This is a genomic window from Streptomyces sp. 1222.5, assembly GCF_900105245.1.
In the GTDB taxonomy this organism is placed as follows: domain Bacteria; phylum Actinomycetota; class Actinomycetes; order Streptomycetales; family Streptomycetaceae; genus Streptomyces; species Streptomyces albidocamelliae.
Window position 1 is genome coordinate 4,560,769 of record NZ_FNSZ01000001.1, and the last position, 56,230, is coordinate 4,616,998.

Below are 56,230 nucleotides of genomic sequence, written 5' to 3' on the forward strand. Positions count from 1 at the left end.
CCGCCTTGGCGGTGCCCCGGGAGATGCCGAGCTCGGCCGCGAGGCGCCGGGTCGCGGGCAGCCGGGTCCCGGGTCCGAGCCGTCCGTCGCGCACGGCGTCCCGGAGGGCCCGCTCCAGCCCGACACGGCGTCCGTCCGCCGCGTCGGGTTCGAGATGCAGGTCCACCCCCACACCGGACCAGAAGTCGTCCACGAACACCCTCCCCCTAGGCACGTGTGACCTTCGCACGTGTACGGACACGCCGATGGCCGGGCACCGCACGGGTGCCCGGCCATTCAGTGTCTTATCAGCCCTTGAGGGCCGACATCCACGCCTCGACCTCGTCGGAGCGGCGCGGCAGGCCCGCGGAGAGGTTCCGGTTGCCGTCCCGCGTGACGAGGATGTCGTCCTCGATGCGCACGCCGATGCCCCGGTACTCCTGCGGCACGGTCAGGTCGTCGGCCTGGAAGTACAGGCCCGGCTCGACGGTGAGCACCATGCCCGGCTCCAGCGTGCCCTCGACGTAGGTCTCGGTGCGCGCGGCCGCGCAGTCGTGGACGTCCATGCCGAGCATGTGGCCGGTGCCGTGCAGGGTCCAGCGGCGCTGCAGGCCCAGCTCCAGGACGCGCTCGACCGGGCCCTCGACCAGGCCCCACTCGACGAGCCGCTCGGCGAGCACGCGCTGGGAGGCGTCGTGGAAGTCCCGGTACTTGGCGCCCGGCTGTACGGCCGCGATACCGGCCTCCTGGGCGTCGTACACGGCGTCGTAGATCTTCTTCTGGATCTCGCTGTACGTGCCGTTGATCGGCAGCGTGCGCGTGACGTCGGCCGTGTACAGCGTGTGCGTCTCCACGCCCGCGTCCAGCAGGAGCAGGTCGCCGGAGCGGACAGGGCCGTCGTTGCGGACCCAGTGCAGGGTGCAGGCGTGCGGGCCGGCCGCGCAGATGGAGCCGTAGCCGACGTCGTTGCCCTCGACGCGCGCGCGGAGGAAGAACGTGCCCTCGATGTAGCGCTCGCTGGTCGCCTCGGCCTTGTCCAGGACCTTCACGACGTCCTCGAAGCCGCGGACCGTGGAGTCGACGGCCTTCTGCAGCTCGCCGATCTCGAACTCGTCCTTGACCAGGCGGGCCTCGGAGAGGAAGACGCGCAGCTCCTCGTCGCGCTCGGCGGTGACCTTGTCGGTCAGGGCCGCCTCGATGCCGGCGTCGTGGCCGCGCACGACCCGCACCGGGCCGGTGGCCTCGCGCAGCGCGTCGGCCAGCTCGCGCACGTCGGCGGCGGGGAGGCCGTACAGCGCCTCGGACTCGGTGAGGGAGTGGCGGCGGCCGACCCACAGCTCGCCCTGGCCGGAGAGCCAGAACTCGCCGTTCTCGCGGTCGGAGCGCGGCAGCAGGTAGATCGTCGCCTCGTGGCCCTGGCCGGCGGGCTCCAGCACCAGGACGCCGTCCTCGGTCTGGTTACCGGTGAGGTAGGCGTACTCGACGGAGGCGCGGAAGGGGTACTCGGTGTCGTTCGAGCGGGTCTTCAGGTTGCCCGCCGGGATCACCAGGCGCTCGCCCGGGAAGCGCGCGGAGAGCGCGGCACGGCGGCGCGCGGTGTGCGCGGCCTGCTCGATCGGCTCCAGGTCACGCAGCTCCGTGTCGGCCCAGCCGGACTGCATGCTCTCGGCCAGCTCGTCGGAGACGCCCGGGTACAGGCCGTTCTTCCGCTGCTTGACGGTCTCCTCGGACTCGGTCTCGGGGCCCTCCGCGGTAACGGAATCGGGCACAGCCGGGTTGAGCTCGTCGGACACGTGATCCTCCTCGATACGCCATTGATCTCCCCCGGAAGCCCGCGGCGCTCCTGCTTGTGGCCGAGCGGGGGGCCTCCATCATCGTACGGTCGTACCGGGAGCGGGCGGGGGCCGGATGACCTGTTATGCCCGGTCATGCCGGCCACGGCCGGCTGGGCCGTCAGTCGAAGCGCGCCGCCAGCAGGACCACGTCCTCCTCGCTGTCGGCCGTGTCCAGGCCGTCCGGCAGGACGGTGCGCAGGACGTGGTCGGCGACGGCGCCGGGGTCGTGGCGCAGTGCCCGCGGGATGCCCGCCGCGGCCGCGTGCAGCCGGGTGAAGGCGCGGTCCATCGGGTCGCCGGTGCGGTGCAGCAGCCCGTCGGTGTAGAGCAGGACCGTGTCGCCCGCCTCCGCCTGCACCTCGACGCTGGGGGCCTCCCAGCAGGCCAGCATGCCGAGCGGGGCCGAGACGGAGGTCTCGGCGAACTCGGTGCGCCGCTCGCCGATCAGCAGCGGCGGGCTGTGCCCGGCACCGGCCAGGGTGACCTTGCGCAGCGCCGGCTCGCAGTAGGCGAACAGGGCGGTGGCCGAGCGGGCCGGCTCGGTCAGCCGCAGCAGCAGCTCCAGGTCGGACAGGACGGCGACGGGGTCCTCGCCCTCCATCACCGCGTAGGCCCGCAGGGAGGCGCGCAGCCGGCCCATGGCGGCCACGGCGCTGGGCCCGGAGCCGGTGACCGAGCCGACGGACAGGCCGAGCGCGGCGTCCGGCAGCGGCAGCGCGTCGTACCAGTCGCCGCCGCCGCGCGGTCCGCTGCGGTGCCGGGCGGCGAGCTGGACACCGGCCACCCGGGGCAGCCGGGACGGCAGCAGTTCCTCCGTGAGGGTCACCATGCGCGCGCGGGTGCGTTCCACCTCCAGCAGCCGGGCGAGGTGCTCGGTGGCGTGCCGGACGTAGAGGCCGGCGAGGTGGCGCTGCCGCTCGTGGGGTTCGGCCGGCTCGTCGTAGAGCCAAGCGGCGGCGCCGAGGCGGCCGGCGGAGTCGGAGGCGAGGGGCAGGGCGTAGCTGGCGGCGTAGCCGAGACGGGCGGCGACCTCGCGGTGGCGGGGGTCGAGGCCGTCCTCGGCGAGCAGATCGGGATGGACGACCTCGGCGCCCTGGCCGGTGTCGTACGGCAGTGAAGCCTGCGGGACGGTCTCGATGTGCCCGAGGTCCGCCCGGCCGAGACCGAGGCCGAGGGTGGTGCGGGGGCCGAGTCCGTCACCGGGCTCCAGGACCACGAGGCCGCGGCGGGCGCCGACCAGGGCAGCCCCGGCGCGCAGCAGTTCCTGGAGGGCGGGCTCCAGCGCGTGCGTGCGGGAGAGCCGTTCGGTCAGTTCGTGGAGCGTGGTGAGGTCGGAGACCCAGCCGGCCAGCCGGTCCTGGAGGACGGCGCCGGGGGCGGGGGCGTGCGGGGCGGGGGCGTTCCGCACGGGCGGATCCGGGTCCGGGGAGGGCACCGCGTCCGGCGCGAGGGGCATGGGCGCGGCAGTGTGTGGGGCCGTGGGAACCGCTGAATCGATTCCGGCCACTTTCGGAGGATGCGGGGCGCTCATGGCGTCCGGCTTTCAGACCGGTGCGTTTTGCTCAAAAGCATCGCAAACCCCCATGTGATTCTGCGCCGCTAGCGGTGTCTCCACATGTACACGCACTCGTGAGGGGATGTCCAGCATTGTCCTGCCGGGATTCCTGGTGTCCATGGGGCGGACCCGGGTTTCCCGCTAACCCCTTGCCTTACTGCCAAGTTGGCTGAAAACTGCCTCAGGTATCGGTCCATTGCGGTCGACTGGCCCTGCTCCACGGAGCGTCACAGCGGTCGTGATGGGTACGTACTCGGAGAAGGCCAGGGGTGGCTGGGGGTCACCCGGAACCTGGCGACGGACCCGGGCGTCATAGCCACCGACGGCCGAGCCCCATCCTCCCGTGGCGGAGGCGGAGAGAAATACGCGCGACGGCAAACGCCATGCTTCGCCACCCCCACGCCGCAGCCGTGCTCGTGATGGACGTACCAGGAACGCGGGCGCGACCGATGCTCGACCCCACGGGGTTCCCCCTGTCGTGCGCAGGGGTGTGATGCGCCAACAGGTACGCACAGTGAAGTGATCGACTCATGTTGTGATGTGGACCACGGTGTTGCCAGCGGTGCAACGGAAAGGAACGAGCGCTCATGCGCGAGATCCTCGGAAGGCGACGCAGGCTCCTGTCCAGGCGGAACGGCGGGAGGCCCGAGCTGCTCAGCGCGGCCCTGAACTACGCGGGTGAATGGCGGTGGCCCGTGCTCCCGGGCGTGGCCCCGGACCCGCGGGGGCGGTCGCGGTGCGCCTGCCCCGACCCGGACTGCACGGTGCCGGGTGCGCACCCCTTCGACCCGGGTCTGCTCGCGGCCACCACGGACCCGCGCATGGTGCGCTGGTGGTGGACCAACCGGCCGGCCGCGCCGATCGTCCTGGCCACCGGCGGAACGGCGCCCTGCGCGGTCAGCCTGCCGGCGCTCGCCGCCTCCCGCGCCCTCGCCCTGCTCGACCGGCGGGGCATGCGCCTCGGCCCGGTCGTCGCCTCGCCCACCCGCTGGGCGCTGCTGGTGAAGCCGTACTCCATGGAACAGCTGGGCGAGCTGCTGTACGCCAAGGACTTCGTGCCCGGCTCCCTGCGCTTCCACGGCGAGGGCGGCTACCTGGCCCTGCCCCCGTCCGAGACCGGACAGGGCGGCGTCCGCTGGGAGCGTGCTCCGCTGCCCGGGTCGGCCTCACCCTGGGTGCCCGACGTGGAGGCCGTGGTCGACGCGGTCGTCGACGCCCTCACTCGTACGGGTGTGAGCGCGCCCGAGTTGTAGGGGTGTCCGGCGCGGACGGGGCGGACGGGGCCCGGCGCTCGTTATCTTCCGCACATGCAGCGTCATTCCGGGGGCCACCGCGTCCCAGAGCCGCTCCCGGGCGGGCCGGACTCCCGAAGGCTTCGTCTGCTCGCCCTCCTGGCCGTCGTGGCGGCCGTGGTCGCGCTGCCGCTGACCGTGGCCTCCGGCGGGCAGGTGGGCGACGCGGGACCGGCAGCCGTCCGGGCCCCACAGCGCGGCGCCGACGAGCGAGCCGGTGACACCGCGGCACATGACACGGACGCCGGCCGCCGTGACAAGGACGCCGGGGCGCGTGGCGGGGACGCGAAGATTCCCTCCGCCGCCCCGAGCCGCTCTCCCCTGCTCCTCGGGATCGGTCTCGCGACCGCCGCCCGCTGCGGGCCGGAACTCTCCTCGCCGGAGGGCATCGAAGCGCAGACCTGTGTGCTGATCCAGGGCGCGGACACCTGGGCACGCACCTACTACCGCAACGCCACGGGCGAGTCGCTGGACTCCGTGCTGAGCCTGATGGGGCCGGGCGGCCGGACCGTGCAGATGCACTGCGTGACGGGTACCGACGACGAGCCCGCCACCTGCGAGACGCCCCGCGAGCACAGCCGGGGCGGACCGGACGCCTACACGGCCGTCGCCGAGTTCGCCGGACGCGGTCCGGACGGCGGGCTGCTGCTGCGCTCGGGCAGCAATTCCTGATCCCTGAAAGGGAGTTGACGCCCGGCTGCCCGGCGTGCACCGGGTGCGGACATGGAAAAGGCCCGGTTGCTGGCGACGGGGGATGCACCAGCAACCGGGCTACTCGAACGGTAACAAGAGATCGGCGGTTCGCAAATTCCGTCCGGGGCATTCGGCCATCGATTTCCCTGGCGGGGCGGGGAGTTGTGACAGGAGTCACCTGTTGCCCCGACTGTCGTCACGGCTGACCGACCGTTCAGCCGTGACACACCCGTGCGGGACCTCAGCTGAGCGTGACCTGCCGGTTGGTCAGCCCGCCGCGGGCCCGGCGCTCGTCCGCCGTGAGCGGCTCCTCGGCCGCGAGCGCGGCGGCGAGGCGCTCGGCGAACTCGGCGGCCGGCTTCTCCACGTCCTCGGCCCCGACCCCGCTCGGCAGGTCCCAGACCGGCACGATGAGGCCGTGAGCACGGAAGGAGCCCACGAGCCGGGTGCCCTCGCCGAGGCTGGAGCGGCCCGCCGCGTGCAACCGCGCCAGAGCGTCCAGAAGCTGCTCCTCCGGATGCGGCATGACCCAGCGCAGGTGGTTCTTCTCCGGGGTCTCGCACCAGTACGCGGCGTCCACGCCGGCCAGCTTCACCGTCGGAATGGCGGCGGCGTTCGCCCGCTCCAGGGAGGCGGTCACCTCGGGGGTGGCGTTCTCCGCGTCCGGCACCCAGAACTCGAAACCGTCGTGCACGACCGGCTCGAAGGGGGCCTGCGCGTCGAGCAGGTCCTGCAGGCGCGGACCGTCGGAGGGGGCGCGGCGGCCCTGCACGGGGGTGCCGGGCTCCGCCACCAGCGCGCGCTGGAGCGTGTCGGCGAGGTCGCGGCTGATGTCGCCGGACGACGTGTCGTTCTGCAGGCCGATCATGACCGAGCCGTCGTCGCGGCGCAGCGCGGGCCAGGCCATCGGCAGCACGGTGGCGAGGGTGACCGACGGGACGCCCTCGGGCAGGCCGCCCGCGAGGGTCAGCTCCGCCGTCGCGGCCGGGACCAGTTCGCGCAGGGCCACCAGGTCGCACTCGCCGGACAGCCCCTCGAAGGGCCGCTGCACCAGCTCGGTCACGGCGTGCGAGGCCGCCCGGCCGTGACACGCCTTGTAGCGCCGGCCGCTGCCGCAGGGGCAGGGTTCGCGGGCGCCGACGACCGGAATCTCGCCATCAGCGCCTACGGCGGGGGCCCCGTCGCTGAGCTGGGGCCGCTTGGCCTTCGTCTGGGGTCGCTTCTTGGCCATCGTGGGGTCTCCCGGTTACGGCTCTTCTGGTACGGCGGGAGCCTAGCCGTTCAGGCCCCGAGCGACGGGAACCTGTGGACAACGCACGCGCGCTCGACGCCACTGGTGTGAACCGGTGGACGGCCGCGACGTCCCGACGCGCCAGAACAGGGGCCGCGTGGACCCGGGCGGACAGGCGCCCCTCGGCGTGTCAGCCGTGGGTCAGTCCATGTCCTCGAAGGCGTCCGCGAAGTCCAGGCCGGCCATGCCGGGGATCAAGGGCGCGGTGACGCGCGTAGCGAAACCGTTCACGCGGCATCCGGCGTCGGGATCGAGGACGTCCTCGTGGACCACCACCCAGACCGTCACCTCGCCCCGGACGTCGTCCCGGACTCCCCAGTCGTCGGCCAGGGCCGTGATGATGTTCAGCCCCCGGCCGCCGTGCGCCGTCACCGACGGGGTGGCCGGTGCCGGGCGGGTCGGGCCGCCGCCGTCCGTGACCTCGACGATGAGCCGGCCGTGCGGGTCGACCCGCCACGCGGCCAGGACGTCACCGTCGCCGGCCGGGGCGTCGCCCAGGGGCCGCCCGTGTTTGCAGGCGTTGCTCAAAAGTTCGGAAAGGATCAGTACGGCATCGTCGATGACCGATTCCGTCACGCCCCCGCTGCGCAGTTGCGCGCGCATCCGGTGCCGCGCCTTCCCCACGCCCGCAGGGCCATGGGGTACGGCCATGCTCGACGACGTGGGCACCTCCTGTGCCACCACCAACGCCACCCCCGAGACCTCCTTCGCCCCACGCCACGGTGTGGATGCCCCATGGGCCTGTACCGGAAACCGGCCAGTCCCCTTCCGCTGACGCATTCGAAACGGTCGTACCCGAAGCGAACGCGCCGGAGCACTCCCTGTGACGATCCGGACCCCCACGGTGACCCCTGGGTCGACGTGTGGCTGGATTTCAGTGGTGTGGCCGAGACGGGAGGATCCAGCAGTCCCGCGGCCGGGTCAAGGGCCGTGCACGGTTTCTCGACCGCCTCTTGGCACAAACGCCTCCCGGGTCACCGCCCTGGCGTCCCGGGGATCAGCGGCCGAGCCGGTCCAGCACCGCGCGCGGGCGGTTGGTGATGATCGCGTCGACGCCGAGCCGGACACACAGGTCGACGTCCTCGGGCTCGTTCACGGTCCACACGTGGACCTGGTGACCGGCTTCCTTCAGCCGCTCCACGAGGACCGGGTGATTGCGCACGATGCGGATCGAGGGGCCGGCGATCCGCACGCCCGCGGGCAGCCGCCCGTCGCGCAGCCTGGGGGAGACGAACTGCATCAGGCAGACCGTCGGCAGGGTCGGCGCGGCCGCGCGCACGCGGTGCAGCGAGCGCGCCGAGAAGCTCATGATCCGCACCGGGGACTCGGCGGCGGTGGCCGGCGCGTCCAGACCGAACCGCTTGAGCAGCATCAGCAGCCGTTCCTCGACCTGGCCGGCCCAGCGGGTGGGGTGTTTGGTCTCGATGGCCAGCTCCACCCGCCGTCCCGCGCCCGAGACCAGTTCCAGCAGTCGCTCCAGCGTGAGGACGGAGGTGTCCGCCGGGTCCTCCGGCCGGTGCTCCCAGTCGGGCTCCTCGTCGCGGCCGCGCCAGGCCTCGCGGGTCTTCCAGGAGCCGAAGTCGAGAGCGGCGAGATCGGCCAGCTCCAGCGCGGAGACGGCGCCCCGGCCGTTGGAGGTACGGTTCACCCGCCGGTCGTGGACGCAGACCAGATGGCCGTCCGCGGTCAGCCGTACGTCGCACTCGAGGGCGTCCGCGCCGTCCTCGATCGCCTTCCGGTAGGCGGCGAGGGTGTGCTCGGGCGCGTCCTCGGAGGCGCCCCGGTGGGCGACGACCTGGATGGAGTGCTGTGGTGCGTGGGTCACCGCGTCATGGTGCCACCGTCGCCGGGTAGACGGGGCGGCGCGGAGGAATCCGTGCGACGAACAGGGGCATAGGCCCTCGAACTTTATGCAACCTTTGCGTTGAAGATCCTATATAAAGAAGAGTCCCGGACCCACAGCCACCGCTTATGGTGCTCTGACGGCCCGTGGGAAAAGCTGACTGCAGACAAGTGCGACCGACGAACACAGGCGTGGATCGAGGAGAAGAGCTGTGAGCACCGAGAACGAGGGCAACGCGGTACCCCCGGCCCCGTCCGCACCTCCCGTGCCGGTGGCCTCTCCCGCCGCTTCCCCGCAGGGCCCCGCGCCCGACGGGAACGCGCCGACGGCCCCGCTGCCGCCGGTGCCCCAGGACACCCGGGCAGCCGCCCACGAGCAGGACCCGGCCTTCGGTCAGGCCGCCGCGCACCAGGCGGGCCCGGCCCCCGACGGCTCCTGGCCGCCCCCGCCGCCGTCCACCCCGTCCTACGGCGACGGCGGTGCCGGAGGCTACGGCGGCGCGGGCGGCACCGGCTGGGGGGCCTCGTACCAGCAGCCCGCCCCGAAGCCCCGCAACGGGCGCGGCGGTCTGGTCGCCGCGGTCCTGGTGGCCGCGCTGGTCGCCGGCGGTCTGGGCGGTGGCCTCGGCTACACCCTGGCCCGGGACAACGACAGCGGCGGCTCCACCACCGTCTCGGCCTCCGACAGCGGGGCCGCGCAGGTCAAGCGTGCTCCCGGCACGATCGCCAACGTGGCCGCCCGGGCCCTGCCCAGCACGGTCACCATCGAGGCCGAGAGCAGCAACGGCGAGGGCGGCACGGGCACCGGCTTCGTCTTCGACAAGCAGGGCCACATCGTCACCAACAACCACGTGGTCGCCGACGCGGTGGACGGTGGCAAGCTCACGGCCACCTTCCCCGACGGCAAGAAGTACGACGCCGAGATCGTCGGCCACGCGCAGGGCTACGACGTCGCCGTCATCAAGCTCAAGAACGCGCCGTCCGACCTGAACCCGCTCGCCCTCGGCAACTCCGACAAGGTGGCCGTCGGCGACGAGACCATCGCCATCGGCGCCCCCTTCGGCCTGTCCAACACGGTGACGACCGGCATCATCAGCGCCAAGGACCGCCCCGTCGCCTCCAGCGACGGCAGCTCCAGCAGCAAGGCGTCGTACATGAGCGCCCTGCAGACCGACGCGTCCATCAACCCGGGCAACTCGGGCGGCCCGCTGCTGGACGCCTCCGGCGCGGTCATCGGCATCAACTCCGCGATCCAGTCCAGCAGCAGCGGCGGCTTCGGCTCCGGCCAGTCCGGCTCGATCGGCCTGGGCTTCGCGATCCCGATCAACCAGGCGAAGTACGTCGCCCAGCAGCTGATCAAGACCGGCAAGCCGGTGTACGCGAAGATCGGCGCGTCCGTCTCCCTGGAGGACTCCACCGACGGCGCGAAGATCACCGACCAGGGCGCGGCGGGCGCCGCGGCGGTCGAGACGGGCGGCCCGGCCGACAAGGCCGGCCTCAAGCCCGGCGACGTCATCATCAAGCTCGACGACCACGTGATCGACAGCGGCCCGACCCTGATCGGCGAGATCTGGACCCACAAGCCGGGCGACAAGGTCAAGATCACCTACAAGCGGGGCGGCCAGGAGCACACCGTGGACCTGGCGCTGGGCTCGCGCGACGGCGACAGCTGACACCGGCGGGCGGTACGCGCGCACAGGGGTGCCTCTCCACGGGGGCACCCCTTTCGCGTGCCATCACCGCGCCCACCACCAACTCACGGCCTCTGTGGGCGGCTTGGCCACCACTCGTCCGTCACCACGGAAAACGACTTGTCCGGGCGGCCGTGACGCCCGCACGATCTCCCCATGACCACCATCACCGCACTCCTGCCGCTGTCCGCCGCCGTCCGATCGGCGCGCGCCCAGCAGCAGACCGGCCGACCGTGGAGACCGACGCCCGTCTCCGCATGAGCGCGGCCCTCGTCGCGGGGCTCCTCGCCGGCTATGGCATCGCCATGCCCGTGGGAGCGGTCGCGGCGTACCTCGTGGCGCTGACCGCCCGGACCTCCTTGCGGATCGGCGCCTGTGCCGCCCTCGGAGTGGCGACCGCCGACGGCCTGTACGCGGCGATCGCCGTGATCGGAGGCTCCGCGCTGACGCGCGTCGTCGAACCGGTCGCGCCGCAGCTGCGCTGGGGCGCCGCCCTGGTCCTCCTCGCGCTGGCGGCGCACAGCGCGGCAACGGCGATCGCCCGTCACCGCACCCCGCGGACGGCGTCCCGCACCGACGACGCGCCCCTGGGCCCCGCGCGGGCCTATCTGGGGCTGTGGGGCATCACGATGGCGAACCCGCTCACCGTGATCTACTTCGCGGCCCTCGTGCTCGGCAGCCAGACCGGTGCGGCGGCCGACGCCCCGGAGCGGACCGTGTTCGTGCTCGCCGCCTTCGCGGCCTCCAGCAGCTGGCAGTTGCTGCTCGCCGGCGGGGGAGCACTGCTCGGCCGGCTGCTGACCGGCAGCCGCGGGCGGCTCCTCACCGCCCTGGCCTCCAGCGCCGTGATCACCGCACTCGCCGCCCGCATGCTCCTCGTACCGCCGTGACGGGCGCGGGCGAACGGAGCGGGCGGCCGCATGGGGACCACGCCGCCCGCCGGGCGCCCGCTCCCGGTACGCTGTACCCGCTCCGTCCCAGGTGGCACGGGGACGAGGTGGGTTGCCCGAGCGGCCTAAGGGAACGGTCTTGAAAACCGTCGTGGCGCGAGTCACCGTGGGTTCAAATCCCACACCCACCGCCCTGCGGAACGGCCCCTGACCAGGTAGCGGATACCGGGTCGGGGGCCGATTCGCGGACCGGGGCCGCGCGGTCGCCGACACGGTCCCGCGGGCAGAGGATGGAACCGACGGAGCCGGCAGGCGGACCCGGCCGTACCGAACGCCGGGACGCGGCGGCCGGAAGGAGGCGCTCCTCATGCCCCAGTTCATGGATGTCCACCACGGGATGCAGGGCATCACGGCGGACCAGCTGATGGAGGCCCACCGGGCCGACCTCGCCATCGAGCACGACGAAGGCGTCCACTTCGAACGGGCCTGGGCGGACCCGGCGTCCGGCACGGTGTACTGCCTCTCGGCGGCACCCTCGGCGGACGCCGTCCAGCGCGTCCACGAGCGGACCGGGCACCCGGCCGACGAGATCCACCCGGTCCCCGTGAGCATCTGACCACCGGCCGAGGGCGCGCGCACCGGCGCCGGCCACCGAGCGGCGCCCGCCGCCGGGCAGGTGAGGCGGTGGCGGGAGTGGTGTGCCGCGCCCGTCACAGGATCCGCGCGTGGTGACGGCGGTGTTCCGAGTCCGTCACACGGGCCGCCGCGGTGCTGCGGTCGCGCACGGGCGGGCACTACGGTCCGGAACGGAGCGGCCGGCCGGGCCGCCCGTGACCAGGGGGGAAGTTCCACATGCATGCCCACCGCCGCAGACCCGTCGCCGTCGCCCTCGCCGCCGTCGCGCTGGCCGCCGTACTCACCGGATGTCAGGGGGACGACGAGGCGGCCGGCTCGGACGGCACCCCCGGCGCCGGTGCCACGGCCGCCTCGGCGCCCGGCAAGGCCGGTACCCACAAGGCAGGCACCGGCAAGGGGGGAAAGAGCGAAGGCGCGGGCAAGGGCGGCGGCACGGCGGGCGCCGGCGGCGGGGCGACCGCCACGCCGTCCGGCAAGGCCACCGGACCGGCCGGGCCCGCCAAGAGTGCGGCGCCGTCCGCCGGCTGTGTCACCAAGGCGCCGGATCCGGACCACGTCGACCCCGACGAGTTCGCGCTCTACCGCGTCGAGGAACTACCCGCCTCCACCGGCAAGGTGAACCTCGTCATCCAGCACGGCGCCTGGGGGTGCGCCGGCGGTGACGGCGAGGGCGCGCCGTTCGTCGTCACCGGCGAGGACAGCCGCTGGGCCCTGGACCAGGCCGCGTACGTCACCGCCACCAACCCGGTCACCGACGGCAGCGAGAACCGGCGCATCGGTGTGCAGGAGCTGATCGACTGGGTCGAGGCGCACCCGGACTCCGGGCTGGTGTTCAAGTACGAGACCGGCGAGGACGGTTCCATCGACCGCCTGGAGCAGGTCTACGCGCCGTAGCGCCCGAGGTCTCCCGCGCGCAGGAAGGGGTGCCTCCGTTGGAGGGGCACCCTTTCCGGTGCGTGCGGTGGTCACCCGCCGCTCCCCCCGGCTTCTCAGGGCTGGTGCCCGGTCATCCGGGCCGCCGAGGCGATCGTCGCGCGGGCCTCGCGTTCGGACAGGCCGGTGTGGCGGGCCGCCTCGGTCAGCGGGTCGGCCAGGGCGGGGCCGATGCCGTTCTCGTAGGCGCGGCAGGCGGCCCAGAACAGACGGGTGTTGCGCTGGCCCTCGTGGGCGGAGAGGACGAAGTGCACCAGCCCGCGGCCGTGGTCGCCGGGTGCGGGCGGGGCCGGGTGGCTCGCCCGGGGCGGTGGCAGGAGCAGGCGGAGCAGGGAGGGCGGGCAGGTGGCGGGGGCCAGGTGCGCGGTGCCGGGGGCGGTGGCGTAGACGCCGTGGTCGGTGCGGGAGCCGGGGCCCACGAGGTAGCCGCCGGCGCCCCGGATGTCGATGCCGGGGGCGAGGCGTCCGGCCGAGTTCGGTACGACGACGTCCGGCGGGCCGGTCAGCCACAGGTGCCGGCCGCCGCTCGGGGTGAGGACGACGACCGTCTCCGGGATCGTGAACAGATGGCGCAGGGCCAGCTCGCGCAGGGCGACCGAGGAATCCGTGTCGGACTTGGTGTCCAGGTCGACACCGATCAGGTGGTACGGCGGCAGTCCGCAGGCGATGCCGTAGCCGGTGGCCCAGGGGGCGGCGGCGAAGAGCTCTCGGATGCGGCCAGGGTCGGTGGAGGCGTCGTACACGCCGTGCCCGAGGCGGCCGCACTCGCCGTGGCAGCGCGACCCCGCCGGGTCGGGTTCGGTCCGGTGCGGCGAGCGCAGCGCGGGGAGTTTCGTCCGGGAGAGGGGGAGGACGGCGAGGCCGCGCTCGGCGGCCGACAGGGCGTGTGCGAGGGCCAGCGTCGTGGTCTGCCGGTCGATGGTGGCCATGGCTCCATGTTCGTACGCATGTTCGAAAAAGGGAAGAGGGGGGGTCGCGGCACGCCGGAATGATGGCGGATTGGCAGGAAATATGCCGTAACGATTCCTCTCGTGTGGCGCTTGAATGCTGAACATCCGTTCTCGCCCGGATCGGGTCGGGAGGGGCGGAAAGGTGGTGATGGGGGTTTATCGACTTGTCATCACGCTTGCGTGCGAATTGCGCCTTAGGGGGTGGTTCGCCGGGGATTCGGTGGGCAACTCTGGTTGCGCGACGTCGTCCACGACAGTCGGGGCGGTCGGCCAACTGCTCTGACGCAAGCCGTAGTTCACGTACTTGTGGCCCTAGGGCCGCTCAGTGCTTGGTTCTGGAGGAACAACATGGCAAGCATCCGTACCGCCCGCGTTCTCGCCGCCGTCGCCGCGCTCCCCCTCGCAGCCGCCCTCTTCACCGGCGTCGCGACCGCGGACAACGGCGCCTTCGCGGGCGACGGATCGAACGCGGGAGTGGCGTCCGTCGTCGGCAGCGGGGTCGGCCACGACAACAACGGCAACTCGTCCACCACACAGCAGAACGCGGTCGGCTCAGGGGCCTCGAATCAGAGCAGCACCGCGCAGGTGAACGGCTCCGCGTTCACGGCCATCCAGCAGGGCAACGAGAACGTCGCCATCCGCTTCACCCGCCTCTGGTGAGCGCGGTGCGAGGTTCCTCCACGGGAGGACCTCGCGGGGGTGCTTCGGGGTCGTCACACGTCCGCGCGGCGGTACTTCGGTACCGCCGCGCAGGCGTTTCCCGGGCGGGCCGGCCGCGGAACCGACCTTGACACCACCCACGATCTGACGGACAGTCAGAAACTGTCTCGTCAGACGAGTGTGGCCGGGAGGTCCGCCGTGCACCTCGCCCCCACCGAGCGGCAGCAGCGCCTGCGAGCCGAGCTCCGCGCCTACTTCCGCGACCTGATGCCGGAGGGCGGCGAGCCCGCCGACCCGCGCGCCCTGCTGCGCCGCATCGGCGCCGACGGCTGGCTGGGCCTGGGCTGGCCCGCCGCCTACGGGGGCCGCGGCCGGGGCGCGGACGAGCAGTTCGTGTTCTTCGACGAGGCGTACCGGGCCGGCGCGCCCGTCTCCATGGTCACGCTGAACACGGTCGGCCCCACCCTCATGCAGCACGGCAGCGAGGCCCAGAAGGCCCACTTCCTGCCCCGGATCCTCAGCGGTGAGCTGGTCTTCGCGATCGGCTACACCGAACCCGGCGCCGGCACCGACCTCGCCTCGCTGCGCACCAGGGCCGTGCGCGACGGCGACGGCTGGCGGATCGACGGCCAGAAGGTCTTCACCTCCGGCGCCCAGCACGCCGACTGGATCTGGCTCGCCTGCCGCACCGACCCGGACGCACCCGGTCACCGGGGCATCTCCGTCCTCCTCGTCCCGACCGACGCACCGGGGTTCTCCTGGACGCCGATCGAGACCGTGGGCGGTCAGACGACGACGGCCACCTACTACGACGGCGTCCGAGTGTCCGCCGGGAACCTCGTCGGCACCGAGCACCAGGGCTGGTCGCTGATCACCGGCCAGCTCAACCACGAACGCGTCGCGCTGGCGGCCGTCGGGATGCAGGCCGAGGACTTCCTCGCGGCGGTGCTGGACGCCGTCCGTACCCCGGATCCGGTGACCGGGCGGCGCCGGGTGGACGAGCCGTGGGTGCGGTCGCAGCTGGCGGAGGCGCACGCCCGGCTGGCCGCGACCCGCCTCCTCAACTGGCGTCTCGTCGCCGACCTGGGGAGCGGCGGGCCCGCCCCCGGCGACGCGAGCGGCGTGAAGTTCGCGGGCACCGAATCGGCGGTCGCGGTGTACCGGATGTGCCAGCACGTGCTGGGGGCGGACGAGTCGGCGGGGCTGGTCCGTTCCGGATCGCCCGGCGCGTTCGGGGACGGCGAGCTGGAGCGGCTGAACAGGGCGGCGCAGATCAACACGTTCGGGGGCGGGGTGAGCGAGGTGCAGCGGGAGATCGTCGCGACGATGCGGCTCGGGATGACGAGGGGGCGGAGGTGAGCGGGGCGGGCGGTGAGCCGCGAGGCGGCGAGGCACGGGTCGGCGGGTCGGCGGAGACGGGCCCGGTGGGCCGGGTGCCGGTGGGCAGGCCGCCGGAGGACGGGAACCGGGCGCCACTGGCAACGCGGCTCAAGGCGTACGAGGGCCGCCCGGCAGCCGTCGGTGGCGTGGGCAAGGACCCGGTGAATGCGCCGATGATCCGGCACTGGTGCGAGGCGATGGGCGACACCGCCCCGGCGTACCGCGGCCCCGACGCCGTCGCCCCGCCCACCATGCTCCAGGTCTGGACGATGGGCGGCCTCTCCGGCCACGAGGGCCGCACGGGCGCCTACGACGAACTGCTCGCCCTGCTCGACGCGTCGGGCTGCACGGCGGTGGTGGCCACCGACTGCGAGCAGGAGTACCTGCGGCCCCTGCGCCCCGGCGACGAGGTCGCGTTCGACTCGGTGATCGAGTCGGTCTCCGACCGCAAGACGACGAAACTGGGCGCGGGACACTTCGTCACGACCCGCACGGACGTCCGCGTCGGCGGCGATCTGGTCGGCACCCATCGCTTCCGCATCCTCAAGTACGCGCCCGCGCCCACCCGGCCCCGGGCGCGGCGCCCCCACCCGGTGGTCAACCGGGACAACGAGGGCTTCTGGCGGGGCGTGGCCCAGCACCGGCTGCTCATCCAGCGCTGCACGGACTGCGGCACCCTGCGCCACCCCTGGCTGCCGGGCTGCAACGCCTGCGGCGGCCCGGACTGGGACACGGTCGAGGCGGGCGGCGAGGGCACGGTCCACTCCTACGTGGTGATGCACCACCCGCCCTTCCCGGCCTTCACGGACGCCGACGAGGACTCCGGCACGGCGGGGCCGTACGCCGTCGGCCTGATCGAACTCGCCGAGGGCGTGCGGATGGTGAGCAACGTGGTCGGGGTGCCGTACGACAAGGTGCGCATCGGGCTGCCGGTGCGGTTGGAGTTCCGGCGGTACGCGGTCGAGGGCGCCGACGAAGGCACGCTGGACCTGCCCGTCTTCCGGGTCGTCGAAGGCGAGGGCTGACGTGGACTTCACCCCCACCGAGGCCCAGGCCGGGGCCCGCGGCCTGGCCGCGCGGATCTTCGGCGACCTGGCCGGCCACGAGCGTCTGACGGCCGTGGGCACCGGCAGCGACCCGCAGCTGTGGAAGGCCCTGAGTACGGCGGGCCTGATCGGCGCGGTCGGGGAGCTGGGGCTGCTCGGGCTGGTGCTGCTGCTGGAGGAGCAGGGCCGCACCACGGCCCAGGTGCCGTACGCGGCGGCGTGCGTCTACGGCCGGCTGGCGGTCCTGGCGCACGGCGGCCCCGAGCAGCGCGAGCGGCTGCTGCCCGCCATCGACGACGGCTCACTGGTGGTCACCGGGGCCTTCCCGGCGCAGAAGGGGGTACGGGCCTCGGCGGCGGGTGAGCTGACCGGCACCGTCCCCGTCGTGCCCTGGCTGCGGGACGCCACCCACGTCCTGGTCGCCGACGCCGGCCGGCGGCTGTGGCTGGCCCCGCTCGGCGAGGGCACGGTGACCACACCGGTGGAGCTGACGGCGCCCTGGTCGGCGGCCCGGCTCACCCTCGACGGGGCACCGGCGGAACCCCTGGGCGGCCCCGGCGCCTACGCCGACGTCCTCGCCACCGCCCGTACGGCCTTCGCCGGACTCCAGGCCGGGGTGTGCGCCGGATCGCTGGCACGGGCGGTCGCGCACACGAACGCCCGGGAGCAGTTCGGGCGACCGCTCGCCACCCGGCAGGCCGTCCAGCTGCGTGCCGCCGACGCCCACATGGACACCGAGGCGATACGGGTCACGGCCTACGAGGCGGCCTGGCGCCGGGACGCGGGACTGCCGTACGCCACGCACGCGCTGACCGCCGCCTGGTGGGCGTCCGAGGCGGGAGCGCGGGTCGTGCACACCGGTCAGCATCTGCACGGCGGGGCCGGAGCCGACGTCGGCCATCCGGTGCACCGGCACTTCCTGTGGGGCCGGCAGCTGGACGCCCACCTGGGCTGCGGTCCCGAAGTGCTCCAGGAACTGGGGGAGTCGATCGCGAATGGGGAGTGAGGGATGACGACGGCACCGACGGCACCGACGGTGGGCGCCGAGCTGCCCGCGCTGGAGATCCCGGTCACGCGCACCCTGATCGTGGCGGGCGCGATCGCGTCCCGGGACTACCAGGACGTGCACCACGACGCCGAGCTGGCCCGGCAGAAGGGCTCGCCGGACGTCTTCATGAACATCCTGACGACCAACGGCCTTGTCGGCCGGTACATCACGGACCACTTCGGTCCGTCCGCGGTGCTCCGCAGGGTCGCCATCAGGCTCGGTGCGCCCAACCACCCGGGGGACACGATGGTGCTGACGGGCCGGGTCGAGGCGGTCGACGGGGACACCGCCACGGTGCGGGTCGTCGGCGCCAACGGCATCGGCACCCACGTCACCGGCACGGTGACGGTCACCGTCCCCGCCGCCGGCGGACCGGGCCCCGCCGTGTCGGAGGCCGGCTCATGAGCGTCCGTCAAAAGGACGGCCTCGGCGGCCGGGCCGCGATCGCCGGCATCGGGGCCACCGAGTTCTCCAAGGACTCCGGGCGCAGCGAGCTGCGGCTCGCGGTGGAGGCGGTGCGGGCGGCGCTCGACGACGCGGGTCTCACCGCGGCCGACGTGGACGGCCTGGTGACGTTCACGATGGACACCAGCCCGGAGATCACGGTGGCCCAGGCGTGCGGGATGGGCGAGCTGTCCTTCTTCTCCCGCGTCCACTACGGCGGCGGGGCGGCCTGTGCGACCGTCCAGCAGGCGGCGCTCGCGGTGGCGACGGGCCTGGCCGAGGTGGTGGTCTGCTACCGGGCCTTCAACGAGCGCTCGGGCCGCAGGTTCGGCGCGGGCGTGCGGCACCGGGAGCCGTCGGCGGAGGGGGCGGCGCTGGGCTGGGCGCTGCCGTTCGGGCTGCTCACCCCGGCCTCCTGGGTGGCGATGGCGGCACAGCGGTATCTGCACGCCCATGGGCTGACGCCGGAGGCGTTCGGGCACGTGGCCGTGGTGGACCGCAAGTACGCGGCGACCAATCCCGCGGCCTGGTTCCACGGCCGCCCGATCACGCTCGCGGAGCATGCCGCGTCCCGCTGGATCGTGGAGCCGCTCCGGCTGCTGGACTGCTGCCAGGAGACCGACGGCGGGCAGGCGGTCGTCGTCACCTCGCTGGAGCGGGCCCGCGACCTGCCGCGCCCGCCCGCCGTGATCGTGGCGGCCGCCCAGGGCGCCGGCCGGGCGCAGGAGCAGATGACAAGCTTCTACCGGGACGACCTGACCGCACTGCCCGAGATGGGCGTGGTGGCCCGGCAGTTGTGGCGGACGTCCGGGTTCGGTCCGGCGGACATCGACGTGGGGATCCTCTACGACCACTTCACCCCGTTCGTGCTGATGCAGCTGGAGGAGTTCGGGTTCTGCGGCCGGGGCGAGGCGGCGGACTTCGTGGCCGGGGAACGGCTCCCGCTCAACACGCACGGGGGGCAGCTCGGGGAGGCGTATCTGCACGGGATGAACGGCATCGCCGAAGCGGTGCGCCAGGTGCGCGGCACGGCGGTGAACCAGATACCGGGAGCGGCCCGGACCCTGGTGACGGCCGGTACCGGCGTGCCGACGTCGGGGCTGGTCCTCGCCGCCGACGGCTGAGCCGGCGGCCGGCCGCCCGGACCGGAGTCAGGGTCGGACCCGCAGACGGGGTGGATCCGCCGTCCACCTTCAGGAGGTGGGGACGGCCCCACCCCTACAACCTGAGGGGGACGCCGCTTCGGGACCTGCGGCCGATCCGCCGGACCGGGCACGCTCCTAGCGTTGGAGCCATGACCACACCCGTCTGCACCAGCGCCTCGGCCGCCGCCGCACCAGGGCGGCAGACCGCGTACCCGTCCTTCGCTTCGTACGTGAGGGCCCGCCAGCCGGTCCTGCTGCGCACCGCGCGTTCGCTGACCGCCAACCCCAGCGACGCCGAGGACCTGCTGCAGACCGCGCTCGCCAAGACCTACGTGGCGTGGGAGCGGATCGAGGACCACCGGGCGCTGGACGGCTACGTGCGCCGGGCGCTGCTGAACACGCGGACGTCGCAGTGGCGCAAGCGCAGGGTGGACGAGTTCTCCTGCGAGGAACTGCCCGAGCCGGAGCCGCTGCCCGGCGGTGACGACCCGGCCGAACGGCAGGCACTGCACGACGCCATGTGGCGGGCGATCCTGAGACTGCCGTCCCGGCAGCGGGCGATGGTCGTCCTGCGGTACTACGAGGACCTCAGCGAGGCCCAGACCGCCGAGGTGCTCGGTGTGTCGGTCGGCACGGTGAAGTCGGCGGTCTCCCGGGCCCTGGGCAAACTGCGCGAGGACCCCGAGCTGGTACTGGCCCGCTGAGGGACACCCCGCGGACACAATTTTCCTTCCCCTAGTGACATACCGCGCGGTATGTGAGCAGAATCAGCGCAGCCCTCTACCACCGCGTAGGCAATGTCGCCCTGGAGGACGCCGTGCTGAGCACCATGCAGGACGTACCGCTGACCGTCACCCGCATCCTCACGCACGGGGTGCTGGTGCACGGACGGTCCCGGATCACCACCTGGACCGGCGAGGACGAGCCGCAGCGGCGCAGCTTCGCCGAGGCCGGGGCGCGTGCGGTGCAGCTGGCCAACGCCCTGCGGGACGAACTCGGCGTCCGCGGCGACGACCGGGTCGCCACGCTGATGTGGAACAACGCCGAGCACGTCGAGGCCTACTTCGCGATCCCCTCCATGGGCGCGGTCCTGCACACCCTGAACCTGCGGCTGCCCGCCGAGCAGCTGGTGTGGATCGTCAACCACGCCGCGGACCGGGTCGTCATCGTCAACGGCTCGCTGATCCCGATGCTCGCCCCGCTGCTGTCGAAGCTCCCGACCGTCGAGCACGTCGTCGTCTCCGGGCCGGGTGACCGCGCCCCGCTGGACGGCACGCACGTCCGGGTCCACGAGTACGAGGAACTGATCGCCGGCCGGCCCACCACCTACGACTGGCCGGAGCTGGACGAACGCCAGGCCGCCGCCATGTGCTACACCTCCGGCACCACCGGCGATCCCAAGGGCGTGGTCTACAGCCACCGTTCGATCTACCTGCACTCCATGCAGGTCAACATGACCCAGTCGATGGGGCTGACCGATCAGGACACCTCGCTGGTCGTGGTGCCGCAGTTCCACGTCAACGCCTGGGGCCTGCCGCACGCCACGTTCATGACCGGCGTCAACATGCTGATGCCCGACCGCTTCCTGCAGCCCGCGCCGCTCGCCGAGATGATCGAGCGGGAGAAGCCGACCCACGCGGCGGCCGTCCCGACCATCTGGCAGGGCCTGCTCGCCGAGCTGCACGCGAAGCCGCGCGACGTCTCCTCCCTCACCCAGGTCACCATCGGCGGCTCGGCCTGCCCGCCCTCCCTCATGGAGGCCTTCGACGCGCTCGGCATGCGGGTCTGCCACGCCTGGGGCATGACGGAGACCTCCCCGCTGGGCACGGTCGCCCGGCCCCCGGCCCACGCGGTCGGCACGGACGAGGAGCTCTCCTACCGCCTCACCCAGGGCCGCTTCCCGGCCGGCGTCGAGGCCCGCCTCACCGGCCCCGGCGGGGAGCGCCTGCCCTGGGACGGCGAGTCGGCCGGCGAACTCGAGGTCCGCGGCCCGTGGATCGCGGGCGCCTACTACAACGGCCCCGACGCCGAACCGCTGCGTCCGGCCGACAAGTTCAGCGAGGACGGCTGGCTGAAGACCGGTGACGTCGGCACCATCTCCGCCGACGGCTTCCTCACCCTCACCGACCGCGCCAAGGACGTCATCAAGTCCGGCGGCGAGTGGATCTCCTCGGTGGAGCTGGAGAACGCGCTGATGTCCCACCCGGACGTGGCCGAGGCCGCCGTGGTCGCCGTGCCCGACGACAAGTGGGGCGAGCGTCCGCTGGCCACGGTCGTCCTCAGGGAGGGCGCCACGGCCGACTTCCGCAGCCTGCGCGTCTTCCTCGCCGAGGAGGCCCGCATCGCCAAGTGGCAGCTGCCGGAGCGCTGGACGCTGGTCCAGGCGGTGCCGAAGACGAGCGTGGGCAAGTTCGACAAGAAGGTCCTCCGCCGCCAGTACGCGGACGGTCAGCTGGACGTCACCAACCTCTGAGCGTGTCCCCGTGACACCGGGGCGGCACCACGCTGCCCGGTGTCACGGGCGGTCTGGCGGTGATCCGCTGAGGCGGCGGTCCCCTCCGGCCTACGGGGCGTCCCACGGACGATGAGGCCGTCCGCCCGCGGGCCCGCTGTAGTGGCCGCTCCCCCGGAAGCCTCGCCACTGCGGGAGTCGTCCGCCCCGTCCGGCTGTCGTGCCGGATGCCCCGGACGCGCGGTCCGGCTCACGGCCCGCACGGCTCACCGCGCCGGCCGATCGCCCGGGACGACTCACGACGGGACCGACGCTCCGACGGCCTGCCGCGCGGCCGGCCGCCTGCCCCCGGCCCACCGTCGTGGCCGATGCGTGGCCGGTGCCCCGGACGACGCGAGGACCAGCCGGTGGCCGGCACGCCTTCGAGCGGGGCCTGGCGTCCGCTCTCGTTCACCGCGGGGCCTGGCGTCCGCTCTCGTTCACGGGGCCTGGCGGCCGCCTCCGCTCACCGCGACGCCGGATCCTCGCCCTCGTCCACCGCCGGGCCGGATCCTCGCTCCCGTTCACCGCGAGGACGGCAGCCCGCCGCCCAGCGCCGTGCTCGCCCAGCCCAGGGTCAGCCATACTCCTGCCACCGCGCAGACTCCGGTCCAGCCCCAGTGGCCGAAGGCCGGGCCCGCCGCGGCGGAGGCCAGGGCGCCGCCGGCGAAACCGGAGACGACGTAGGCGGTGTTGGCGGTGGCCGGGGTGGAGGTCGTCGTCAGGGCGAGGGTCTGGTTGGCGACGTGGGACGCGACCAGGGCGGCGTGGACGACCATGGCGGCGGTGAACAGGGCCGCCAGGACGTGTCCGCCGAGCCAGAACAGCGGCACGGCGACGGCCGCCAGCACATAGGCCGTGCCCACCACCCGTGCCGCCCCGAACCGGTCCACCAGGCCTCCGGCCAGCGGGGCCACCGCGCTGGACGTCAGGCCGAAGAGGCCGAACAGACCGGCGGCCGCGGTCGACATGCCGTAGGCCGGGCCGGTCAGCAGGAGCGCGAGGGAGGTCCACAGCGCGCTCCACGCGCCGAACATCCCCGCCTGTCGCAGGCACGCCCGCCACAGGTCGGGCGAGTGGCGCAGCAGCCCCGGCAGTTCGGCGACGCCGGAGAAGAGGGAGAAGAACCCGCCCTGCCGTGCGCGCCGCTCCGGCGGCAGGGCCAGGGCGGTGGCCAGACCCAGCGCGAGGGTCAGTACCGCGGAGCCGGCGAACACCCAGCGCCAGCCGAAGGCCTGCCCGGCGAGTCCGCCGACGACGCGTGCGGCGACGATGCCGGTGAACAGGCCGGCGATGACGGCCGCGACATGCCGGGCGCGCCGGTCGGCGGGTGCCCGCGCGGCCACCAGCGGGACCAGCAGCTGCGGTACGACGGTCGCGGCGGCGGCGGCGAAGACAGCGACGGCGAGGGCGGTGGTGCCGGGGGCGGCGGCCGCGCCGACCAGCGCCAGCGCGGTGGCCAAGGACAGGCCGGCGACGAGCGGGCGCCGGTCGACGCGGTCGCCGAGCGGGGCGAAGAAGAGCAGCCCGGCCGCGTAGCCGAACTGGGCGACCGAGGCGATCCAGGTCACGGCCGAGGGGACCGTGCCGAAGTCGTGGGCCATGAGGGGCAGCAGCGGGGCCGCCAGATAGATGTTGGCGGCCGTGACCGCGGTGCAGACGGCGATGAGCAGGAGGAAGAGGGAGCCGGAGACGGGCTGCTCGCGGACCGTGGCCCGGACCTCGCGTGCCTGCTGGGTGCTGGTGGCTGACGGCATGAGCGGGACTACTCCTTGGAGCCGACTCTCGCAACTAACTGGTTGGTTGGAATTACCGCAACAGCGTGCCCCTGGCCCGGCATTCCCGTCAACCAAATAGTTGGTTGCCTGAGGTTCGCGGTCCTACCCTGTCCGCATGGGAGCAGTCAGGGACCCCGAGGCCACCAAGGCCCGCATCTTCGAGGCGGCGGTCGCCGAGTTCGCCCGGCACGGCATCGCGGGCGCCCGCATCGACCGCATCGCCGACCGGGCGAAGGCCAACAAGCAGCTGATCTACGCCTACTTCGGCAACAAGGCCCAGCTGTTCACCCGGGTCCTGGCCAGGTCGATGCTCGACCTGGCCGTCGCCGTGCCCGTCGACCCCGACGACATCGAGGGCTGGGTCGACCGGGTGATCGACTACCACGCCGGCCATCCCGAGGTCCTCCGTCTGCTCTTCTGGGAGGGCCTGGAGTACGGCGCGGCCACCGAACTGCCGGACGAGGGCGAGCGCCGGGAGCACTACCGCCGGAAGATCGACGCGCTGCGGGACGGCCAGGAGCGGGGCGTGATCACCGACGCGATCCCGCCGCGCGACCTGCTCTTCCTGCTGATCGCCCTGGCCAACTGGGCCTCCGTCGTGCCCCAGATGCACCGCATCGTGGTGGGCGCCGAGGACACCGACCGGGACCGCCTGCGCGCCTCGATCAGGGAGGCGGCCCGGCGGCTGGTCGCCCGCTGACCCGGCCGCCGGGCCCCACCGGCGCCCGGAAGACGGCTAGTTGGTCCCGATCCGCGCGAGCAGGTCGACGATCCGGTCCTGCACCTCGGTGCTGGTGGACCGCTCCGCGAGGAACAGCACCGTCTCGCCCGAGGCCAGCCGGGGCAGGTCGGCCTGGTCGACGGCGGCGGTGTAGACGACCAGTGGGGTGCGGTTGAGCCGGCCGTTCGCACGCAGCCAGTCGATGATCCCGGTGGCGCCGGTCTGCCGCCGCTGCACCTGCATCAGGTCCATCACCACGAGGTTCGGCCGGAACTGCCCCGCCAGCGTCACCGCGTCATTGTCGTTCGCGGCGCGCGCCACCTGCATCCCGCGCCGCTCCAGCGTCGAGGTCAGCGCCAGCGCGATCTCCGCGTGCTCCTCGATGAGCAGCACCCTCGGCGGATGCTGCTCGGAGTCCCGGGGCGCGAGCGCCTTCAGCAGTACGGCGGGGTCGGCGCCGTACGCCGCCTCCCGGGTCGCCTGCCCGAGCCCGGCCGTGACCAGCACCGGCACCTCGGCCGCCACGGCGGCCTGGCGCAGCGACTGGAGGGCCGTGCGCGTGATGGGCCCGGTCAGCGGGTCCACGAACAGCGCGGCGGGGAAGGCCGCGATCTGCGCGTCGACCTCTTCGCGGGAGTGCACGATGACGGGCCGGTAGCCGCGGTCGCTCAGCGCCTGCTGGGTCGTCACGTCCGGCGCGGGCCACACCAGCAGCCGGCGCGGGTTGTCCAGCGGCTCCGGGGGCAGCTCGTCGTCGAGCGGCTGCGGCCGCGGGGTGTCCGCCACCTCCACGGCACCGCCGGGACCGTCCAGCGGCTCGGGCCCCTCGGCGGAGTTGGGCTCGGGTGCGCCTATGGCGTACGACCGTCCGGCGCCCTCCGTCCCCGGGACGAGCCGGGACTGCCCGGCGAGCGACGGCTGGGACACGGGCGCCTGGCCGCCGAGCGAGGGCTGCGGCACGGGCACCTGCCCACCGAGCGAGGGCTGTTCGGCGGCCGGGTGCGGCCGGGCGGCCTGCTCCGGCTGCGGCTCCGGGCGGGTGGCCGGGTCCGGGGGCGTGCCCAGCTTGCGGCGCCGGCCAGAACCTCCCGGGGTGTGCGGGGGCGGGGTCGCCGTGGGCTGCTGCACCTGCGCGGCCTGCCGCGCGAACGGCACGCCCTGTCCCAGCGTGCGGACGCTGATCGCCCTGCCCTGGGTCGAGTTCGGGTCCGCCGCCGCCGCGGCCTCGGCGGGCAGTGGCTGCGCCGCCCGCTGCGCCTGGGCGCCGGTGTGCTCGGCGGGCAGCGCGGTGCCCGCGGCGGGGGTGCCGGCCGGGTTCACCTGCGGTACGGGCGTACCCGCCCCGGAGGTGTCACCGGAACCGGGCCACTGCTGGGGCACGGTGGCCGCGGGCGTCCGGCCGGTGGCCGACTCGGCGGGCAACGGCTGTGGGGCCGGGGGAGCCACCGGGGTGCCGGGCTGTGCCGCGGGGGCCTGCTGCGCCTGGGCCGGGGGGACCGGCACGGACTGGCCGGCGGTGCCCTGCGCGGGGACCGGGGGCGGGGCCACGGCCATCTGCCGGCCGGGCACGGCGGCACCGGGCTGGGTCCCGGGCACCGGCTGCGCGGCGACCGGGGCCGGTGCGGGCGTCCGACCGGCGGGTGCGACGGGGCCGGCCTGGCCGGGGACGTCCGGCGCGGCCTGGGCGGGAGCCGCCGGAACGCCCTGGGCGGGGACGGCCTGAGCCGGCACGACCGGGACGACCTGGGGCGTGGTGCCCTGAACCGCGGTCCCAGCGGGAGCGACCTGTCCCGGCACGCCCGGCTCGGGCGCGGGCGCCACCGGCTGGGCGCCCTCGGCGGGCTGGGCCACGGCCCGGCGGCGCCGGCCGGTGGGGGCACTGGTGGGATGCGGCTGCGGCGGGGTGTGGTCCTCGGCCTGGCCGAGCGGTACGGCGTCGTGGCGGCCGTCGTCCCCGGGCAGTCCCTCGACGGACACCGGCGGCTGCGCGGGCACCTGCACCTGTCCGGGCAGCACCCCCGCCACCGGAGCGGGAACGGCACCGGCGGCCTGCGGCTGCCCGTCGGTACCGGGCCCCACGGGCACACCGGCGCCGGGACCGTTCGTGACAGCGGCACCAGGACCCACCGGTACCCCGGTGCTCGGGTCGACCGGCACACCGGCACCCGTGGGGGCCACCGGCACGCCGGGACCCACGGGTGTACCCGGAGTCGCGGCGGCCGGGTTCGGCGTCGTGCCGCCGTCGGGTGCCGCGACCGCGCCGGCGGGCTCGGGTGAGCGGTCCGCGTCGGCCGGGGGCAGCGCGAAGACCGTACGGACACCGGCCGCCTCCGCCTCCTGGGCCGCGGCACGCTCGGCCGCGGCGGCCAGCGCACGCCGGCGCCGTCCGGTCGGCTGTGCGTCCTCGGCCGGGCCGGCCGCCGCCGGCACCGGCTGCGCACCGGCCGCGGGCAGGGCGGGCGGCAGGGCCGCCTGTGGCGCGTCGGCGTCAGGGAGGGCGCGGTGGCCCGTGGGTACGGGGACGCCCTGCGGCGGTACGGCCCCGCCCAGTCCCGTGTGGGAGGCGGCGGCCCCGGCGGCGTGCTCGGCCGCGGTCACCACGGCACCCTCGGCCACACCCTGGCCGTCACCGGCGCCGCCGGCGATCTCGGCGGAACGCCCGCGGCGGCGCCCGGTACCACCGGACCCGTTCTCCGCACCCTCGGCCGGAACCGCGACGGCCTCGTCGGCGGGCGCACCGGCACGCCGGCGGCGCCGGCCCGTCGGCGTCGACGCCTCGCTGTCACCGGCTGCCTCACCGGCGCCCGGCACATCGCTCTCCAGGAAGGCGTCCGTCGTGGACCGCCTGGCCCGCCGCCGGCCGCCACCGGAACCGCCCGGCTCGAGGGGCGAGGACTCCTGCGGCGCCCGCTCGAGCGCGGCCGGGAGCTGCGCGGCGACCGCACCGGCGCCACCGCCGAGCGGAACCTCCAGCACGTACGCGCTGCCGCTCATGCCCGGCACGTCGTGCGTCTGGAGCACGCCGCCGTGGGCGCGCACGATGCCGCGCACGATCGGCTCGTGCACCGGGTCTCCCCCGGCGTACGGGCCGCGTACCTCGATCCGCGCCACCTCGCCGCGCTGGGCGGCGGCGACCACGACGGTGTTGTCCAGGTAACCGCCCGCCGACAGGGGCGTGTTGCCGGTCGCGTCGACACCCGCCACGTCCGCCACCAGGTGGGCGAGCGCGGTGGCGAGGCGCTGCGGGTCGACCTCGGCCTCGATGGGCGGCGCGTGCACCGCGAACTGCACCCGGCCGGGACCGATCAGCTCCACCGCCCCGTCCACACCGGCGGCGACGACGGCGTCCAGCATCACCTTCGTCCGGGTGACGTCGTCGGCGCCCGCGTCCAGCCGCTGGTACCCGAGGACGTTGTCGATCAGGGTCGTGATCCGCGAGTAGCCGGCCGAGAGGTGGTGCAGGACCTGGTTGGCCTCGGGCCACAGCTGTCCGGCGTCGTCGGCGGCCAGGGCGGACAGCTCGCGGCGCAGCTGGTCCAGCGGCCCGCGCAGCGACTGCCCGAGCAGGGTCAGCAGCTGCTCGTGCCGCCCGGCCAGGGCGTCGAACCGGTCCTTCTCCCGCTCGGCGAGCGCGGCGTACCGCTCCTCGCCCGCCGCCAGCGCCTCCGCGTGCTTCTCGTCGAGTTCCTCCAGCTCACTGACGTGCTGCTGGCGCAGCGCGGTCAGGTCGGAGGCGTGCTCCTCGGACAGTCGCTCCAGCTCGTCGGCGTGCGCCTTCTCCAGCGCGTCCTTCTCCTCGACGAGGGTGTCGTACGGCCGCCGGTCGGTGAAGGTCATGACGGCGCCGACGAGCTGGTCGCCGTCGCGCACGGGCGCGGTGGTCAGGTCGACCGAGACCTGCTCGTCGCCCTTGGACCACAGCACCTGCCCGCGCACCCGGTGCTTGCGCCCGGAGCGCAGGGTGTCGGCGAGCGGCGACTCGTCGTACGGGAAGGGGGAGCCGTCGGCGCGGGAGTGCAGCACCAGGGTGTGCAGCTCCTTGCCGCCCAGTTCACCCGCCCGGTATCCCAGTATCTGGGCGGCGGCCGGGTTGACGAGCACGATCCGCCCGTCGGTGTCGGTGCCGACGACGCCTTCCGCCGCGGCGCGCAGGATCATCTCGGTCTGCCGCTGGGAGCGGGCCAGCTCCGCCTCGGTGTCGACGGTCCCGGAGAGGTCCCGCACGACAAGCATCAGCAGCTCGTCGCCGGTGTAGCCGTAACCGTCGTACGCCTGCTGCCCGTTCTCCAGGTTCGCGCTCGTGACCTCGACCGGGAACTCGCTCCCGTCGGTGCGCCGGGCGATCATCCGCGTCGGCTTGGTCCGTCCGCGCGGGTCCATGTGATCGGGCCGCCGCATCGATCCGGGGATGAGCCTGGAGTCGAACTGCGGGAGCAGATCGAGCAGGCCGCGCCCCACGAGCGCGGTCCCCGGTGCCTCGAACGCCTCCAGCGCGATGGTGTTGGCGTTGACGACGGTGCCGTTGGCGTTGACCAGGACCAACGCGTCCGGCAGCGCGTCGAGTATGGCTGCGAGGCGAGCAGCGCCTCGGGATGGCCTGCTGCTCACGAGACGCTTCCTCCCTGTTACCGCACCTTGCCGACCGCTCGGGCCATCTTGCCAACCGGCCCGCGACGTGTCACGCGAGGGAGTCTAAGCGCACGGGTTGCGGTTGCGACGCCGGATGAGAGGGAGGTCCCACGAGGAAGTGACGGCGAACGCGTGACCGCCCCCTCCGACTTCGCCGTACCTTCGCGGGACCTTTACGTCCCCGTTGATCCCGCGAGGAGCGGACCGTGGCAGGCCACGGCGCCGGTGGAGGCGTTCCCGGGCGCGTGGACGTCCCCTCGCCGGACCCGTGGGCGGGTGGCCGAGGGGACCTACGCGGAGGGTGTCGCGCCGAGCCGTGGCAGCAGCGGGACCATCCGGTCCCACCGCCCGATCTCGCAGCCGTTGCTGCGGTCGTACGAGGCGTCGACCGGGTGTCCGGCCCAGGTGCCGGTGACGTGGGCGGTGGCCGGCCCGCCGTAGACCATGGTGCAGGCGCTGCCGGGGTCCACCGGGGCGAACGGGTCCCGGCCCCACCGGGTGTGGGTGTCGAGCACCTGGCAGGCTCCGGCCACGTCCGGGTGACGGCCGGCGCCTGGGTGACAGGACACGTCGTAGGTGCCGTCCCGTCCGGTGCCGGCGTGGCGGACGACGACGGTGAGGTGATCACCGCCGTGGCGGGCGGTCCGCGGGGCTTGGTCCTCGGGCCGGACGGGCGGCGGCGCGGCACCGGCCGCCAGGGCGGGTACGGCGGTGAGCGGGACGAGGGAGGCGACGGCGGCGAGGGACGACACGAGGACGCGGCGCCCGGCGACCGGCAGAACAGAGACCATGCCCTCTCCAACGCCCCGGTCCGCCGGACGTTGCGCCGCCTCCCGGGGGCTTCCGCCCCCGCGGCACCGCCGCGCCGCCGCCACCGGGCACGCCCGACGGGGAAGCCCTTTGCCCTGCGGCCCGACTGCCTAGTACCGTGGGGGGCGATTGGTGACACCGCACCCGACTGTGTCATCATCTGCACGCACCGATCACGCGCTCGCGTGAGCGGTTGTGCTGGAGGCGTCGCCTAGTCCGGTCTATGGCGCCGCACTGCTAATGCGGTTTGGGCCTTAAAGCCCATCGAGGGTTCAAATCCCTCCGCCTCCGCACCGATCCCGAAGCCCCGGTCCCTTGGACCGGGGCTTCGGCGTTCACGGCGCACACGCCCCCACTGGACGTTTTCGCAGGTCACAAGGGATGTGCGGATCGGATTTCACATGACGGCGGCAGTCATGTAATGTTCTTCCTGTCGCCGCGAGCGGGCCGGAAGGGCCGGGAGCGGAGACGGAAAACAAAATAAACAAGCACTCGTAGCTTAACGGATAGAGCATCTGACTACGGATCAGAAGGTTGCAGGTTCGAATCCTGCCGAGTGCACACAGCTCAAAGGCCCCGCCGGTTCGCCCGGCGGGGCCTTTGACATCAACGACTGACATCAACGCGGCCGAAGCGTCGATCATTCTTCGGCGCACGGCTCCTAGTCGCCGTCTGTTTCCTCGTCCGTCTCGTCCGGTCCGAGGGCATCGTCCATCCGGTCAGCGGCTGCCTTGAGTGTCGTGCTCATCACGTGCGCGTACGTGTCCAGCGTCATCGTGATCGTGCTGTGCCCGAGTGTTTCCATGATCGTGCGAGCATCCACCCCCTGCGCGAGCAGTAGTGATGCACACGTGTGCCGAAGATCGTGCACGCGTACCCGTCGCACGCCGGCGTTCCGGCACAGGATGGTGAGCATCCGGTTCAGGCTGCGAGGGTCCGTGACTCGGCCGGTCGCTGTAGTGAAGATCAGTCCGCCCGGCTGCCCTGGCATGGGCTGCCACTTTTTCCCCGCGATCTTGCGTTCCCGCTCCTGTTGGACTTGGTGCTGCACAAGTGCCTGAACGCACCGCTTCGGGAGGGACACCGTACGAATGGAGCGCATGGTCTTGGGGCTGCCGAAGATCAGCTCACGCCGAATGCGCTGCACATTCCGGCGCACCCGGAGCTGCCCGTTGGCAAGGTCGACGTCCCCCCAGGTGAGCGCGAGCGCTTCTCCCCGCCGCAGGCCCGTCGACACGAGCAGCAACCACAGGGCGTAGAGGCGATGGGAGCGCGCGGTCTTGAGCATGAGGCGAGCCTCTGCGTTATCCAGCGGACGTACCTCCTTGCGGGTGATGGAGGGGGTTTCCACAATCCGCGCGACGTTCCGCGCGACCAGTTCCTCTCGGATCGCCTGTTGAAGCGAGGACCGGAGGACGGCATGGATGTACTGGACGGTCCGGGCAGACGGGCGACGCTCACAGCAGCGCCCCACGGCGCAGCACGAACGCTTGTCCTCCGAGCGCTCCGCATCTGCCCCTCGCAGGCAGCACAGGCATGCGTTCTTGAACTCCGCTAGGAACCGGCGCACGTCCGCCGGTGACAACCTGTTCAGCCGCTTCTTGCCGAGAGCCGGCCGGATGTACAGACGGGTCAGACCCTCGTAGCTGTTCAACGTGGACGGCTTGAGCCGCTGCGGCGCGATGGTAGCGAGCCAGTAGGTGAGGTAGTCACCGAACGCCATGGTCGACTCTGCGGCGGGGATGCCGTGACGGGTCTTCTCCTGCAACTCAGTCAGCTTGTCGGCGACTTCCGTACGAGTCTTGCCGTAGACGAACTTTCGAGTGCGGGTCCCGTCGGGGCGGTAGACGTACGCCGCCGCCTGGTAACGGCCGTCCGCACGTTTGGTGATCGTTCCTTCGCCGTTGGCGCGACGCTTAGCCATTACGCGGTTTCCTCCATACGGTCGTACATGTACTGGCGAACTGCGTCGACCGGGACGCGGCGGGCGCGGCCGGACGTATAGCTGCGGAGCTGTCTCGTGCGAATGAGGTCATAGACCTTGCTGCGGCTCAGCCGCAGAGCGGTCATCACTTCGGGGACGGTGAGGGCTTCGGGTGCTGGGGGCATGGCGGTGCGCACGACGAACCTCCTGGGATGCGGGGGCGCCCTTGGCCCCTCTTGGAAGTCCGCTACTTCCGCTACCTCCGCTACCTCGCAGGTCAGGGGCCCTGTCGGAGGTAGCGGATGGGGTAGCGGTAGCGGATAGAGCTGGTCTGGTAGCGGATGGGTAGCGGCAAGCACCACGGCTTGCCGCTACCGCGTTGTTGCTGGTCAGGCCAGGTTTTCGGTGCCCGGTAGCGGAGGTAGCGGACTTTCAGGGGGTGGGGGGCAGTAGCGGTCCCACGCGTCCCAGAGATCGGCGGCGTAATAGCCCTTGAGGACCCCACCGCCGGTCTTAATGTTGCGCGAGCCGATGGGGTCGCCGTCGGTGGCGGCGTACTCGCTGAGCATCTTGGACAGACGCCGCGAGTCGAGCGGGCGGCCGCCCATGTCGGCCCACGGGGCGTCATCCAGGGCGTTGAGCCGGTCGAGGATGGCGACGGTAGGCAGGCGGTCGATGCCGCACAGAACGTGGTCGCGTAGGTCGGTCAGGAGCCGAACGCCGATGCTGCCCTTGTCGTTGGCGCGGGCGGCGTTGACGAACGTGAGGCAGGCTTGCCGGGCGCGCTCGGGCCAGTGCCCGCCAGCGGCGTCGGCAACGGCGACCAGCGGCTCCCAGACGTCGGCAGGGCGGTCGGTCACCCCGTCGGGCAGCTCCGGGAAGACGTCGGTGACCTGCTCTGTGACGGTCTCGGCCCACTTGGCGAGCCGGTCGCGGAGTTGGTGGCCCTGGCGGACGTGGATGCGCGTGCGGAAGGGTTCGACTTTCTCGTTGCGGGCCCGCCGGCGCATCCGGACGATGACGGACCGGCTCATGATCGTGTCCGGGAGGTGCCCGAGTCCTGCGACAGCCACCGCGCAGAACGAGGGGTACTCCTGTACTTGCTGGTTGGCGCCGTCACCGACGCACCGGTACACGGGGCGTCCGCGGGCGTGTCCGGCGTTGAGGAACCCTCGGAGCTGTTCGTTCTCCCCCGCCTTGGGCCCGAAGACTGTGTCGATCTCATCGAACAAGATCGTGGGTCGTCCGCCGTTGATCCCGGAGACGGAGCGGAAGAGGGCGGCGGCGGAGGCGTCCACGGCAGCCATGGAGTTGGGCACGAGCGTTTCGACGATCTCCAGGGCCCTGGTCTTGCCCGATCCCGGCTCGGGGGATAGGAACGCCAGGCGAGGGGTGGAGTCGAAGCAGTCGAGCAGGTGGGCGTGTGCGTCCCACAGCGCGACGGCGACGAACGCGGCATCGGTGGGGAAGACGTTGAAGCGGCGGTGGAAGGCTTCCACCTCGTCCAGCAATGCGGCGCCGTCGATGGCGGTGGTCATGCGGCGGCCCTCCCTTCGGCGGGGGCGACGGGCGTTCCGGTGCAGGTGGAGCGGTGGTAGTCGTAGTCGCCGACCAGCGCGGTCACGGCGCGGGGGCCGGTGGCGGTGCCGGTCTGCCCGCACGCGCAGGCGTAGGCGGCGGTGGGGGTGTCGCCGGGCCGTGTGGACCAGCGGGCGCCGTCCCAGTGGTGGCGGTAGACGGGCGGGGCGTAGATGCGGAGTCCGGGCCGATCCGGGGTGGGGGCTTCCGTGGTGTGGCGTGCCTGGGCGCTCTGGAAGCGGTCAGAGCGAAAGGCAGTGACGACGCCCTTGCGGGCGGCGCCTGTCGGCTCGCCCTCGGCCGCCGTATCCACAGGCTGTGGAGCGGCATGCGGCCCGGCGGTGTGGGGTGTTGGGCAATCCAGGCGGGGGGAGCGGGGGCCGGTCATGCTGCCGTCCGCGGTGTGGCGTGGGCGATGACCCAGTCCATGGCGCTGCGGATCGTGGTGCGGCACTCGGCCGGCGGCAGTCCGGTCGCCTCCCCCGCCCCCTGGATTGCCTGCTCCGCCACATGCCGGGGCAGGTCGCCCCATGCCACGAACCGGGCCACCTTGCAGGCGCTCTTGTGCAGGGTGTTGTTGCGGCCGTCCGGGCCGCCCTGGGTGGCGGCCATGATGACCGCGCATTCGCGTTCCAGGGCCACCTGTGCGGCGCGGGAGCCGTCCCGGACCGGCGCGAGAGGGACGGTGGCGGGCTTGGGCTGCTCAGTGAGCAGCGCGGTCAGCCACGCGGGCAGCGGGGCCACGGGCGCGTCGTCGGCCACCTCGTAGGCCCCATCGGGGGTGGTGCTGCTGGGGGCGACGACGTAGCCGCCCCACGCGCGGGTGTCGATGTGGTGCCCGAGACGGTTCGCGCTGCACTTCAGCCGCACCCCGGACGGGGCGGTGAAGTACAGGTGTTCCCCGCCGCGTGCGGTCCGCACCCGGTAGGTGGCGGGGACGGTCTGCCCGGTGCGCTCGCAGAGCGCCGCCAACGAAGTGGCGCCGTCAGGCGCTCCTTTCGGCTCTTCGGGCTTGCACACGTCCAGGTCGACCACCAGCAGTCCGGCCGGGCCGGTGGCGATCCCTACATTAAAGGGACGCATCGCCCACGTGGCGTGGATGAGCGCGGCATCGGTGGTGGCGCGCTGCTCGGGCGTGCGGTGCCCGCTCGCGCAACGTCCGGTGCCGGGGCAGGCCCGTTCCGGGTGACCGGCGGGCCGCTTGGAGCGCGGGTGCAGGGGGATGACGGGCCAGGCGCGTTCGGCTGCCGTCAACGCTGAAGCGAGTAAGGGCAGACACGAGAGATCTACGGTCGCGATCCCGGGCGGGTGGGGCATGCTGGAAGCCTCCAGTTCGTTGCGAGCGTGCTGGACGGTCAGGGCGGCCCCGGACTTTGCCGAGACGGGGGCCGCCCTTGGCGTAGCTAGCTGTGGAAGTGGTTGCGCTTGATCACGGCCTTGCGGATGTGGACGTTGGTCCCGCCCTTGTGGCCGCTCGTGCTGAAGACCTGCACGGCGATCCAGCCGCCGAAGACGACGGCGGCGAGGGTGATGAGCTGGGTGACGAGCGCGGTCAGGGCGGTGATGAACGCGCTGAGTAGCAGCAGCCCACCGCACACCGCGAGGAATCCGACGCCCCCGAGTGCGACGTTCACCGCCGCTCGGGACACGGGCGGCTTCGGCGCGACTGGTTCGGGCTGCATGGGGTTGATGGCGTAGCCGGTGACGACGCGGCCGTCGGGTAGGACGATGCTCGCCACGGTCGGCACCGCGTGCGGCTGTACCGGGATGACCTGCGCCGGCACGGCGACGGCGGGCGGGAGCGGGGTGGGCTGGTGGACTTCCACGGTCCGCTGTGCGGGCACGTGCGGGGCGTGTTCGGGGTACATGTGGAATCCCTTCCGGTGCATCGGTGGGGAGGCAGGGGCACCCCCTGTCGGGGGCGCTATGGAGGGGGTTTTCGGGGTGCTGACCTGCGGGCTTCCCCGCCTCCCCGAAGGGGTGTTTTCGCTGATCAGTGCGGGGGAGGCGGGTCGGGGAGGGGGTTGGGGAGTTCTCCCCGCCTCCCCGACCCGGAGCGGGGCGCTTCCCCGTCATTCGCTGGTGGAAGCGGAACCCTCGTCGTCGCGGTGGGCGAGGGCGCGCACGACGTGGTCGCGGTGGACGGACATGCGGCCGTGGGACTTCTTCGGCTCCTCGCCGTGTGCTTCGAGCACCCGCTTTAGATCGGCGAACGTCCACCGGCTGTAGGCGTCCGCGTTCAGCGCCGCCAGCGCGCGGAGCACATCCTGAGTGAGCAGGCGGGGCTTGTCGCCCATCGCGGCGAGGATGTCGGCGAGCGGGTCACGCTCTTCACTCTCGGATGCGATGGCGTGCAGGGTGGTGACCTCACCGCGCAGGGCCTTGGCCCGCGCGGCGATGGCTTCGGCTGCGTCGTCGTCGATGAAGTGCGTGCGGACGGTGATGGATGACTGGCCCTTGGGGATGTCGATGCCGTCGGAGGCGACCACGAGGGTGCCCTTGTCCAGGCCCGGGCGGAGCAGGTGGGGTGCGGCGCCGCCGTTGACGGCCTTGTCGCCGAGCGCCATGCGGGACTGGGACTCGGTGCCCAGGGCGAGGGATGCGCGGGTGTGGGCGCCCTCGCGGACCAGCTTGGGAAGGTTCTGGTCGGTGGGGTCCTGGGTGCCCTGCCACAGCAGCACGTTGACGGCCCGTCCCTGGTTGTGGATCTTCCGGCAGGCCATGAAGTAGCGCGAGGTTTGGCTACTGCCGCCGTAGGGGCGCTTCTCCTCGTCCTTGACCGGGCACATGAACGCCACCTGTGCCTCGTCCACCAGCAGGATCAGCGGCGGGAACTCGGTGCCGGCCGGGGCCTGCAGACGCCGGTTCATCTCCGCCACGCCGCCCTCGACCATCTCGGTCGCCTGGATGACGTGGTCGTCGGTCGGGCCCTGGATGAGCACTGTGGCCAAGCCCTTGAACATGGCCCAGTCACCGACGCCCTTGAGGTCGGCGATGTGGAATTCCACGGTGCGGTCCAGCGCGAGCCACAGGGCGTAGGCGCGTAGGGCGGCGGTCTTGCCTTGGTTGGACATGCCGGTGATCAGCACCATCCGCTGGAAGGGGCTCAGCATTGCCGCGTCGCCGCGCAGGTCCTGGCCCCACGGGGCGCGGCCCTTGGCGTAGTCGGCGGTCATCGTCTCGTCGGTGACCAGCGGGGACGGGCCGATCGGCTCGTCCAGCGCACCCGAGTCGGCGATCCACAGGCGCACGGTGCGGGCGGCCGGCGGGATGGTGATGAACAGCTCGTGTTCATGCCGGGACAGGTTCTCGGCGAGCTTGCGCCGCTTGCTCTGCACCTCGACGGTCGACACCCCCGACGGCAGGGTCACATCGACTTCCACCCCGCATCCGGCGATCACGATCGGGGACAACATCGACGCACCTCCGTCGCCCATGTCCGTGATCGCCTTGCGCAACGCCGGGATACCGAGGTCGCGCAGCGCTTTGACCACGATCGACGGGGTAATCGGCTCCCCCTCGCCCGTGCGGACGTTGGGCGGCAGGGCCCACTGGGGTGCGGCTTTCTGGTGGGCGCCGACCGACCACAGCGCGAGCAGGGCGAGGAACGGCCCGAGCGTGATTGCTGGGCCCCACACCACCTGCACGATGGTGATCATCAGATTGATGAACTCGACCACCGCCATCAGCGGCGTGACCACATCGGAGGCGTCCTTCGTGGCTACGGCCATGGCGATCCCGAGAAGGACCAGGCCGCCAATGCCCATGCCGACGCTGATGCCGGCCCCTTTGGCCACGTCCAGCGGGGAGTGGAGCAGGTCCATGCGGCGGCGGTGGCGCGCCTCGCGGAAGCGCTGCCCGCGCTCCTCCCACTCGGCCGCCGCGTCGAAGTTCCCCGCGGCTTCGGCGGTGCGCATGTAGCGCTCGTAGCGGGCGGCCGTGCGGCCGTCCCACGCCCGACGGCCCACGATCCGCGCGCCACCGGCGACGTACAGGCTGTGCCGGGCCACGGCGCGGGCGGCCGTGCGGGTGTTCTCGTGCGTGACGGCCGTCTTGATGGCGCGTCCGGAGCGCACCCACAGCGGGACGGACGGTGCGGTGGGCGGGTCGGGGACCACGGTCAACGTGGTCACGGTCGCAGTGGCGGCGGGCGGGTCGGTGTTCTTGTGCAGGTGAACGACGTTGTCACCCATGATGGGAGAACTCCTGACTGCCCCTCGCGGGGCGGAACGCTGGAGGGAGTGCCGGGGTGGCCGGGTCCGTGGCAGGGACGGCCACCCCGAGCAGATGAGGCGTGCAGACGGGGCGTCACGCGGCGGGCGTGGTCACCACCACCGCGAGGGCTTCTTGGGGACGATGTGCGGGTGGCCGTTGCGCATGTGGTCGACGCACTCGGGGCAGTCCTCGCGAGGCTTCAACCGGCGGTGGATGCTCTTGTCGTGGGCGTGCTGCCAGCACTGCGGGCACTGGCCCGGAGGCGTCTCGGGAGCGCTCACGGTCACCACCAGCCGGAGGACTTCTTCGCGGCCTTGGCCTTGGCGGCGTCGTTCACGATGCGGACCCGCTCGGCCTGCAGCGCGGCGATCTCCGCCACCAGGCGGGTCTCTGCCGACTGCCATGCGGTGTCGATCTTCCGCTCAGCGCGGTCAGGGCTGTTGCCCCGCGTAACGCGGTACGAGCCGGTCGCGAGGCCACCGAGGACGGCGCGGCGCTCGCGTCCGTCCAGCGGCCACATCTCGCGGTTGCGGACCGCGTCCAGCTTCCGAGTCGTTTGCTGGATCGCCTTGTCCAGGCGGCGGGTGTCGGGCTTGCCCATCTCAGGCACTCCTCGGGGTGTCGTCGGTGGACGGGGCGGGGGTGAGCTGGCCGGGCAGGAGGGTGATGGCCTGGGAGAGGTCGGCGGGGACGGTGCAGCCGCGCTCGCGCAGCCACGCGGCGATCAGTCGGTAGACCTGCTCTCGCGGGGCGCACAGCGGGACGGAGACCTGACCGGATGCCCAGGCGGGGCCGTGGCCGGGGACGGTGACCCACCCGAACCAGTGGTGCGTGATCTCGCAGTGAGCGGCGTTGGTGCTGTTCACAGGTGAACTCCTGACGGTGAGCAGGGATTCAGGCAGCGGCGTGCTCGGGGTAGGCGCAGGGCGCGCACTCGCCGAGTGAGGCGGGGATGACGTAGCCCGCATCGCGCCGGCACGTCGGGCAGATGCGGCGGGCGGTGTTGGCCTTGGTCAAAGCGGCCCACCGGGCCGGGGTCATGGGCCGTACAGGCTTGGCGAGGTCGACCCGGTACAGGTAGGCCACCAGCGGCCCGCGCCTACGACGCGGGCGTTCGAGCTGCGCGGCCACCGGCTGACCACCGGGGCGCAGACCGCGCGCCCGGAGTTGGCGGCGGGTGGCGTAGCCGTCCGGGGCCAGGCGCCACCGGAACACCGGCAGCGCCCCCATCACGCGGCCCGCTCAGCGAGCAGTGCATCGCGCAGCTTGCGTGCATTCACGGGTGAGGTGCGCAGGGCCCGGCGGATGCCCTCACCGGTGATCTGCGCGACCGGCCAGTCGGCGGTGAGTGTGCGGGCCTCGCTCATGAGTTGGTCCGCCGTGCGGCGGGTTCGGGGTGCCTTAGCGGCGTCCGGGACCCGGTATGTCGTACGACGCGGGCGGGTCGACTCGGCCGCCATCGACGGCCGTGCGATCGACCGCGTCGGGGCCTGCCCGACCGGCGTCGGGAGGACGGAAACGGGCTTGAGGACGGGGATCGACTTTCCCGCGTCGGCCGGGACCGGATCGGGCACCCGCACCACCGGTACGGCCACCGGGGCCGGGGCCGATTCCGGCAGGTCAGCCGTAGACCGAATCATCTCGGTCTTGGTGGATTCCTCCGCATTCGCGATCGGCGTCGGATCCAGGGCGGGGCGGTGGTCGAGCACCTTGGCGACCAGGTCGGAGCCGAAGTAGATCGACCCGACCGGAAGCGACGTGGCGAGTAGGACGAGCGCCCAGTTCGCCGGGTCCCAGTCAGCGAGCCGCCCCCACTCGACTCCACGGCCGTGCAGCGCCGGGACCAGGCCGTGCACGTAATTCAGGACCAGCGAGGCGCCGGTGTAGGTGCCCAGCACCTTGAGCGCGAACGAGCGGTCGCGGTCGACCAGGACGAGGGTGGCGACCAGGGCGAGCGCCATGAGTCCGTCGACCACGAACGGGTACAGCGTCGCCGCTGTCCCGTCCGCGCCGACCGCGCCGGCGATGTCCCGCAGCGCGTTCCACGAGACGCGGAACGCCATACCGACCACCGCGACTAGCGCGAGGACCAGCGCGATGCGTCCCTTGCGGTTCACGCCGCGCCGCCCGGCACGATCACCGTAACCGCGCGGTTGGCCAGTGCGGCCCGTTCCGCGAGCACCCGGGCCAGGGCCCGGCGGATGCGGCGGGCGTCCAGCTCGGACGGGGTGCGGTCCAGCGTGGTGATTTGCGCGTCGAGCAGGTCGACTTCCGCCAGGATCAGCGGCATCTCGTGCTCGATCGCGTCCAGCTCCGCGGCCGACGGCTCGCCGTCGAAAGGCGTCTGCGTAACGAGGCTCTGAAGTGCAGCGATGGACTTCATTGGGTGTGTTCCTTCCCGAGAGGAACGGCCCGAACGAGGTCCCGGAGTTGCACCTCCGGGACCTCTTGCCGTTTGGAACCATCCGGCTCCCCTCAGCGCTGCACGTGCGAGACGTGCAGCGGAGGCAACCGGCCGCAGCGATGAGCTGCGGAAAGGTCGATAAATGCGCGGACCTTCCCCGCGCTGCCCGCCTTCTTGTCCTGAGGACAGGCGGTAGATCCTCGGTCCACTGTTCAGTTCTCAAGCGATCGGCACTCCCTTCGTACTCACCCCCGCCTGAGCTGGGGCTTTCCTCTGGTGCACCTGTACGGCAGAACCGTACGTGACACCCCGTACGACTTGTCTGGAGGAGTGCCTGGGCAAGAGATTGCATGAGATGTGCTTGGAGAGTCAAGCCCCCTGGTCTAACTTGTACGGAGGAGTCGGAGTAGAGGGGTTGCCTTGGCAGTACGGCGCGGCATGACGAAGTCGCAGGAGATCGCCTACGACCTGCGCGAACAGATCCAGTCCGGCAGGTTGGCGCCGGGTGAGGCTCTGCCCAGTGAGTCCAAGATGATGAGTCAGTACGGCTACAGCCGCGAGACCATCCGAGCGGGCGTACGCAGCCTCATCGAGGAAGGCTTGGTCGTCACTGGTCAAGGGCAGGGCAAGTACGTCCGAGAGGACTACCCGCCTGTTGTCTGGAACTGGACGACCCTAGAGAGCCGGAGCCGCCATGCCAACGCGGTGGAAGGTCGGACAGCCGGCGACCAATGGGCAAGTGCAATTGCGGAGAACGGCAACGCTCCCCGCCAGGAAATCTCGGTGTCCATCGTCGTACCCCCACCGCACGTCCGAGAGCGTCTGCGGCTTGCCGCTGACGGATTGGCTGTAGCGCGCAAGCGAGTCCGCTACATAGACAACCGGCCATATGCGCTTGCCGACTCGTACTTCCCTCAGGAACTCGTGGTCGGCACACCGCTAATGGAGCCGCGAGACGTCTCGGCACCCGGCGGCATCCTCGCGTCCGTGGGTCTCGTGCAGCACAAGTACGTAGACGAAATCTCAGTCCGCATGCCAAGTCATCAAGAGGCAGAACTACTTGGGCTTCCTGCGGCTACCCCTGTAGCAGAGCACACTCGAACGGGCTACGACGCGGAGGGTCGTCCCCTCCGATGCATGGTCACCATCCTCCCAGGAGACAGGCACAAGATCCTCTATGAAGTCAGCACGGACTGAGTACCTCCGTCCTGCAGCGGCGGCGGATGTACCCGCACTCTTGGCCCTGCGGACGGAGGCCGAAGGATGGCTACGCGCCAAGGGGACAGACCAGTGGAGCGATCCTGAGACTGGGGAGCGCGCGATCTCAAAGTGGCGCGCGAGCATAGACGAGGGACGAGCGTGGGTCGTCATTGGCGAACGTGATCAGGTGCTCGCCACTGTCAGCCGTGGGCCCGTTGATCGTGACTTCTGGACGGACGCCGACCGTCCCGAAGCGGCGCTCTACCTCTACAAGCTGATCGTTGCGCGTGAGGCGTCCGGTCGGCACCTTGGGACCCGTCTTGTCGACTGGATGTCTCGCCTAGCCGCCCTGGAGGGGCGGACCTGGGTACGCATCGACACATGGCGGACGAACACTGGGCTGCATGCCTACTACGAGCGGTTGGGCTTCCAGCATGTGCGTACGGAGACGCCGTCCCACCGGCGTTCCGGGTGGCTCGCTCAACGGCCGGCGGGCGTGCTGACTCTGCCGGGCGATCTCTTGCCTGTTGGTCCCCACGAGCAGGGGCACGGAGACGTACCCCGCCAGCGGGCACAGGCAGACACTGACAAAGGCATGACCAGTGGAAACGGGACTGCGGTCTGACATCAACTCCTGACATCAACACCTGCGTACGTCGGCATACATCTAGGGACCAACGCCGAGCGTAGGGCGCGGATGACGAGGCTTCGTAACTGGTCGGTGGTCCGCGAATTCAGGGTTGACGCGCCTACGGATCAGAAGGTTGCAGGTTCGAATCCTGCCGAGTGCACAACAGACCAGAGGCCCTGCGGATCACTCCGCAGGGCCTCTAGCTTTTGAGCCTTTTCAGCCCCGAGGGCCGAACGCTGTCGGGCGAGACGGAAACCGAGTCGCCCCGGTGGTCAGCCGACGCTCACGATCTCGTTCACGATCCACGCGCCGAGTTCCTCGGTCATGGTGGTGTGGCCCTCGTTGCGGCCGGCGCACACGAAGGCGTCGAGTTCGCTCTGCTCCGGTGTGATCGGCCGGTACAGCGCCTTCGGGTCGCTGATGTCCCCCGCGGCGACGGCGCTGATGCTGGGGATGAAGCAGGACGTGCCGATGACGTCCGGGTCCACGGTGTTGCCGAGAAGTCCCATCAGCAGGGCGGCCAGGCCGAAGCTTCCGGTGTCGCCCGCGGGGGACGGCACGGTGAACAGGCCTCCGGGAGCACCGTCGATCTCGGGCAGCCCGCTGGTGCGTACCGATGTCGGCTCGTCGTCCGCCTTCTGCAGGCGCGCGACGACCTGGTCGCCCTGTGCCTGGATCTTGAGCCATGTGTCGATGAGCGTCTCACCGTTGCACTTCACCGCGGTCGCGCCGGCCGGAACGCCGTTGCCGGTGCCGGTGTCCACACCGTTGGCGACACCGATCTTCCGGACGCCCCGGGGCCATCCCCCGACCTCGTCGAGCGCCTTGAGGAAGGCGGCCCGCTCCGGTGCCTGCGCCGGGGTGTCGCCCGCCTTCTCGATGTGCCACCGGGCCATCTGCCGTGCGGCGGGGCTGTTGAGCATTCCGGAGAACTGGCGCAGGGCGGGCCCCACCACGGGAGCCTCCCCCCACTTGTCCGTCGCGAAGTGCGTGAAGGCCTGGAGGGCGACGGGGAACCACGCGCCCTGGTGGGGGGTGTCGTAGGAGACGTAGGTGGACGTCTCGTGGTCGGGGAGCGCGGGGTCCCGCTCCATCCTGGCCAGGGCGTAACGGGTGATCAGCCCGCCCATGCTGAAGCCGCCCACGGTCAGCTTCGCCCGGCCGGCCCGCTCGGCGATGGCCCGGCGGATGCAGTCGATCGCGGTGTCGGCGTTGGACGTGATCGACGCCGTGCGGTCGTTGTAGCCGAGGATGACCACGTCGCGACCGGTCGCGTGGAGCTCGGAGACGAAGCGGTAGTCGCCGTTCTCCTCCAGGCCGTGCCAGAGCTGGTCGAGGTTGCTGGACCCGTTCGAGAAGCCGTCGGAGAGGATGACGGGCCTGATGAGCTGCCGGCGGTTCAGCGGGCTGTAGTAGACCCACGCCGTTCCGCCGTCGAGGACCCACTCGTCGTGTGGTTCCGGCGCGGGGGGAAACGAGGAGCGGGCGTTCGGGGAGACCGGGCCCCAGACGTCAACGACAGGTGCGGACATGATCAGTCGACTCCTTGCGCAGTTCACGGGTTCGCCGAATTGACCGGCCACTCTCACTTTGTGTAGCCGAGTGGTGACCGTGTGACAGCATAGTCACACGGCACATGCCATTTGGCTACACTCAGTAGTCGTGTGGTGTCGCCGTCCGGTGCGATCCGGCTGCCTGGTGAGGGTCGGAGACGGGGGAGCGGCTCAGCACTCCTCCTCGGCATCGTTCCGGTTCAGCTTCTCCAGATACTCGTGGGCCAGGGCCGTGGCCCGGGTGAACCAGTCCGTGATGATCGCCAGCTCGTCCGCGGAGTAGTCGGCGAACAGCACCGTCAGACGTTCGTAGTGGCCCGCGTACACCGCCTCGACGCGGGCGACGGCGGCCGGTACGGCGGCCACGCGCACCCGGCGGCGGTCCGCGGGGTCGGGGCGGCGCGTGACGTAACCGGCGCGTTCCAGGCGATTGAGGATGCCCGTCACCGCGCCCGTGGTGACGTGGGCGCGGGCCGCGAGATCACCGGCGGTGAGCAGGTTCTCCCCGGCCTCCAGGACGAAGGCGAAGCACGTGAGGTCCGTGACGTTCAGCCCCAGTCGCCGGGCCAGCTCCTGCTGGCCGATCAGGTGGGCGGCGATGAGGTGGTCCATCGCCGACAGCGCCTGGGCCGGGGTGGCGGGCGGTCGGGGCGTGCCGTGCATCTTTCGGAATCCCTTACTTCGTGAGATATTCGGAGAGCCAAACTTCTTAGTGCGTGAGGGAATCTCTTCCCTGGAGGCGGCTCCATGAGTCTGTACGACGAGGGTCACACGATCGCCGGCTGGACCGGTGTCGGTATCGCCACGATCGGAAGCGGTGTGGCGGGCTGGGGGGTCTGCGCGGCCTCGCTGCCGCTGATCGGTGCGGGGCTGGCGGTGGTGGCGGTGAGCGCCCTGGTGACGTGGTTCCTCCACCTCACCGGCTGGGGCAAGCCGCCGGGCGTACGTCCGCGCGGCGAGTGGGGCATGCGGACCCGCGACACGCAGGCCCGCGCGGGCCACCCGGGCTGCGTGGGCTGCCGCCTGGCGGGCCGCGGGCGCCGCCCACTGGCCGTGACGCCCGCCGCCCCCGCGCCGATCCGCGCCGAAACGCTCCCTCTGTCACCTGTCGAGTGAACCCACCTTCCGCGCGGGGCAGTTGGCGATCGCCTGCCGCGGCTTCGGGCCCTCGGCCACCCTGGCCCCGCCGATCGCCCCCGTCCCGATGTCGGACCCCGGTTCTACCCTGACGGGTGATGGCGCGGATGTGGAAGTGCTCGGGGCTGCGGTGGGACGTGGCCGGTCCCGTGCTCGTGTGGGACGGCGGGCGGCGCAGTGTGCTGCCCCGGGGGAAGCGGGTCGCCTTCGCGGTGCCGGAGGCGGGCGGGCGGACGTGCACGGGGGCGCGGGGGCATGCCTGTCCGGTGCGGTCGGCCGTGTCGGGGCGGAGCACGGGGGCCCGCTGCGAGGAGTGCGCACGGCTGGACCGGGCGCACTCCGTGGCCGCCGACACCCTGGCCGACGACCCCCGGCCGTACCGCGTCTACCTGGCCTGGTTCGGTCCCGGCATGGTCAAGGTCGGCATCACCGCCGTCGAGCGCGGCCCGGCCCGGCTGCTGGAGCAGGGTGCCGTCTGTTTCAGCTGGCTCGGCTCCGGCCCGCTGATGGCCGCCCGGCGCACCGAGGAGCTGCTGCGGGCCGCGTTGCGGGTGCCCGACCGGATCCCGTACGCCGAGAAGCGGGCGGTGCGGTCGGAGCTGCCGGCGGCGGAGGAGGACCGCGCCGCCGAGGTGCGGGAGCTGCACGCGCGGGCCACCGCACTCGCCGGGTGGCCGGAGTCGCTTCGTCCGGCACCGTGCGAAGTCGTCGATCACGTCCGGGCCTTCGGGCTGGACGGCGTTCCGCCGGCGCTCGGTGAGGTCGTGGAACTCGTGCCGGGCGGGGCGTTGAGCGGTGAGCTGGTCGCCGCCGCCGGTCCCGATCTGCATCTCGCCGTCGGCGCGCGGGGTGTCGTCGTCCTCGACACCCGTCTGATGGCCGGCTGGGAGCTGACGCCCACGGCCGAGGCCGTCGACGGACTCACCCTGCCCGTAAGGGAGTTCAGGAGGAAGCGGGAGCAGGAGGGGCTCTTCTGACGGGCTTCCCGGCGGTTCCCTGTCAGACGCCTGTGGGTTTCTCAGGAAAATCACAGACTGGGGAAAGTCTCCTCTCAGAGGGTCCCGACAAGGTGTGCACCATGACCACGACCTCGCCCCAGGGGCGCACCGAACTGCTGAGGCCGGACGGGAGCCCCGTCCGCGTGCTTGTGGTGGACGATGAGCTGTCGATCACCGAACTGCTGAGCATGGCTCTTCGTTACGAGGGCTGGCAGATCAGGAGCGCGGGAGACGGGCAGGGGGCCGTCCGGACGGCCCGCGAGTTCCGGCCCGACGCCGTCGTGCTCGACATGATGCTGCCGGACATGGACGGGCTCGCCGTCCTCGGCCGGCTGCGCCGCGAACTGCCGGACGTGCCGGTGCTGTTCCTGACCGCCAAGGACGCGGTGGAGGACCGTATCGCGGGGCTCACCGCCGGCGGCGACGACTACGTCACCAAGCCGTTCAGCCTGGAGGAGGTCGTCGCCCGGCTGCGCGGACTCATCCGCAGGTCCGGCGCCGCCGACCGGCGCTCGGAGTCCGTCCTCGTCGTCGGGGACCTCACCCTCGACGAGGACAGCCACGAGGTCTCGCGGGCCGGCGAGTCCATCCACCTCACCGCCACCGAGTTCGAACTGCTCCGCTTCCTCATGCGCAACCCGCGGCGCGTGCTCAGCAAGGCGCAGATCCTGGACCGGGTCTGGAGCTACGACTTCGGCGGACAGGCCAACGTGGTCGAGCTGTACATCTCGTACCTGCGCCGGAAGATCGACGCCGGCCGGGAGCCGATGATCCACACCCGGCGTGGGGCCGGCTATCTGATCAAGTCCGCCGTGTCATGAGCGGACGACGACGGACGCGTCCGCGGAAGCGCCGAGCCGGACAGCCGCGCACCCTGCGGACGCGGCTCGTCGTCGCCTCCGTGGTGCTGATCGCGGTGGTGTGCGCGGTGATCGGCACGGTGACCACGCTGGCGCTGCGCAGCCATCTGTACGAGCAGCTCAACGGGCAGCTGAACGAGGTGGCCTCGCGCGCCTCGGGCTCCTTCGGCCCCCCGGGGCAGCGGCCGCGAGGCGGTGCCGTACCGGGCGGGCAGTCGTTCGAGAAGCACCCCACCAAGCTCACCGAGTTCGTCACCGTGGGCCCGCAGCCCCAGGGCACCATCGCGGCCAAGGTCGAGAACGGCGTCATCACCGACGCCAGGCGCGGTGTGAAGTCCACCAGCGACCTCCAGATGAACGCCAAGACGCTGACCGACGCCCAGCTCGCCGCCCTCCGGTCGGTCCCGCGGGTGGACGGGCAGCAGGACACCGTCGACATTCCCGGGGAGGGCCGGTACCGGGTCGAGTACCGCACCGGCGACAACGGCTCCTACTACGTCGCCATACCGACGTCCGGCGTCGACAACACCATCGACACCCTCGTCCTCGTCGAGGTCAGTGTCACCGCCGCGGGTCTCGTCGCCGCCGGTATCGCCGGGTACGTGCTGGTCGGCGTCGCCACCCGCCCCCTGCGCAGGGTCGCCCACACCGCCACCCGGGTCTCCGAACTCCGCCTGCACACCGGCGAGGTGAACCTCAGCGAGCGCGTCCCCGAGTCGGAGTGCGACCCGCACTCCGAGGTCGGCCAGGTCGGTGCCGCGCTCAACCGCATGCTGGACCACGTCCACGGCGCCCTGCACGCCCGCCAGCAGAGCGAGACCCGGGTACGGCAGTTCGTGGCCGACGCCAGCCACGAGCTCAGGACCCCGCTCGCCTCCATCCGCGGCTACGCCGAACTCACCCGGCGCGGGCGCGAGCGCGTCGGCCCCGACACCCGGCACGCCCTCGGCCGGATCGAGTCCGAGGCCGGCCGGATGACCCTGCTCGTCGAGGATCTGCTGCTGCTCGCCCGGCTCGACGCCGGCCGGCCGCTCCAGTTCGAGCAGACCGACCTGATCCCGCTGGTCGTCGACACCGTCAGCGACTCCCGCGCGGCCGGCATGGACCACAACTGGCGCCTCGACCTGCCCGACGAGCCGGCCCCCGTCTCGGCGGACGCGGCCCGGATCCAGCAGGTGCTGGTCAATCTGCTGGGCAACGCCCGCAAGCACACCCCGCCCGGCACCACCGTGATCGCACGCGTCCAGCGGCGCGGGGCGTGGATGTGCGTCGACGTCGAGGACAACGGACCGGGTATCCCGGCCGGGCTGCTGCCGCACGTCTTCGAGCGGTTCGCGCGGGGCGACTCCGCGCGCTCCCGGGCCACCGGGTCCACCGGGCTCGGGCTCGCGATCGTGCAGGCCGTCGCAGCCGCGCACGGCGGTGCCGTGACCGTGGACAGCGTCCCGGGGCGCACGGTCTTCACCGTGCACCTGCCCGCGCTCGCCCCCACCGGTTCCCGGCCGGTTCCCGTGGCGATGCCGACGGGGAACCCGGCCGCGCACTCACAGGCACAGCACAGTCTCACCACATGGGCGCAACAGGGCACTTGAGGAAAGTCGGTCCCATGCGAACCGACTCTTCTCCCGGCACCCTGCCGGCGCGGGAGCACCTCCCGGCCACAGACGCCGGAACGCCTGTCCTGGACGTAGTGATCCCCGTCCACAACGAGGAGAAGGACCTCCGGCCGTGCGTCCGCAGACTGCACGAGCACCTCACGCGGACCTTCCCGTACGCCTTCCGCATCACCGTCGCGGACAACGCGTCCACGGACGGCACCCCGCTGGTGGCGGCACGGCTGGAGGCGGAGATCCCGGAGGTCGCCGGCGTCCGGCTGGAGCAGAAGGGCCGCGGCCGCGCCCTGAGGACCGTGTGGTCCGCCTCCGAGGCGCCGATCCTCGCCTACATGGACGTCGACCTGTCCACCGACCTCAACGCCCTGCTGCCGCTGGTGGCACCGCTGATCTCCGGCCACTCGGACCTCGCCATCGGCTCCCGGCTCGCCCGTAGCTCCCGGGTCGTGCGCGGCCCCAAGCGGGAATTCATCAGCCGGGCCTACAACCTGATCCTGCGCGGCTCCCTCCAGGCCCGCTTCTCCGACGCGCAGTGCGGCTTCAAGGCGATCCGGCGGGACGTGGCGCAGGCGCTGCTGCCGCTGGTGGAGGACACCGGCTGGTTCTTCGACACCGAGATGCTCGTGCTCGCCGAGCGGGCCGGGCTGCGCATCCACGAGGTGCCGGTCGACTGGGTCGACGACCCCGATTCCACCGTGCACATCGTGCGGACCGCCACCGACGACCTCAAGGGCGTCTGGCGGGTCGGCAAGGCGCTGGCCACCGGTTCGCTGTCGCTGGACCGGCTCACCCGGCCCTTCGGCGACGACCCCAGGGACCGCGAACTGCCCGACGTGCCCAGGGGACTGGCCCGCCAGCTCGTCGGGTTCTGCGTGGTCGGCGCTCTGTCGACGCTGTTCTACCTGGCGCTCTACAGCGTCTTCCGGCAGTTCTCCGGCTCCCAGGTCGCCAACGCGCTCGCCCTGCTGGTCTCGGCGGTGGCCAACACCGCCGCGAACCGACGGCTCACCTTCGGGGTGCGCGGCCGCGGCGGGGCCGTCCGGCACCAGGCGCAGGGCCTGGTCGTCTTCGGTATCGGGCTCGCCCTGACCAGCGGCTCCCTGGCCGCTCTCGGCGCGGCCACCGACAGCCCGGCGCACTCCACCGAACTGGCGGTGCTCATCGCGGCCAACCTCGCGGCGACCGTGCTGCGCTTCCTGCTCTTCCGCGCCTGGGTGTTCCCGGACCGGAACGAGACCGGCGGCGCCTCGCCGACGACCGCCGCCTCGCCGGTGGTCGCCGCCCACGTCCCTTCCGCACCGGGCCCCGTGCCGGCCGCGCCGCTCCCGCACCGACCGGTGCCCCACCTGTCGTACGACCCCTACCCGACCACCCAGGTCCGCGCCGGTGAGGCCGCGGACGGCAACTGGAGGGACGCCACGATGCGGCTGCAGCCGGTGCGCCCTCACGACACAGAGCCGGGGGACCCCCGATGACCACCCACTACGACCAGCCGACCGGCGAGCGGTCCGGCGCCACCGCCTGGGGCCCGCCCTCGGCCGCTCCCCCACGGGCTCCGGAGGCCGGCGCGCCCGGGCGGCCCTTCGCCCGCCGGCTGTGGCGCGGCCGGCCCGAGGACCCGCGCTGGGTGCGCCCCGCATTCCTCGGACTGCTGGCCACCACCCTCCTGCTGTACCTGTACGACCTGAGCGCCTCCGGTTACGCCAACTCCTTCTACTCGGCGGCCGTGCAGGCGGGCAGCAGGTCCTGGAAGGCGTTCTTCTTCGGCTCGCTGGACGCGGGCAACGCCATCACCGTCGACAAGCCCCCGGCCTCGCTGTGGCCGATGGAGCTGTCGGTGCGCGTCTTCGGCCTGCACTCGTGGGCGATCCTCGCGCCCGAGGTGCTGATGGGGGTGGCGACCGTCGCCGTGGTGTACGGCGGGGTGCGCCGCCGCTTCGGCCCGGTGCCTGGTCTGATCGCGGGCGCGGTGCTCGCGCTGACGCCGGTGGCGGTGCTGATGTTCCGGTTCAACAACCCGGACGCCATGCTGGCGCTGCTGATGGCCGTGGCCTGTTACCTGGTGGTGCGGGCGGTGGAGGACGGCCGGACGAAGTGGCTGGTGTGGGCGGGTGCCGCGATCGGTTTCGCGTTCCTCGCCAAGACGCTCCAGGCGTTCCTGATCCTGCCGCCGCTCGCGCTCGTGTACGCGGTCTGCGCGCCGGTGCCGCTGAAGAAGCGCTTCGGGCAGCTGGCCGCCGCGACGCTCGCGCTGGTCGTGTCCGGCGGCTGGTGGGTCGCGGTCGTCGAGCTGTGGCCGGCCTCCTCCCGCCCGTACATCGGCGGTTCCCAGAACAACAGCTTCCTGGAGCTGACCTTCGGTTACAACGGACTCGGCCGGCTGAACGGCGAGGAGACCGGCAGCGTCGGCGGCGGTGGCGGCGGCGCGGGCGGCACCGGCATGTGGGGCGAGACCGGCTGGGACCGGATGTTCGGCTCCGAGGTCGGCGGCCAGATCTCCTGGCTCCTGCCTGCCGCGCTGATCCTGCTGGTCGCGGGCCTCGTGGCCACCAGGAAGCTGAAGCGGACGTCGGTCACCCGCGCCTCGTTCCTCGTCTGGGGCGGCTCCCTGCTGATGACCATGGCCGTCTTCAGCTACATGGCGGGCATCTTCCACCAGTACTACACCGTGGCCCTCGCCCCCTACATCGCGGCCGTGACCGGCATGGGTGCCGGGCTGCTGTGGGAGAAGCGGCGGGAGACGTGGGCGTCGATCACCCTCGCCGCCTCCGTGGTCGCGGCGGCGGCCTGGGGATACGTGCTGCTCGACCGCACCTCCGACTACCTGCCCTGGCTGAAGTGGCTGGTGCTGGTCGGCGGTCTGACCGCCGCGCTCGGTCTGGTCTTCGCCGGCCGCGTCCCACGGCGGCTCGCCCTCGGGGCGGCGGCGGTGGGCCTCGGGGCCGCGCTGGCCGGACCGACGGCGTACACGCTCAGCACGCTCCAGCAGGGCCACACCGGCTCGATCGTCACGGCCGGTCCGGCGGGCGCGAGCACGATGGGCGGCCGGGGCGGCGGTCCCGGCGGCGGTGGCGGTATGCGCGGCGGGTTCCCTGGCGGCATGCCGGGCCAGAGCCAGCAGGGCCAGAACCAGCAGGGCCGGCCGGGCAACGGCTTCCCGGGCGGTGGCATGCCGGGTCAGCAGGGTCTGCCCGGCACGCAGAACGGCAACGGATTCCCCGGCGCCGGCCGGACGGGTGAAGGCGGCATGGGCGGCGGCGGTGGCGCCGGGAGCCTGCTGAACGGCGCGAGCGTGTCCGCCGAGGCCAAGAAGCTGCTGGAGAGGAACGCGTCCGACTACACCTGGGTGGCCGCGTCCGTCGGCTCGCAGAACGCGGCGAGCTACCAGCTCACCACCGGGGACCCGGTGATGGCCATCGGCGGTTTCAACGGCACCGACCCGTCCCCGACTCTGGCCCAGTTCAAGAAGTACGTGGCGGACGGGCGGATCCACTACTTCATCGCCGGCGGCGGCATGGGCGGGGGCGGCAACAGTGGCACGTCCTCGCAGATCAGCTCCTGGGTGCAGAGCAACTTCAAGAAGGTGACGGTGGGTTCGGCCACCTTCTACGACCTCACGCGCGCGACGACGTCCGGCTGACCGGAAACTCGGTTGTACACCGTATAGCGGTCGCTATACGGTGTACGGCATGTCCGCCCCCCAAGGCCGCCCCGGCCCACCCGGTCATCCCCAGCGCTGGCTGATCCTCGGCGTCGTCTGCCTCGCGCAGCTCACCGTGCTGCTCGACAACACCGTCCTGAACGTCGCCATCCCGTCGCTGACCCGCGAACTGCACGCGGCTACCTCCGACATCCAGTGGATGATCAACGCCTACTCGCTGGTGCAGTCCGGGCTGCTGCTCACCGCGGGCAGTGCGGCCGACCGCTACGGCCGCAAGAAGATGCTGATCGCCGGGCTCGCCCTGTTCGGGATCGGTTCCCTGATCGCGGGCCTGGCCGACTCCACGCCCCAGCTGATCGCCGCCCGGGCCGGCATGGGCGTCGGCGGCGCGCTGCTGCTGACCACCACCCTGGCCGTGGCCATGCAGATCTTCGCGCCCGAGGAGCAGCCGAAGGCGATCGGCATCTGGAGCGCCGTCAACGCCCTGGGCTTCGCGGGCGGTCCGCTGATCGGCGGCTTCGTGCTCAACCACTTCTGGTGGGGCGCGATCTTCCTGATCAACATCCCGGTGGCGGCGCTCGGCCTGGCCGCGGTGGTGGCTCTCGTCCCCGAGTCGAAGGCACCCCGCGGCGACCGCCCGGACCTGCTCGGCGCGCTGCTGTCCACCATCGGCATGGCCGCGCTCGTCTACGCGATCATCTCCGGGCCCGGTCACGGCTGGACCTCCGCGCGCGTGCTCGGCACCGGGGCCGTCGCGGTGCTGGTGCTGGGTGCCTTCGCGTGGTGGGAGAACAGGACCGACGAGCCCATGCTCGACCTGCGCTTCTTCCACGACCGTCGGTTCACGGGCGCCGTGGCCGGCGCCGTGCTCATCACCTTCGGCATGGGCGGCGCGCTCTTCCTGCTGACCCAGCACCTCCAGTCGGTGCTCGGATACGGGCCGTTGGAGGCCGGTCTGCGGACCGCTCCGCTGGCGCTGACCGTGGTGGCGCTCAACTTCACCGGCATCGCCGCGAAGTGGTCGGCCAGGCTGGGCACGCCGGTGTCGATCGCGCTCGGCATGGTGCTGATGTCGGCGGGTCTGGTGGCCATCGCCGAGGTCGACACCGGTGGCTACGCCGGCACGCTGGCCGGACTGCTGCTGATCGGCGCGGGGTGTGCGGTCGCCAACCCGGCCATGGCGCACGCCATCATGAGCGCGATACCTCCGGAGCGGGCCGGGGTGGGGGCGGGCATCAACGGAACGCTGGCCGAGTTCGGCAACGGCCTCGGTGTGGCCGTGCTCGGTGCCGTGCTCAGTTCGTCCGTGGCCTCGGGGGAGTCCCTCTCGGACGGTCTCGGGGCCGGGCAGCTGGTCGGCGCGGTCGCCGTACTGGCCGGAGGTCTCGTGGCGGCGGGACTGTTGCGGCGGGCGGAGCGGGTGTCCGCCTGACGGCTCCGGGGGACAGGTAGGGGTGCGGCCCCGCGCGCCTAAGGTGGGGACGGTCGTCGGAATCGAGGAAGGTGCGCCGGTGGCGAAAGCAGCAGGTCGGTCGGCGCGGGCCAGTGTCTGGCTGGAGGGCGGGACCCGCCGGGGCGGGCGCAGCGGGCAGCCCTCGGGGCTGGACCGGGAGCGGATCACCGAGGCGTCCGTACGGCTGCTGGACGCCGAGGGGCTCGCCAAGTTCTCCATGCGCCGTCTGGCCGCCGAGCTGAACGTCACCGCGATGTCCCTGTACTGGTACGTCGACACCAAGGACGACCTGCTCGAACTGGCCCTGGACGCGACCTACGGCGAGCTGCGGCTGCCCGACCCCGAGGACACGGAGCAGGACTGGCGGCGGCAGCTGCGGGAGCTGGCCACCGCCTACCGGGGGCTGCTGGTCCGCCACCCCTGGCTGTCCCCGCTGGCCGGGCGCTACCTCAACATCGGCCCGCGGTCGCTCGCCTTCTCCCACGTGATCCAGCGTGTCGTCCGCCGGACCGGGCTGCCGGCGCACGGCGTGACGGGGGCGATCTCGGCCGTCTTCCAGTTCGTCTACGGGTACGGCACGATCGAGAGCCACTTCTCCGCCCGGATCGCGGACACCGGGCTGACCCCCGACGAGTACTTCCGGCAGGCCATGACCGCCGTGTCCGAGGTCCCGGGGACCGCCGCGGTCGTCAAGGAGTCCGCGGACCTCATGGCGGCCCGCGGCGGCGACACCGTCGCGGAGATGCTGGAGCGCGACTTCACCTTCGCCCTGGACCTCCTGATCGCCGGCATCGAGGCCATGGTCACCCGCGGCTGACCACCTGCCGCCATCCGGCCCGGAATCCCGCGGCGGGGGACTCTCCGGCGGCTGACTACGCACCGTCTCCTACGAGTCGTGCCGCTGTTCCGGCCTGCGTCCGCCGGGAGGGCGGGACGGCGTTCACCGAGCCGTCGGCCGCCGGGCCGGGAAGCCGCCCGCGGCCGACTGCCCTGTGTCGGCAGGCAAGCCGCTCACGGCCGACTGCCCCTCGCCCGCCGGTGGTGCCGGTGTTCCGGGGTGCCGCTGCGCCGGACGCCGGGTGGGCGGGACGGCGTCACCGGTCCGTCACCGGCCGGGCCGGGAAGCCGCCCGCGGTCGACTGTCCTGCGCCCACCGGCCGGGGCGGGTAAGCCGCTCACGGCACTGCCCCTCGCCCGCCGGTGGTGCCGGTGTTCCGGGGTGCCGCTGCGCCGGACGCCGGGTGGGCGGGACGGCGTCACCGGTCCGTCACCGGCCGGGCCGGGAAGCCGCCCGCGGTCGACTGCCCTGTGTCGGCAGGCAAGCCGCTCACGGCCGACTGCCCCTCGCCCGCCGGTGGTGCCGGTGTTCCGGGGCGCCGCCGCGCCGGACGCCGGGTGGGCGGGACGGCGTCACCGGTCGGTCACCGGCCGGGCCGGGAAGCCGCCCGCGGCCGACTGTCCCCTCGCCCGCGCCGGAAGGCGAACGCGGCTGGCTACGCGTCGTCGGACGCCAGGCGTGCCGGGAAGCCGCCCGTGGCGATCGGGCCCCAGCGGTCCGGGGTCACCCGGATGATCGACTTGCCCTGCTTGAGCATCGCCTGGCGGTACTCGTCCCAGTCGGGGTGTTCGCCGGCGATATTGCGGTAGTACTCGACCAGCGGCTCCACCGACTCCGGGGCGTCGACGACCTCGGCCGTGCCGTCGATCTGCACCCATGGGCCGTTCCACTCGTCGCTGAGGACGACCAGGGCCACCCGGGAGTCCCGCTTGGCGTTACGGGTCTTGGCGCGCTCGGGATAGGTCGACACCACGATCCGGCCCGAGTCGTCGACGCCACAGGTCAGCGGGGAGGCCTGCGGGGCGCCGTCGGCCCGACGGGTGATCAGGAGGGCGCGGTGGCGGGGGCGTACGAAGTCCAGCAGCTCGTCCAGCGATACACGGGTGTTGGTCGCGATGTTCGGTGCCATGGGCGCAGCCTAGGGGCAGCACCGCGGGTTCAGCCTGACCCTGCTGGGCACAGGTTCACCGCGTCGGAGGATCTCGCGCACCACGGCGTCGGCCGAAGGTCACTTCACCGCAATAGAGCAGCTAAAGTGCTGATGTCCTGTGCTCGCAGTCGGGAATGTGCTGCGGAGCTCTCCTGCGCACGGCCGTACGGCCGTGTCATCCGAGAGGTTCGTGGTGGCTGCGTCCGACTTTTCCGATGTGACCGGTTTTCCGGTCGGCCTTGAGTTGGCCGAAGCGCTCACCGCGGCGGCCCACGAGCTGCACGGGACGACCACTCCCGATGCCACCCTGACCACCGCGGTCCGGCTCGCGGTGCACCTGTTGCCCGGCGCCGAGCACGCCGGGGTCTTCGAGATCGAGCGCGGAGACACCCTGCGTACGGTCGCCTGGTCCGACGACATCGTGCGGGACGCGGGCCACCCGGACCCGCCGTACTGGGAGCGGCTGTGGACCTCGCCGGTGGTGCGCATGGCCGACAGCGGCGGCCCGGACGGGGACGGGCCGGGGCTGCGCTCGGTGCTTTCCATGCGGCTGCGGGCCGACAAGCGCCGGATGACCGTGCTGAGCGCCTACGCCCGCGCGCCGCACGCCTTCGACGAGCGGACCGCCCGCCTCGGCCGGCTGTTCACCACCCATGTGAGCCTCGCCCTGAACTCGGCGACGGTACGCGAGCAGTTGACGGAGGCCATGCACACCCGGGACCTGATCGGGCAGGCCACGGGCATGCTGATGGAGCGCCTCGACATCGACGCGGCGGCGGCCTTCGAGAGCCTGGTCCGTGCCTCCCAGCGGGAGAACGTCAAGCTGCGCGACCTGGCCCGCCGCATCGTGGGGTCGACCGAGAACTAGGCGGTGGGCAGGAACGCGCCCTGGACCGCCTGGATGTCCAGCTCGATCTTCAGCGTCGTGCCGATGGCGGCGATGCCGGCCTGGAGCACCTGGTTGTAGTTCATCGCGAAGTCCTCGCGGTGCAGTTCGGCCGTGGCACGGAACGCGGCCCGGGTGCCGCCCCACGGGTCGGCGCCGGTGCCGAGGTAGGCCAGGTCCAGCTCGACCGGGCGGACCACGCCGTGCATGGACAGCTCGCCGTGCACGGTCCAGCGGTCCGAGCCGGCCGCGGTCACGCCGGTCGAGCGGTAGGTGATCTCCGGGTGCCGCTCCACGTCGAGGAAGTCCGCGGACTTCAGGTGCGTGTCGCGCATGCCGTTGCCGGTGTCGACCGAGGCCGCGCGGATGACCGCCGCCACCCGGGACCTG

General features: G+C 72.5%; 53 protein-coding genes and 3 tRNA genes (2 of these 56 running past the window's edge). 29 read left to right on the plus strand and 27 right to left on the minus strand.

Annotated elements, in window-relative coordinates; translation table 11 throughout:
• The 3 genes from BLW57_RS20415 to BLW57_RS20425 all read right to left on the minus strand — a co-directional run.
• Positions 1–193 carry the start of a MocR-like pyridoxine biosynthesis transcription factor PdxR gene (locus tag BLW57_RS20415; protein WP_093480789.1) on the minus strand. It extends 1,172 nt beyond the left edge of the window, so the window shows 193 of its 1,365 coding nt (coding positions 1–193); it begins with the start codon at positions 191–193; the stop codon falls past the left edge of the window.
• Between the two features lie 94 nt (positions 194–287).
• A complete protein-coding gene (locus BLW57_RS20420; protein WP_093476365.1) occupies positions 288–1,772 on the minus strand; it encodes an aminopeptidase P family protein in 1,485 nt (494 codons plus the stop codon).
• Positions 1,773–1,932: 160 nt separating this feature from the next.
• Positions 1,933–3,345, minus strand: coding sequence for a PP2C family protein-serine/threonine phosphatase (locus BLW57_RS20425; RefSeq protein WP_093476367.1), 1,413 nt, complete (start codon positions 3,343–3,345; stop codon positions 1,933–1,935).
• 611 nt (positions 3,346–3,956) lie between these two features.
• Here BLW57_RS20425 and BLW57_RS20430 point away from each other — a divergent pair.
• The gene (locus BLW57_RS20430) at positions 3,957–4,622 is read left to right on the plus strand and encodes a bifunctional DNA primase/polymerase (protein WP_093476368.1); all 666 of its coding nucleotides are present in this window, start codon (positions 3,957–3,959) and stop codon (positions 4,620–4,622) included.
• Positions 4,623–4,676: 54 nt separating this feature from the next.
• Positions 4,677–5,333 (plus strand): hypothetical protein, encoded by a 657-nt coding sequence (locus BLW57_RS20435; protein WP_256339543.1) that lies wholly within the window; start codon positions 4,677–4,679, stop codon positions 5,331–5,333.
• A gap of 262 nt (positions 5,334–5,595) precedes the next feature.
• Here BLW57_RS20435 and BLW57_RS20440 read toward each other — a convergent pair whose 3' ends face one another.
• The 3 genes from BLW57_RS20440 to BLW57_RS20450 form a co-directional block, all read right to left on the minus strand.
• On the minus strand, positions 5,596–6,585 hold the full coding sequence (locus BLW57_RS20440; RefSeq protein ID WP_093476370.1) for a DUF5926 family protein: 990 nt from the start codon (positions 6,583–6,585) through the stop codon (positions 5,596–5,598).
• A gap of 201 nt (positions 6,586–6,786) precedes the next feature.
• Entirely contained in the window at positions 6,787–7,425 is a 639-nt protein-coding gene (locus BLW57_RS20445) for an ATP-binding protein (RefSeq protein ID WP_093476371.1), read from the minus strand.
• A gap of 217 nt (positions 7,426–7,642) precedes the next feature.
• On the minus strand, positions 7,643–8,470 hold the full coding sequence (locus BLW57_RS20450; RefSeq protein WP_093476373.1) for a glycerophosphodiester phosphodiesterase: 828 nt from the start codon (positions 8,468–8,470) through the stop codon (positions 7,643–7,645).
• A gap of 229 nt (positions 8,471–8,699) precedes the next feature.
• Here BLW57_RS20450 and BLW57_RS20460 point away from each other — a divergent pair, with 229 nt between their 5' ends.
• From BLW57_RS20460 to BLW57_RS20480, 5 genes are all read left to right on the plus strand, one after another.
• On the plus strand, positions 8,700–10,160 hold the full coding sequence (locus BLW57_RS20460) for a S1C family serine protease (protein WP_093476374.1): 1,461 nt from the start codon (positions 8,700–8,702) through the stop codon (positions 10,158–10,160).
• 275 nt (positions 10,161–10,435) lie between these two features.
• Complete coding sequence (locus BLW57_RS20465) at positions 10,436–11,068, plus strand: LysE family transporter (RefSeq protein ID WP_093480791.1); 633 nt, start codon at positions 10,436–10,438, stop codon at positions 11,066–11,068.
• 106 nt (positions 11,069–11,174) lie between these two features.
• Positions 11,175–11,259 (plus strand) — tRNA-Ser (locus tag BLW57_RS20470).
• 176 nt (positions 11,260–11,435) lie between these two features.
• Positions 11,436–11,684 carry an SCO4226 family nickel-binding protein gene (locus BLW57_RS20475; RefSeq protein ID WP_093476376.1) on the plus strand — a complete coding sequence of 83 codons (249 nt, stop codon included), beginning with the start codon at positions 11,436–11,438 and terminating at the stop codon, positions 11,682–11,684.
• A gap of 236 nt (positions 11,685–11,920) precedes the next feature.
• Positions 11,921–12,598 carry a hypothetical protein gene (locus BLW57_RS20480; protein WP_093476378.1) on the plus strand — a complete coding sequence of 226 codons (678 nt, stop codon included), beginning with the start codon at positions 11,921–11,923 and terminating at the stop codon, positions 12,596–12,598.
• 95 nt (positions 12,599–12,693) lie between these two features.
• Here the strand turns inward: BLW57_RS20480 and BLW57_RS20485 are convergent, their stop codons facing one another.
• Positions 12,694–13,566, minus strand: a complete 873-nt coding sequence (locus BLW57_RS20485) for a bifunctional DNA primase/polymerase (RefSeq protein ID WP_093476380.1) — start codon at positions 13,564–13,566, stop codon at positions 12,694–12,696.
• A gap of 369 nt (positions 13,567–13,935) precedes the next feature.
• On the opposite strand from BLW57_RS20485, the gene BLW57_RS20490 reads away from it, so the two are divergent.
• The 8 genes from BLW57_RS20490 (at position 13,936) to BLW57_RS20530 (ending at position 21,783) form a co-directional block, all read left to right on the plus strand.
• The gene (locus BLW57_RS20490) at positions 13,936–14,247 is read left to right on the plus strand and encodes a hypothetical protein (protein WP_093476382.1); all 312 of its coding nucleotides are present in this window, start codon (positions 13,936–13,938) and stop codon (positions 14,245–14,247) included.
• A 198-nt stretch (positions 14,248–14,445) separates the two neighbouring features.
• Positions 14,446–15,606: an acyl-CoA dehydrogenase family protein gene (locus tag BLW57_RS20495; protein WP_093476384.1), complete on the plus strand. Its 1,161-nt coding sequence runs from the start codon at positions 14,446–14,448 to the stop codon at positions 15,604–15,606.
• A gap of 80 nt (positions 15,607–15,686) precedes the next feature.
• On the plus strand, positions 15,687–16,652 hold the full coding sequence (locus BLW57_RS20500) for a bifunctional MaoC family dehydratase N-terminal/OB-fold nucleic acid binding domain-containing protein (protein ID WP_093480792.1): 966 nt from the start codon (positions 15,687–15,689) through the stop codon (positions 16,650–16,652).
• 1 nt (position 16,653) lies between these two features.
• On the plus strand, positions 16,654–17,679 hold the full coding sequence (locus tag BLW57_RS20505) for an acyl-CoA dehydrogenase family protein (RefSeq protein WP_093476386.1): 1,026 nt from the start codon (positions 16,654–16,656) through the stop codon (positions 17,677–17,679).
• A 3-nt stretch (positions 17,680–17,682) separates the two neighbouring features.
• Positions 17,683–18,126 (plus strand): MaoC/PaaZ C-terminal domain-containing protein, encoded by a 444-nt coding sequence (locus tag BLW57_RS20510; protein WP_093476388.1) that lies wholly within the window; start codon positions 17,683–17,685, stop codon positions 18,124–18,126.
• Positions 18,123–19,289, plus strand: coding sequence for a lipid-transfer protein (locus tag BLW57_RS20515; protein WP_093476390.1), 1,167 nt, complete (start codon positions 18,123–18,125; stop codon positions 19,287–19,289). The genes BLW57_RS20510 and BLW57_RS20515 overlap by 4 nt, the downstream gene beginning before the upstream one ends.
• 170 nt (positions 19,290–19,459) lie before the next feature.
• Positions 19,460–20,014 (plus strand): SigE family RNA polymerase sigma factor, encoded by a 555-nt coding sequence (locus tag BLW57_RS20525; protein WP_093476393.1) that lies wholly within the window; start codon positions 19,460–19,462, stop codon positions 20,012–20,014.
• Between the two features lie 113 nt (positions 20,015–20,127).
• Positions 20,128–21,783, plus strand: a complete 1,656-nt coding sequence (locus tag BLW57_RS20530) for a long-chain fatty acid--CoA ligase (RefSeq protein WP_176985952.1) — start codon at positions 20,128–20,130, stop codon at positions 21,781–21,783.
• Between the two features lie 542 nt (positions 21,784–22,325).
• Here BLW57_RS20530 and BLW57_RS20535 read toward each other — a convergent pair.
• Positions 22,326–23,558 carry an MFS transporter gene (locus BLW57_RS20535; protein ID WP_093476394.1) on the minus strand — a complete coding sequence of 411 codons (1,233 nt, stop codon included), beginning with the start codon at positions 23,556–23,558 and terminating at the stop codon, positions 22,326–22,328.
• A 136-nt stretch (positions 23,559–23,694) separates the two neighbouring features.
• On the opposite strand from BLW57_RS20535, the gene BLW57_RS20540 reads away from it, so the two are divergent.
• Positions 23,695–24,279 carry a TetR/AcrR family transcriptional regulator gene (locus BLW57_RS20540; protein WP_093476396.1) on the plus strand — a complete coding sequence of 195 codons (585 nt, stop codon included), beginning with the start codon at positions 23,695–23,697 and terminating at the stop codon, positions 24,277–24,279.
• A 36-nt stretch (positions 24,280–24,315) separates the two neighbouring features.
• Here BLW57_RS20540 and BLW57_RS20545 read toward each other — a convergent pair whose 3' ends face one another.
• The gene (locus BLW57_RS20545) at positions 24,316–28,908 is read right to left on the minus strand and encodes a hybrid sensor histidine kinase/response regulator (RefSeq protein ID WP_093476397.1); all 4,593 of its coding nucleotides are present in this window, start codon (positions 28,906–28,908) and stop codon (positions 24,316–24,318) included.
• Positions 28,909–29,219: 311 nt separating this feature from the next.
• The gene (locus tag BLW57_RS20550; protein WP_093476399.1) at positions 29,220–29,720 is read right to left on the minus strand and encodes an SSI family serine proteinase inhibitor; all 501 of its coding nucleotides are present in this window, start codon (positions 29,718–29,720) and stop codon (positions 29,220–29,222) included.
• Positions 29,721–29,939: 219 nt separating this feature from the next.
• On the opposite strand from BLW57_RS20550, the gene BLW57_RS20555 reads away from it, so the two are divergent.
• Both BLW57_RS20555 and BLW57_RS20560 read left to right on the plus strand, forming a co-directional pair.
• Positions 29,940–30,030: transfer RNA gene (locus tag BLW57_RS20555), tRNA-Ser, on the plus strand.
• Positions 30,031–30,227: 197 nt separating this feature from the next.
• A tRNA-Arg gene (locus BLW57_RS20560) sits at positions 30,228–30,300 on the plus strand.
• A 100-nt stretch (positions 30,301–30,400) separates the two neighbouring features.
• On the opposite strand, the gene BLW57_RS20565 is transcribed toward BLW57_RS20560, so the two are convergent.
• From BLW57_RS20565 to BLW57_RS20625, 13 genes are all read right to left on the minus strand, one after another.
• On the minus strand, positions 30,401–31,663 hold the full coding sequence (locus tag BLW57_RS20565) for a tyrosine-type recombinase/integrase (protein WP_093476400.1): 1,263 nt from the start codon (positions 31,661–31,663) through the stop codon (positions 30,401–30,403).
• Positions 31,663–31,860 carry a helix-turn-helix domain-containing protein gene (locus tag BLW57_RS20570; protein ID WP_093476402.1) on the minus strand — a complete coding sequence of 66 codons (198 nt, stop codon included), beginning with the start codon at positions 31,858–31,860 and terminating at the stop codon, positions 31,663–31,665. The genes BLW57_RS20565 and BLW57_RS20570 overlap by 1 nt, the downstream gene beginning before the upstream one ends.
• 192 nt (positions 31,861–32,052) lie before the next feature.
• Positions 32,053–33,201 carry a DUF3631 domain-containing protein gene (locus BLW57_RS20575; protein WP_093476403.1) on the minus strand — a complete coding sequence of 383 codons (1,149 nt, stop codon included), beginning with the start codon at positions 33,199–33,201 and terminating at the stop codon, positions 32,053–32,055.
• Positions 33,198–33,554 (minus strand): hypothetical protein, encoded by a 357-nt coding sequence (locus BLW57_RS20580; protein WP_093476405.1) that lies wholly within the window; start codon positions 33,552–33,554, stop codon positions 33,198–33,200. The genes BLW57_RS20575 and BLW57_RS20580 overlap by 4 nt, the downstream gene beginning before the upstream one ends.
• A gap of 71 nt (positions 33,555–33,625) precedes the next feature.
• Positions 33,626–34,558 carry a bifunctional DNA primase/polymerase gene (locus BLW57_RS20585; RefSeq protein WP_093476406.1) on the minus strand — a complete coding sequence of 311 codons (933 nt, stop codon included), beginning with the start codon at positions 34,556–34,558 and terminating at the stop codon, positions 33,626–33,628.
• 86 nt (positions 34,559–34,644) lie between these two features.
• Positions 34,645–35,109, minus strand: a complete 465-nt coding sequence (locus tag BLW57_RS20590; protein WP_093476408.1) for a hypothetical protein — start codon at positions 35,107–35,109, stop codon at positions 34,645–34,647.
• Between the two features lie 204 nt (positions 35,110–35,313).
• Positions 35,314–37,434, minus strand: coding sequence for a P-loop NTPase family protein (locus tag BLW57_RS20595; protein WP_093476409.1), 2,121 nt, complete (start codon positions 37,432–37,434; stop codon positions 35,314–35,316).
• A 132-nt stretch (positions 37,435–37,566) separates the two neighbouring features.
• Complete coding sequence (locus BLW57_RS20600) at positions 37,567–37,743, minus strand: pRL2-8 (protein ID WP_093480794.1); 177 nt, start codon at positions 37,741–37,743, stop codon at positions 37,567–37,569.
• Complete coding sequence (locus BLW57_RS20605) at positions 37,740–38,057, minus strand: hypothetical protein (protein WP_093476411.1); 318 nt, start codon at positions 38,055–38,057, stop codon at positions 37,740–37,742. The genes BLW57_RS20600 and BLW57_RS20605 overlap by 4 nt, the downstream gene beginning before the upstream one ends.
• A gap of 1 nt (position 38,058) precedes the next feature.
• Positions 38,059–38,322 carry a hypothetical protein gene (locus BLW57_RS20610; protein ID WP_093476413.1) on the minus strand — a complete coding sequence of 88 codons (264 nt, stop codon included), beginning with the start codon at positions 38,320–38,322 and terminating at the stop codon, positions 38,059–38,061.
• A 28-nt stretch (positions 38,323–38,350) separates the two neighbouring features.
• Positions 38,351–38,686, minus strand: coding sequence for an RRQRL motif-containing zinc-binding protein (locus BLW57_RS20615; protein ID WP_093476414.1), 336 nt, complete (start codon positions 38,684–38,686; stop codon positions 38,351–38,353).
• Positions 38,686–39,573, minus strand: a complete 888-nt coding sequence (locus BLW57_RS20620; RefSeq protein ID WP_093476416.1) for a DUF2637 domain-containing protein — start codon at positions 39,571–39,573, stop codon at positions 38,686–38,688. The genes BLW57_RS20615 and BLW57_RS20620 overlap by 1 nt, the downstream gene beginning before the upstream one ends.
• A complete protein-coding gene (locus BLW57_RS20625) occupies positions 39,570–39,839 on the minus strand; it encodes a DUF6284 family protein (RefSeq protein WP_093476418.1) in 270 nt (89 codons plus the stop codon). Before BLW57_RS20625 ends, BLW57_RS20620 begins: the two co-directional genes overlap by 4 nt.
• 459 nt (positions 39,840–40,298) lie before the next feature.
• On the opposite strand from BLW57_RS20625, the gene BLW57_RS20630 reads away from it, so the two are divergent.
• Both BLW57_RS20630 and BLW57_RS20635 read left to right on the plus strand, forming a co-directional pair.
• Positions 40,299–41,057 (plus strand): GntR family transcriptional regulator, encoded by a 759-nt coding sequence (locus tag BLW57_RS20630; protein ID WP_093476419.1) that lies wholly within the window; start codon positions 40,299–40,301, stop codon positions 41,055–41,057.
• Positions 41,038–41,685 (plus strand): GNAT family N-acetyltransferase, encoded by a 648-nt coding sequence (locus tag BLW57_RS20635; RefSeq protein ID WP_093476421.1) that lies wholly within the window; start codon positions 41,038–41,040, stop codon positions 41,683–41,685. The genes BLW57_RS20630 and BLW57_RS20635 overlap by 20 nt, the downstream gene beginning before the upstream one ends.
• Before the next feature lie 278 nt (positions 41,686–41,963).
• Here the strand turns inward: BLW57_RS20635 and BLW57_RS20640 are convergent, their stop codons facing one another.
• Both BLW57_RS20640 and BLW57_RS20645 read right to left on the minus strand, forming a co-directional pair.
• On the minus strand, positions 41,964–43,223 hold the full coding sequence (locus BLW57_RS20640; protein WP_093476422.1) for an esterase/lipase family protein: 1,260 nt from the start codon (positions 43,221–43,223) through the stop codon (positions 41,964–41,966).
• 192 nt (positions 43,224–43,415) lie between these two features.
• Entirely contained in the window at positions 43,416–43,907 is a 492-nt protein-coding gene (locus BLW57_RS20645; RefSeq protein WP_093476424.1) for a MarR family transcriptional regulator, read from the minus strand.
• 84 nt (positions 43,908–43,991) lie between these two features.
• Between BLW57_RS20645 and BLW57_RS20650 the strand changes: the two genes are divergently transcribed.
• The 8 genes from BLW57_RS20650 to BLW57_RS20685 all read left to right on the plus strand — a co-directional run bounded on the left by BLW57_RS20650 (position 43,992) and on the right by BLW57_RS20685 (position 53,783).
• Entirely contained in the window at positions 43,992–44,360 is a 369-nt protein-coding gene (locus tag BLW57_RS20650) for an HGxxPAAW family protein (protein ID WP_093476425.1), read from the plus strand.
• A gap of 119 nt (positions 44,361–44,479) precedes the next feature.
• Positions 44,480–45,358 carry a DUF2797 domain-containing protein gene (locus BLW57_RS20655; protein ID WP_093476427.1) on the plus strand — a complete coding sequence of 293 codons (879 nt, stop codon included), beginning with the start codon at positions 44,480–44,482 and terminating at the stop codon, positions 45,356–45,358.
• Between the two features lie 101 nt (positions 45,359–45,459).
• Entirely contained in the window at positions 45,460–46,200 is a 741-nt protein-coding gene (locus BLW57_RS20660; RefSeq protein ID WP_176985666.1) for a response regulator transcription factor, read from the plus strand.
• The gene (locus tag BLW57_RS20665; RefSeq protein WP_093476430.1) at positions 46,197–47,831 is read left to right on the plus strand and encodes a sensor histidine kinase; all 1,635 of its coding nucleotides are present in this window, start codon (positions 46,197–46,199) and stop codon (positions 47,829–47,831) included. Before BLW57_RS20660 ends, BLW57_RS20665 begins: the two co-directional genes overlap by 4 nt.
• A gap of 14 nt (positions 47,832–47,845) precedes the next feature.
• Complete coding sequence (locus BLW57_RS20670) at positions 47,846–49,327, plus strand: bifunctional glycosyltransferase family 2/GtrA family protein (protein WP_093476431.1); 1,482 nt, start codon at positions 47,846–47,848, stop codon at positions 49,325–49,327.
• Positions 49,324–51,492, plus strand: coding sequence for an ArnT family glycosyltransferase (locus BLW57_RS20675; protein ID WP_176985667.1), 2,169 nt, complete (start codon positions 49,324–49,326; stop codon positions 51,490–51,492). Before BLW57_RS20670 ends, BLW57_RS20675 begins: the two co-directional genes overlap by 4 nt.
• Positions 51,493–51,541: 49 nt before the next feature.
• Entirely contained in the window at positions 51,542–52,945 is a 1,404-nt protein-coding gene (locus BLW57_RS20680) for an MFS transporter (protein WP_176985668.1), read from the plus strand.
• A 79-nt stretch (positions 52,946–53,024) separates the two neighbouring features.
• Entirely contained in the window at positions 53,025–53,783 is a 759-nt protein-coding gene (locus BLW57_RS20685) for a TetR/AcrR family transcriptional regulator (protein ID WP_093476434.1), read from the plus strand.
• 676 nt (positions 53,784–54,459) lie between these two features.
• Here BLW57_RS20685 and BLW57_RS20690 read toward each other — a convergent pair.
• The gene (locus tag BLW57_RS20690; protein WP_093476436.1) at positions 54,460–54,933 is read right to left on the minus strand and encodes a PPOX class F420-dependent oxidoreductase; all 474 of its coding nucleotides are present in this window, start codon (positions 54,931–54,933) and stop codon (positions 54,460–54,462) included.
• A gap of 238 nt (positions 54,934–55,171) precedes the next feature.
• On the opposite strand from BLW57_RS20690, the gene BLW57_RS20695 reads away from it, so the two are divergent.
• Positions 55,172–55,822, plus strand: a complete 651-nt coding sequence (locus BLW57_RS20695) for an ANTAR domain-containing protein (protein WP_176985669.1) — start codon at positions 55,172–55,174, stop codon at positions 55,820–55,822.
• Here BLW57_RS20695 and BLW57_RS20700 read toward each other — a convergent pair.
• On the minus strand, positions 55,819–56,230 hold the 3' portion of the coding sequence (locus BLW57_RS20700) for a YceI family protein (protein WP_093476438.1). The gene runs 410 nt beyond the window's last position; only the last 412 of its 822 coding nucleotides appear in the window; its start codon lies off the right edge, out of view — the gene reads right to left on this strand; it ends in the stop codon at positions 55,819–55,821. The genes BLW57_RS20695 and BLW57_RS20700 overlap by 4 nt on opposite strands.

Coding starts and splice junctions, on each gene's coding strand:
- BLW57_RS20510 (WP_093476388.1), top strand. CDS start 17,683: ATGACGACGGCACCGACGGCACCGACGGTGGGCGCCGAGCTGCCCGCG.
- BLW57_RS20595 (WP_093476409.1), bottom strand. CDS start 37,434: ATGGGTGACAACGTCGTTCACCTGCACAAGAACACCGACCCGCCCGCC.
- BLW57_RS20445 (WP_093476371.1), bottom strand. CDS start 7,425: ATGCGTCAGCGGAAGGGGACTGGCCGGTTTCCGGTACAGGCCCATGGG.
- BLW57_RS20435 (WP_256339543.1), top strand. CDS start 4,677: ATGCAGCGTCATTCCGGGGGCCACCGCGTCCCAGAGCCGCTCCCGGGC.
- BLW57_RS20535 (WP_093476394.1), bottom strand. CDS start 23,558: ATGCCGTCAGCCACCAGCACCCAGCAGGCACGCGAGGTCCGGGCCACG.
- BLW57_RS20515 (WP_093476390.1), top strand. CDS start 18,123: ATGAGCGTCCGTCAAAAGGACGGCCTCGGCGGCCGGGCCGCGATCGCC.
- BLW57_RS20635 (WP_093476421.1), top strand. CDS start 41,038: ATGAAGTCAGCACGGACTGAGTACCTCCGTCCTGCAGCGGCGGCGGAT.
- BLW57_RS20430 (WP_093476368.1), top strand. CDS start 3,957: ATGCGCGAGATCCTCGGAAGGCGACGCAGGCTCCTGTCCAGGCGGAAC.
- BLW57_RS20480 (WP_093476378.1), top strand. CDS start 11,921: ATGCATGCCCACCGCCGCAGACCCGTCGCCGTCGCCCTCGCCGCCGTC.
- BLW57_RS20440 (WP_093476370.1), bottom strand. CDS start 6,585: ATGGCCAAGAAGCGACCCCAGACGAAGGCCAAGCGGCCCCAGCTCAGC.
- BLW57_RS20660 (WP_176985666.1), top strand. CDS start 45,460: ATGACCACGACCTCGCCCCAGGGGCGCACCGAACTGCTGAGGCCGGAC.
- BLW57_RS20675 (WP_176985667.1), top strand. CDS start 49,324: ATGACCACCCACTACGACCAGCCGACCGGCGAGCGGTCCGGCGCCACC.
- BLW57_RS20630 (WP_093476419.1), top strand. CDS start 40,299: ATGACGAAGTCGCAGGAGATCGCCTACGACCTGCGCGAACAGATCCAG.
- BLW57_RS20465 (WP_093480791.1), top strand. CDS start 10,436: ATGAGCGCGGCCCTCGTCGCGGGGCTCCTCGCCGGCTATGGCATCGCC.
- BLW57_RS20540 (WP_093476396.1), top strand. CDS start 23,695: ATGGGAGCAGTCAGGGACCCCGAGGCCACCAAGGCCCGCATCTTCGAG.
- BLW57_RS20605 (WP_093476411.1), bottom strand. CDS start 38,057: ATGGGCAAGCCCGACACCCGCCGCCTGGACAAGGCGATCCAGCAAACG.
- BLW57_RS20655 (WP_093476427.1), top strand. CDS start 44,480: ATGGCGCGGATGTGGAAGTGCTCGGGGCTGCGGTGGGACGTGGCCGGT.
- BLW57_RS20565 (WP_093476400.1), bottom strand. CDS start 31,663: ATGGCTAAGCGTCGCGCCAACGGCGAAGGAACGATCACCAAACGTGCG.
- BLW57_RS20425 (WP_093476367.1), bottom strand. CDS start 3,345: ATGAGCGCCCCGCATCCTCCGAAAGTGGCCGGAATCGATTCAGCGGTT.
- BLW57_RS20575 (WP_093476403.1), bottom strand. CDS start 33,201: ATGACCACCGCCATCGACGGCGCCGCATTGCTGGACGAGGTGGAAGCC.
- BLW57_RS20640 (WP_093476422.1), bottom strand. CDS start 43,223: ATGTCCGCACCTGTCGTTGACGTCTGGGGCCCGGTCTCCCCGAACGCC.
- BLW57_RS20585 (WP_093476406.1), bottom strand. CDS start 34,558: ATGCCCCACCCGCCCGGGATCGCGACCGTAGATCTCTCGTGTCTGCCC.
- BLW57_RS20665 (WP_093476430.1), top strand. CDS start 46,197: ATGAGCGGACGACGACGGACGCGTCCGCGGAAGCGCCGAGCCGGACAG.
- BLW57_RS20645 (WP_093476424.1), bottom strand. CDS start 43,907: ATGCACGGCACGCCCCGACCGCCCGCCACCCCGGCCCAGGCGCTGTCG.
- BLW57_RS20490 (WP_093476382.1), top strand. CDS start 13,936: ATGGCAAGCATCCGTACCGCCCGCGTTCTCGCCGCCGTCGCCGCGCTC.
- BLW57_RS20590 (WP_093476408.1), bottom strand. CDS start 35,109: ATGTACCCCGAACACGCCCCGCACGTGCCCGCACAGCGGACCGTGGAA.
- BLW57_RS20690 (WP_093476436.1), bottom strand. CDS start 54,933: ATGGCACCGAACATCGCGACCAACACCCGTGTATCGCTGGACGAGCTG.
- BLW57_RS20550 (WP_093476399.1), bottom strand. CDS start 29,720: ATGGTCTCTGTTCTGCCGGTCGCCGGGCGCCGCGTCCTCGTGTCGTCC.
- BLW57_RS20625 (WP_093476418.1), bottom strand. CDS start 39,839: ATGAAGTCCATCGCTGCACTTCAGAGCCTCGTTACGCAGACGCCTTTC.
- BLW57_RS20650 (WP_093476425.1), top strand. CDS start 43,992: ATGAGTCTGTACGACGAGGGTCACACGATCGCCGGCTGGACCGGTGTC.
- BLW57_RS20475 (WP_093476376.1), top strand. CDS start 11,436: ATGCCCCAGTTCATGGATGTCCACCACGGGATGCAGGGCATCACGGCG.
- BLW57_RS20525 (WP_093476393.1), top strand. CDS start 19,460: ATGACCACACCCGTCTGCACCAGCGCCTCGGCCGCCGCCGCACCAGGG.
- BLW57_RS20670 (WP_093476431.1), top strand. CDS start 47,846: ATGCGAACCGACTCTTCTCCCGGCACCCTGCCGGCGCGGGAGCACCTC.
- BLW57_RS20680 (WP_176985668.1), top strand. CDS start 51,542: ATGTCCGCCCCCCAAGGCCGCCCCGGCCCACCCGGTCATCCCCAGCGC.
- BLW57_RS20615 (WP_093476414.1), bottom strand. CDS start 38,686: ATGGGGGCGCTGCCGGTGTTCCGGTGGCGCCTGGCCCCGGACGGCTAC.
- BLW57_RS20485 (WP_093476380.1), bottom strand. CDS start 13,566: ATGGCCACCATCGACCGGCAGACCACGACGCTGGCCCTCGCACACGCC.